This is a genomic window from Pseudomonas sp. 3JA, from assembly GCF_036961705.1.
Classification (GTDB): domain Bacteria; phylum Pseudomonadota; class Gammaproteobacteria; order Pseudomonadales; family Pseudomonadaceae; genus Aquipseudomonas; species Aquipseudomonas fluorescens_Q.
Window position 1 is genome coordinate 56,666 of record NZ_JBAMDJ010000024.1, and the last position, 45,945, is coordinate 102,610.

Below are 45,945 nucleotides of genomic sequence, written 5' to 3' on the forward strand. Positions count from 1 at the left end.
ACCATGACCTTGCACACCGCTGCCTACATCGCCGAGATCCTGCGCGGTGCGATCCAGGCCATCCCCCGTGGCGAGATCGAAGCCGCACGGGCCCTGGGCATGTCGCGGCCCAAGGCGTTGTTCTACATCATGCTTCCCCGTGCCGCTCGCATCGGCCTGCCGGCCTACAGCAACGAAGTGATCCTGATGCTCAAGGCCAGTGCCCTGGCGAGTACCGTGACCTTGCTGGAACTCACCGGCATGGCCCGCACCATCATTGCCCGGACCTACTTGCCGGTGGAGATTTTCTTTGCGGCCGGCATGTTCTACTTGCTGATGTCCTACCTACTGGTGCAAGGCTTCAAACAGCTGGAGCGCTGGTTGCGCGTCGATGCCTGCCAAGGGCGCTGACTGCGGCGTGCTGACGGGCGAGGCTCTGCTCGCCCGCTTCACGGCGCTGGATACTTTTCTCACGGCGCACCAGGCACTGTGGAAACCGCGTCCGTTCACCCATCTGCAACTGCCTTGGGAAACGTCCCACCCGGAATTGTCCCGATGGCTACGCCAGCGCTCGCTGGAAGCTGCGGAAAACGACCATCATCAGCCATGGTTGATGGAAGATGCGCCTGCGCCATTCCCGGAATTGGCCGCTATCTCCCGAGCATTGAGCGCAGTCGCAGAATTGCCGGCCAGCACGCTCGAAGCGCCAAGCCATCGCCTCAACGTCGACGTGCCCGGGCGCAAATGGCAGCAGATCGAAGCCTTCGCCAGCCGCCTGCACTTCACCACCCAACCGACCCATTGGCTCGATTGGTGCGCCGGCAAAGGCCACCTCGGTCGACGCCTGCTGCAGGGTGAGCAACAACTGACTTGCCTGGAGTATGACCCCGCACTGGTCGCCAGCGGCCAACAACTGAGCCTGCGCCATCACCTGCACGCCACGCACCTGCAACAAGACGTACTGGCGGCTGACGCAATCCAGGCGCTCCATTCCGGACACACGCCTGTGGCCCTGCACGCCTGCGGCGACTTGCATGTGCGCTTGATACACCTGGCCAGCACCGCTGGCTGTGCACAACTGGCGATCGCGCCCTGCTGTTACAACCGCATCAGCAGCGAGCGTTATCAAGCACTGTCCGACGCGGCCAAGGGCTCAGCCCTACAGCTGTCGCTAGACGATCTCAGCCTGCCGCTGACCGAAACCGTCACCGCTGGCGCGCGCGTCAGAAGACAACGGGACCAATCCATGGCCCGGCGCCTGGGCTTCGACCTGCTGCAACGGCACATCAGGGGGTGCGACGACTACTTGTCCACCCCCTCACTGCCCAGCGCCTGGCTGGAAAAATCCTTCGCCCAGTACTGCACCGATCTGGCGATCCTGAAAGACTTATCCACAGTTGGGACGCCTGATTGGGTCGCCCTGGAAGCAGCGGGCCATCAACGTCTGGCCGAGGTGCGCAACCTGGAGTTGCTGCGAGGCCTTTTCCGACGACCGCTAGAGCTTTGGCTGGTACTGGACCGGGCGCTTTTCCTCACTCAAAAAGGCTACGACGTTCGCCTCGGCACCTTCTGCGAAACCTCGCTGACGCCGCGCAACCTGCTGTTGCTGGCAGAGCGTTGCCGAGACGAAACAGCCTGTGGATAACTCTGTTGATGAAATAAACTCGGATCCAAGAAATCCGTGATTTCCTGACCGAATCAGCATTGGTCATTTTTTGTTCATATGGATAAAAAACCACGAAAACAGGCATTTGCGACGAAACGCGAAAGCGGTCACAAAATCGCAAGATGCCCTGCGTCTCATCCTGCCCGTTGTGCATAAGCGTCTAAGCAAAACGACATAACCGCCGAATTCAGTGCTGCTCCGCGCCAACAATTGCGTCCACCGCGCCCGTGCTATACAACAGCCAAACGTATCGTGATTGACACAACGTCGATACACTCAAGGACTGGCCGTGACGTTCATTTCCTACGCACAAAACTTCGAAGACATACGCCTGTGGCGCGCCCTCAAATCGGTGGAAAACGGCTTTTACCTCGACGTCGGCGCCAACCATCCGACAGATGATTCAGTCACCCGAGCGTTTTACGACCGCGGCTGGCGCGGCATCAACATCGAACCCGTACCGGCCTACTACGACGCCCTCTGCCAACAACGCCCCCACGACATCAACCTGCAATGCGTGGCCGGCGACAACGCCGAAAGCCTGACCTTCTACACCATCGCCAACACCGGCCTGTCCACGGTAGAAGCCAGCGTCGCCCAACAACACCGCGACGCCGGCATGGACGTGGGCACCCAGACCGTCCAGTCCCGCACCCTGGCCTCCATCTGCGAGCAATACGCCCAGGATCGTCCTATCCACTTCCTGAAAATCGACGTCGAAGGCCACGAAGAAACCGTGCTGCGCGGCATGGACTTCGGCCGCTGGCGCCCCTGGATCATCCTCATCGAAACCCCATGGGCCCGCGACCAGACCTGGGAAACCCTGGTGACCGACGCCGGCTACCAGTCCATCCTGTTCGACGGCATCAACACCTACTACCTCGCCGAAGAACACCTGGCCCTCAAACCCGCCTTCGACATCCCCCCGTGCAACCTCGACGGCTTCCAACTCTGCAAAGGCCACAAATTCAGCCACCCCATCGACGACACCGACCAACAACTCAGCGCCGCCCTGCAACGCGCCGAACAGGCCGAAGCCCAACTCCACGCCATGCAAAACAGCCGCACCTGGCGCGCCCTGAACAAACTGCGCAACCTGCTGCACCGCGCTTGAGTATGGGCAGTGCAAAAATAGTCAGAATTCAGGGGTTTACAGAACGCACCCAATCGCTATAATCGTCGCCCACACGCCGGTATAGCTCAGTTGGTAGAGCAACTGACTTGTAATCAGTAGGTCCCGGGTTCGACTCCTGGTGCCGGCACCATACAAAACAAAGCCCTCGCAGAAATGCGAGGGCTTTGTTGTTTCTGGGGTATTGATGTTCCTACCCCCTGCCTCCGTCGACCAACTCGTAGTCCCCCGCTTCGCTACTCCTCAAAGCATCGATTCTCTCCAAAGGCTCACAATCCGATCTTTATGCTAAATTATGAATTGGCAATAATTATGGCTTATCCATAAAAAGGGATAATTGCATGAGCAGCATATTTCAACGCCCTGAACTGGCTGAATCGATGGCAAATCAGCTGCTCCATCCAGGCGTGCTCGATGAAGGCCTGCGCTCAGGTCTGTTCCTGTCTGGCTTACGCCGTACCGGCAAAACGACTTTTCTGAGAAATGACCTCATCCCGGCCCTGGAAGAAGCTGGGGCTCTGGTCATCTACGTTGACCTATGGAGCGACACCTTGGCCAACCCGGCCACGCTCGTGCATAACGCCATACATAAAACGCTGAAAGATCTGCAAACGCCGGGCTCCTCTGCCTTGGAAATACTCAAGCGCGTCAGTAATGTCGAGGCAGGCGCCGCAGGGTTCAAATTCGGCTTCAAACTCGACAGCATCGGTAACCCCGACGGCCCGACACTGGCGCAAGCACTGACAGAAGTCGTCGACCAAGCCAAGACCGACTTGGTCCTAATCATTGACGAAGTGCAGCACGCCATTTCCTCCGACGATGGCAATCAAATGCTCTTGGCCCTCAAGGCCGCACGCGATGCCATCAACCCTCGCCCGAATACACCGGGTTACTTCCTGTTTATCGGAACCGGCTCCCACAGGGCTCAAGTCAGCGAACTGACCGCCAAACGCAACCAGGCGTTTTCCGGCGCCACATCAGCCGCCTACCCGCTGCTCAAAGGTGACTACGTAGAGTTCCTGCTCAACCGACTTGCCATGACCGTGAAAAAAGAAAAGCTGCCGTCCGTGGAGACAGCCATCGAGGCGTTCAATACCTTGGGCAACCGACCCGAGGAGATGCTCAAGGCTCTACGCCAACTCTTGCAGCAGGACGGGGACCCCGACCTCTTTCTTCCCGTAATCGCCAGCACTCTACGTTCGGCTGCAGCGAACATCGAGCTGGAAAAAGTCGAGCAACTGGGCAGCCTGGCCCTGGCGATTTTCAACAAAATCGCATCTACAGAAGGCGATGCTCGAGGGATTTTTTCCATCGACGCAGCGGCCGAGTATTCAAAGTCAGTAGGGCGAGAGGTGCGGGTTGAAGAAATTCAACCGGTGGTAATCGCGCTAGTAGCGGAGAACATCATCATGCGGCGCGGGCATGGGATTTACGCGATTACGGATCAGTTTGTTCAGGAGATTTGGCTGGAGCAGCGGGTTTTGATTGAGGGGAGTTAGGGACTGGTTGATCATCGAGTGGCACTAGCCGCATAGGCGTCCGTCCGCAGACGTAGCACTCCTGCACATAGGCACCTCACTTTCGATTTGGAAAATAAATACGTCCCCTTTTCCGAAAATAAATACGTCCCCTTTTCCCTTCCTTTCCTTCCTGATATAGCCTCTGTCGCCGTTCCGGTTCAAATGGATAGAAATGGGGACTGGCCCCCATTTGATGAGGGCCAGTGAGGCTCAGACAGAGGCGGCCACAGGTGCCAGGGTCGGGCCGTGGTCTACACGCTCGGGAGCCTTGTGCACCATGGTGTAGGCATAGTCGACGCCCATGCCGTAAGCACCGGAGTGCTCCTTCACCAGATTCATGACGGCGTCGTAGGTGTCGCGGTTGTTCCAGTCACGCTGCCACTCCAGCAGCACCTGCTGCCAGGTGACCGGCACCACGCCGGCCTGAATCATGCGCTGCATGGCGTAATCGTGAGCCTCCTTCGTTGTGCCACCGGAAGCATCGGCGACCATGTAGATCTCGTAGCCGGCATCGTGCATGGCGGAAAGTGCAAATGTGGTATTGCACACTTCAGTCCAAAGGCCAGAGACGATGATTTTATTACGGCCATTGGCTTTCAGCGCGTCACGGACTTTCTGGTCGTCCCACGAGTTCATCGAGGTGCGCTCCAGCAGAGGCGCGTCAGGAAACACAGCGAGTAATTCGGGATATGTGTGGCCGGAGAAGCTATTGGTTTCAACGGTGGTGATAGTGGTTGGCACGTTGAAAATTTTTGCGGCCTTCGCCAGAGCGACCGTGTTGTTCTTCAGCGTCTGGCGGTCGATGCTTTGCACGCCAAAGGCCATCTGGGGCTGCTGATCAATGAAAATCAGTTGGCTGTTTTGAGGGGTCAGGACTTCGGTTTTTGGATTGTTCATGGTGGTTCCCTTTAGTGAAATGATGGTCTTCTAATCTCTTTGCGGGCCGGGCCAATCTTTTGTCCGCTGAAAATCACGGCAGGTTGTTGGCGGTAGGTGCGGCGCCGATTTCGAGTTCAAGGTAACCGATCATTCACGATTTTAGGGGCGCATTAATACGTCTCCAGAGACGCATCAATGCGCCCTTATAAAATCATTTGCGGTGCTAGTCTCTGGCTTCCCACAACTCGGACTGCCGCTGTGCAAGCAGTCTGTTCTACGCCAGGAGAATGCAATGTCAGCTTCGCAACCGTTCGGAAAGAAAACCGCTTACTGGGGAGTCGCATGGGAAGAAAGCTATGGCTACCCGCAGGCCAGACAAGTCGGAAACGACATCTATATATCCGGCCAATTCAACCATGATGAAGACGGCAACCTGGTAGCTCCTGCCCCACTCGATAGCGAAGGCAAGCCCAGTGATTTCTCTTCGATGGGAGAGCAAATGCGCGCTTCCTACGACAACATCTCCAAGTTGCTTACACTGTATGGCGCAACACTTGAAGACGTGGTCGAAGAGACGCTTTATGTGCTGGACATGGACGCGGCGTTTGCCGTGGTAGGCAATGTTCGCAAGGCTGCGTTTGGCACCGAGCGGCCCCAGTGCGCGAGCAACATCATCGGCGTATCGAGGCTCGCACAGCGTTCGCAGTTGATCGAAATTGTCTGCAAGGCGGTCATTGGCTCCGGCACCCGCTAAGACGTGCTCCCGGTTTCGTCTACGAAACCGGGAGAGATCGCTGGCCTTCGACCAAGGGCTTGAGTTCGGCAACCGCCGCTGCGCAAAACGTCATGAACGCCTTGACTCGCCATGATTTTCGAATGTCCTGGTGAGTCAGCAGCCAAAGCCCATCCTGAAGTTCAGGCACAACCGGGCCGACACGCACCAATCCCGGCGTGATGTCACCCAGCATGCAGGGAAGGAACCCAAAACCAAGACCCGCTACAATCGCAGCGCTTGCAGCGGCAACGGAGTCGGTACGATACGAAATGCAATCGGGGTGAACTCTGCTATCAACGTAGCTCGTTGCTTTGAGGCCGCATAAAGCTGCCGAGTAAGATACCCACGCCTGGCCTTCTGCGAAAGGTGTCGAGGTCGGTGCGTTTTTATCACTGCCGTATGGCGCCCAGGCAATTGTCGCGAGTTTGCGCCCAACCAAACTTTCAGCTGGTTTATTGGTCGCCCTCACCGCAATATCCGACTCATCGCGGGCAAGACTCAATGTCTGATTGCCTACAAGTACTTCAATCGCTATCCCTTCATTCAGAGCTTTGAATTGCGCAATGATAGGTGTGAGGAAGTACAGCAGCAGCGAATCGCTGGTGGTGATGCGGAGTTTTCCGAGTGGCCCCTGACCCGCCCGTGACACACGCCGTGCAACACTAACGATATCCAGTTCGACTCGCTCGGCGAGCTCTCGCAGCTCTACGCCTTCCGCTGTGAGCATGTATCCCGAGCGGCGGTGATCGAAGAGTGCAACTCCAAGTGTTTTCTCAAGCTGGGCCACTCGGCGCGATACCGTGGATATGTTGATCCCCAGTTTTTTGGCAGCATCAGTGCGATTTGCGCATTCACTGAGCGCTTTGATAATGCGCAAGTCGTCCCATGAGAGCTGGGCCACAGCATCACTGAAATCCGATCTGCCCCCCTTTTGCACTGCCTGGCGTGATGAACCGATGTTAGGTGGCGTATTCACGCGAGATATTCCAAATAGCATGTTCGCTCATCATACGAAAAGGCTAACGGGGAACAAAGTAATTGGGGTATCCCCCAATTTGTGCCACTCCTTTAACGCCCGCGCATCGAATTCGAGGCTATAGGTCATCCAGTGAAACCTTAACCCGCTGGGGATTAGCCAGCCGCTCGCGAACCGTTGCGATCAAGGCTTCATCGTCCTCGGTCATCAGAACTGGCTTGAAGGGCAACTGACCGCGCTCTGCTACGTATTGCAAGGCTTGGCGCATCAGCTCTGAAGGGGTAACGCCGAGCCTCTCCAGCTCGCGGTAAGCTCGCGCCTTGAGGTCGTCGTCGATACGGACATTGATGGACGCCATGGGATGGCCCTCACTGTAATGACATTGGTCTTTACAGTGAGGTAACAACTTATTTGAGCAAGCCTGAAAATGGCTGGTTTTTTACCCAACTCGCAGGTTACGTGTGTCGCTCACAACTCTACGTACCGAGCACAGCACATGCTCAGGTTTAATCGTCCCCGATTCGATTCCATTGAAAGCCATAACTAGCTGATTTATTTATAGTTACTAGTTGGGGTACGCCGAATTTTCCAGCGAACTCCAGACCCGCAGAAAACCTAGCCTCGCCGAAAGCTACCGTTCGTCTGGTGCCGGCACCATACAAAACGAAGCCCTCGTAGAAATGCGGGGGCTTTGTTGTTTCTGGAGGTTGAACCTTCCTAGGAGCTAGATAAGACCGATATCGCCTTAATCAGCATCCACAGACCAAACCTTTCCTGCGCTCCTACCCGTTACAATTTCACGTCAGGACAATGTTGACGGTCTCTTACACCGACCTATAATGCCCCCCAACACACCCGCCAAGCCTAGGTTGACCCAGTCAGCAAGCTCAAATCGTGCGGGTTTTTTTTGCCTGGAGAAAACTACATGAGGCCCTTCGACAAGCCGGCTCTCAGCGTAGAACAGCAATTGGAACTGCTAAAGCAACGAGGTTTGCACATCGCCAACGATGATCGAGCCATGCGTTTTCTCGAAGTGGTCACGCTGTTTCGCCTGAGTCCCTACATGCGCCCCTTTCAGGAGCCAGACCCTGAACATCCCTTCAAGCCCGGCAGCACACTGAAGGCAATCGTCGATATTTACCGCTTCGATGGTACGTTGCGGCGCATCACCATGGATGCCATCGAACGTGTCGAAGTCGCCATACGGGCGACTATCAGCAATCATATGTGCCCCAAGTACGGGCCTGACTGGATAGCTGACGCGTCCGTCTTCTCCTCGTCATACTCACACACCGATTTGTTGCGTCCATTGCGGGAGCAAATGAATAAGGAGCGCAGTAAACTCAAACGTGATATCGACCGCATCAGAAAGGGCCGACAAGCCGATGGGCTCCAGCAACAGCGGATCGAAAACCGCATGCGTGACAATTATTTCCGATATTACGGTGCAACCTATGCCCACCCGGAGTTGCCGCCCGCTTGGGCGGTCCTGGAAGAACTCAGCCTTGGGACGGTATCTGCCCTCTTCAATGCCATAGGCAGAAGCGCCGACAAGAAAGCTATCGCCACCAGATTCAGCCTGCCCTTCGAAGTACTGGCCTCCTGGCTACACACGCTGACCTTCATTCGCAACTGCTGTGCCCACCACTCACGGCTATGGAACCGAGAGCTCTCGATTCGACCATCCTTACCTAAAGAATGGGCCATTCCCACTGCCCCCGCCGACCAGCCTCAGCCCAAACAGCGGCTATACGTCGTATTGACGATGCTGGCCTACCTAACCGACCTGATCAGCCCTGACAGCCAGTGGAAGCTTCGCCTGGCCGAAATCATGGATCAGCAGGAACTGGATTATTTGAGGCTCATGGGATTTCCAAATGATTGGAAAGATCAACAGCAATGGCGCCTAGCGTAGAGAAACTAGAAGCAGACTGCGGTTAATTCCCTGCTTCATCATTCCAGCCAAAAATCGTGGTCTGTCCCCTCGAATCACTGATCGGGGTACAGCAAATTTTCCACCGACGTCTAAACCCGCAGGAAACCTGGCCTCGCCAAAAGCTACCGTTCGTCTGGTGCCGCACCATACAAAACAAAGCCCTCGCAGAAATGCGGGGGGCTTTGTCGCTGGGTTGATCGCAGGAGCAGATAAGCAGGCAGGGCAGGTACCCTTTCACCCTCCGTTCGGGTGAAGGGGTAAGCTGCTACTCTGAACCTCTCGCAACCCGACTCGATCATAAAGAATAGTGTTGAGCAGAAAGTTAAGAATCAAACTGAAAGTAGAATTGGAAGCATTGAAAGTGAGGAATACCGATATGGCAAACGAACGCGCGACCAGTGTTTGGGAAGCGTTGGTTGACACGCCAGAAGAAGCCGAGAACCTTAGAGTCCGCTCCCAAGTTATGCGAGCTATCGCCTTGGTCGTAAAGGCATGGGACGTCTCCCAAGCCGAAGCGGCTCGCCGGCTGCATGTTACGCAGCCACGGCTCAACGATCTGCTGAAGGGGAAGGTTGATAAGTTTTCCCTGGATGCGCTGGTGAATCTGTTAGCCGGTGCAGATTTGAAAATAGAAATCAGCGTTACCGCCAAAGCCGCCTGAACCGGGGGCGCTGTGTCTAGTCCTGAAACAGGTGCAAACCTATTTCAGGACTAGACAAATCACTGTAATGACATTGGTCTTTACAGCGAGCTAAACACCTCATTGGAGCAAGCCTGGAAAACGGCTTGGTTCCGTCAGAGGTCATTCTCAGAGCGCAAAGCAGATCCCATGTGAGCGGCTCATGAGCCCAACCGATACGTGGACTGCACCAATCCCGAGGGAAAGCAGCGGCTGGATATCAGTTTCAATTCAACATCCTGTTGAAGGGCCCCGAACAACGGTCTGCCCGCCCCGATCAGCACAGGAACAGTGGTAATCACCATATCGGCGACTAATCCATCGCGCAGGAATGATTGCACCACCTGTCCACCGTCGACATAAACTCGACGTACACCTTGCCTCGTCAGTTCCTCCATCACATCCCTGGGCGAGAGGTTGGAGAAACGCAACTTCCCCTTCAGCGCCTCGGGCACCGGCGAACCCGCCAGCCGTTCAGACAGCACCACCACGGGTCGTTCATAGAACCAAGTGTCAAAGGTCAGTACCTTCTCGTAGCTTCCCCGCCCCATCACAATCACGTCTTTATCGGCGATGAAGTCTGAGTAGCCATGGTCCTCGGTTGGATCGTCGCGCTGCAAAAGCCAATCGATGTCACCATCGGGCCGGGCAATGAAACCATCTAGGCTGGTGGCTATGAAAACATGGGCGGTGGCCATCAGGGGCTCCTTGAGAGGTATGTCGATGCATGACCGGAAGCAGGAAATTATTGCTCATCCATAAAAATACCTAAACCGCCTCCGCCAGCATCGCGCCACGATTGCAGCCTCCCCATCTACCCGCTACCCTCCAACCGTCGCTGCCAATTCAGCGACCGGGCCTGAGAACCCGAGTAAGATGCAGGCGCTACAGCGCCCGAACCACGTTTTGCGGCGTTTTTTTATGTCCGCATTCCGTGCAATGGCGGCTGTGCGTGGGAGACCTTCGGGTCTGCCGGGTTCCTGTATCTCCGGTTTCTCAGCCTGCGCACAGCTGCCACCCATTCGCCTGAGAACGAACGTGGCAGCTCTCATCTGATATGGGAGTTTATCGATGCATGCCATGGATCTGCTGCAGTCTCGCTTTATCGCTTTGCTAGTCATCGTCCGCCGCCAATTGGCAAATGGAGGTGCGCAATGACCCATCCCAAAGACCTCAGAACCCCGGGCCTAACCCCCTTCTGCTACCACTCCGACCGCCCTTTATTCCGCGTCAACAGCGGCATACCCATCGGCGAAGCCCTGTCCCACGCTTCCGATCTGCTCCACGTTGCCAAGGTCCTGGCCGAGGACGCGGCGATGATTCGCGGTACGGATCGGTATGCCTGGGCTTCGTGTTATTTGCAGGATATGAGCAAGGCCGTCATCGATGACGTCGTGAAGGTGCTTGAGGCGCCGGGGAGTAAGCCGGCTTAAGAGTTGCAAACCCAATGCTGCTCACGAGCGGGGCAGCCTTGGATTTTATCTGCCGGAGCAGATTAAAGAAGGGCTGCTTCACGCCCATCATCGGGGATAAATCCCCTCGCCACAGGTTCACTCTGTCCCAGGCCCAAACAGTTGGCGCTGTATTCATCTAATCATCTCCCCCGCCGATAGCCTCAGATAAGAGCCTGGGCTACCCCAAGGCTCTGCTGGCGCTCGACTACACTTCCCAGAATTCCCCCGCTCCAGGAGCAGTAAGCGATGAAGATCCGCACCAAAGTCATAGGCTCGGGGTTGGTCAGTCTTTCTTTTGCGCTATTGCTCGGCGGTATAGGGCTGTGGGGTTATCACTCCATGACCGAGGCCCTGGTGCAGAACGAGACCAGTATTTCGGCCATGCGCAAGCACATGGAGGCGGACATGATGCACGACGCCATTCGTGCCGATGTGTTGGCGGCATTGCTGGTGGCACCGGGGGACACTCAGGCGGCCAAGGAGGTGACGGAGGCATTCGATGAGCATACGCAGCGGATGCGCAAGGTTATCGCCGAAAACGCCGAGGCCAAGTTACCGGGGGATGTCGCCAAGGCGATTGGCGAGCTTAAACCACAGGTCGAAACGTATATCGACAAAGCCAAGCAAATAATCGGCAAGGCTCTGAGCGGTGCCCAGGATGGCCAGGCGTTGCGGGCGGAGTTCGACGGGGCGTTTTCGGCGTTGGAGGAGCGCAACGAGGCAGTGAGTGAGCTGATCGAGAACCAGGCGCAATCCTCGCGTGAGCATCAGGACCACAGCATTCACACCTCGGAGCGCTGGCTGATCGCGACACTACTGGCCACTTGCGTGGCGCTGGCGCTGTTGTCGTGGAGCCTGCTCAAGGCTGTGCTGACGCCACTGAACAAGATCATCCTCAATGCCCAGGCGATGTCCCAAGGGGATTTGCAGCGCTCGATGGGGGCTCAGAGCAAGGATGAGTTGGGTCAGTTGCAAGGTGTGATCGAGCAGATGCAGACCAATCTGCGGCAGATGATCGCCACGATCCGCGGCCAGAGCGATGAGTTGCACGGCACGTCCCGGCACCTGGGCGATACGGCACGACAGATTGTGTCCAGCGCCGATCAGCAGGCCCAGAGCGCAACCAGCATGGCGGCGAGCATGGAGCAGATGATGGCGAATATCAGCCAGATCCATCAGCACGCCGACAGCGCCCGAACCATCTCCGCGCAGTCCGAGCATTTGGCGAGCAGCGGTGGCCAGGTGATTCTCGGGGTGGTGGAAGGCATGAACCGGATCGCCGAGGTGGTCAACCAGTCCTCCAGCAAGATCACGGCGCTGGACGCATCATCCGAGGACATTCATTCCATCATCCAAGTGATCAAGAGCATCGCCGAACAGACCAACTTGCTGGCGCTCAACGCCGCCATCGAAGCCGCCCGCGCCGGTGAGGCGGGGCGTGGTTTTGCGGTGGTGGCCGATGAGGTGCGCAACCTGGCGGCGCGCACCACCCAGTCCACCCAGGAAATCACCGCGATGATCGAGCGCATCCAGTCCAGCGCCCGGGACGCGGTGGCGAACATGCAGGCGTGTGTCAGCCGTGTGGACGAAGGCGTCAACCTGGCCCAGCAGGCCGGGGTGTCCATCAGCGAGATCCGCACCGGTGCCCGGCATGCGGCCGAAGTGGTGGAGGAAATTTCCCAGACCATTGCCGAGCAATCCAAGGCCAGTGATGAGATGGCCCAGCGGGTGGAGTCGATTGCCGAGCAGTCCCGTGAGAACACACGCTCGATTCACAACCTGACGCAAACGGCGGATCAATTGAACAATGCGGCGGGGTCGATGCAGGCTTCGGTGCAGCAGTTCAAGGTTTGATCAATCAGGCCGTAGCAACTTCCCGTTTGATCGTTCCCACGCGCCGCGTGGGAATGCCGCCAGGGACGCTCTGCGTTCCGCATGGTGACGCAGAGCGTCACGGGATGTATTCCCACGCGGGAGCGTGGGAACGATCAATCCGCGCTAGCAAAAGTCCCGCTCACACCTGACTCACCTCGAACACAAACGAAATCTCCCGCTTCTGGGCGCTCCAGACGTACCGAATATGCTTGCCCTGCACCGGAATCGAAACCGCCGGAGGGCGAAACGCGGCCACGCATTCGTGGCCGGACAGGCGGACGCTGTTGTACAGCAGCCCCCACGACAAGGTTTCACGCAGTTGTCGGGCGAACACTTGGGACGGACCATAGGCGGTAGGGTCCGGGTTGTGGAGGTGGGGGTAGTCGTGGCGAATATCGTGCAGAGGTTTGACCACCTTGTTGATGTAGGTGCGCATGGTCAGCTCCAGGTCTGGCTCGTTGGTCGCGCCAAGGAATCGCGCCTGGTGGTAGCAGGTCTCGGCAATGGCCGCTTCCTGGCTGCTGGCGGCGTAGTAGACGCCGAAGGTGCCGTCGCTGAAGCGGCTGCTTTTGCCGATGTGGGTAAACGCCGCCATCACCGGCGAGGAGCCGGGCCCGGAAATGCGGTCCTCTGGACGGACCCGGGACAGCACGCCGGCTTGCTCCATCAGCCGATCGTTGGTCAACGCTTCCAGGGCGTAGGCCGTGGGCAGGTCCTCAGGGTCGAGTACGTCTTCAAACAGCGAAATCGGCGGGAAGCTGCTGTTGACGATCCGATAGGCCCGATTCCATTGCGGGTCCGCCAGTGGTGGCATCATCAACCGCGTACTCCGTCGAGGTATCGCCGCACATCGGCGATGTCTACCACGCGGCCGGTCAGCATGTAGGACAGTGCCGACTGGCCGTTGAACGGTGCCGCGGTGTTCGGGCTGCTGACCCATTGATAAGCACGGTCCCGGCTGTTGCTGAAGATAATGCTCAGTGCCTTGTGGATACCCATGAGGTAGGAAATGCGCTCGAGCGTATCGCGAGGCAGCTTCACGTTTTCCGGCAATTGTTTGTATTTGTAGAAGGTCGTGTTTCCCACCTTGCCCAGCAATGTGCGCTGCTGCTCGACGCTGCAGCCCCAGAGCGCCATGAGGTTGAAGAAAAACTTCAACGCGACTCGACCCGCATCCGGGGAATCCAATTGTTGCTGCGCATTGAGAGTGATGGAGGAAGTCGCCATGGTTTGGGCTCCTTTATCGCGGGGTGGTGCTTAGAGGATAGTACAGATGTGGATTATTTTTAATTTTTTATTCGCAAGCGGAATTTATCGACACTCCATTTGTACAATTCGGCATGGCTTCTCAGGGCAATAAACGTAACCAGCTTCCCGCTAACGGGTCTTGGCCAGCATCTGCTGGGCAAAATCCGCAAATCCCGCATAAGCTCCAACCATCGCCTCCCGGCGCTTTTCGGCACAAAATCGCGACAAGCGTGGCAAGGTGCATGATGATAGCCAGCATGACCACTTGGCCGTCCCAGGTGCACAACAATAGCGAGCCCACTTAAGCAGAGGGCATTACCTCATGGATAGCAGAACCCTACGCAACCTCATGCGTATCGTGCAGACCGGCTCGTTGTCGGCAGCGGCCGAGCATTCGTGCCTCACGGTGCAGGCGTTGGCGGCGCAGTTGAACAAGGTCGAGGAACAGTTCGGTTTCCGGTTGTTCCGGCGCTCGAACAAGGGCCTGACGTTGACGAGCCAAGGCTCGGAACTGACCCCCTTCATGGATCAGGTGCTGATTGCCACCCGGCAGTTGGAGGAGAAAGTCGCGGCGCTCAAGACCCCGCGACAGCGCACCCTCAGAATGGCGCTCAATACCACCCTGCCGGCGGAGTTCAACCGGCGAATGATCGACCGGTTGATCGCTGTGTTCCCCCAGTATCAGCTGGAATTCAGCTACGCCGAGTCGATGGAGAACCTGAGCAAACTCAGGAATGAAGATTTTGACCTGGCGGTCCTGATCGGCCAGCAACAGGGCGGTTTTACCAGCATCACCATGCCGGATGTGCAGGTGCGGGTGGTCGGCGCCCATTGTGGCGATGCAGACGATTCCCTTGGCCTGCTCGGTGACAAGTTTCAGGTGCGTCCGGCAGAAGAATGCCCGTATTCCCACAGCTTCCTGCGCTTTCTCGACGCCGGTCTGGGTGAATACGGGTCGAGCCAGCGCATGGTGTATTCCTGCAGTGAAACGCTGACGCTGTCATTGATCACTCAGCTCGATGGCTTGGGGCTGGTGTCCCGGGAAGCCGCGCTGCGCAACGGCCTGGCGATTTTCCCGGATTTCGAGGATTTCCTTGAAGTCCGCCTGGCGGTGAACAATCCGGAGTTGTCCGGCCAGGCACTGCACGATGTGGTGGACCTGACGCTACAGGAACGAACCGAGCGCGATGTACGCCGCCGTGCCCACCGCCACACTGAGAAACAGGTTGCGGCTGAAATACGCACATAACAGCGTCGGAATCGCGGCATAAAACTCAGGGCGGTCGAGTTGTATCTGCTGATCCTTGATCAACAAGGGAGTCAGACTGATGGCAGCGACGATCGCCACTGGCAGGTATTCCAGGGCGCGGGCAATAAAGGGCGGCCAGTGTTCGGTATTGATCTGCAACGGCAGGGCGCGCGGCAGGAAGGTCACGGCCATCATCAGGACCACGACCAGGATCAGGAACGTTTGGTCAGGCATACGCCTACCCCGCAGCCAACGAACGTGGCAATGAAGACATTGAATGGCGAGCTGCCCAGCAGGCTCAGCCCGCCCATGCAGACGACAGCCGCCAGGGCTGCGATCAGTTTGTTGCGGGTGTTGCACAACGAAACCAGCACATAGAGCATCATCGCTGTCAGGGCATAGTCGAGCTGGTATTTGATGAGGTGCGCCGCGTATTGCGCACATACGGCGCCCAGCAAGCCACCCAGTACCCAGGACGTATGGCAGAACAGGTTGAAACCGACCAGGTAGCGCACACTCACCGGCGCCCCGCTGCCGAGCTTGACGCTGTGGAACGCGAACGACTCGTCCGTCAGCCCCGCCGCGTAGCACCAGCGCTCGAAACGGCTGAGCCCCAGCGCACGCAGGGCCTTGGCCATGTAGACCGACATCAGCATGTGGCGGGCATTGATCAGGAACGTGGTGAGCACGATGGTGGTCAGCGACGCGCCGCTGGAAATCAGCGCCAGCGCCGCGAATTGCGAAGCGCCCGCGTAGACGAACAGGCACATCGCCACCGGCAACCACAGGGGCAACCCGGCGTTGACCGCCATCAGACCGAACACAAACGAAACCGTGAAATAACCCGCTACCACCGGACTGGCTTCAGCAAAGGTACGCGAGGCTTGTGGTTCGACCGCCAGCGGCTGGCTGGAAGTCTTGTTCATAAATCCCTCTCGAAGGTGATTTCGCCCCGGGGCTCACAGAAGCCCTGGGCCGCCCAGAAGCGCTTGCCGGCCAGATTAGCATCGTCGACAAAAAGGAACATGCGCAGCACGCCGACCCGTTTCATGTCAGCCGACGCGGCTTCAACCAAGCGCTGGCCCAGGCCTTTGGCGCGATGCTGCATGCTGACCGCCAGGTGATTGATCGTGCCACGGGTACCGAGCATACCGCCGATCACGGCACCCACCACGTCACCGCTCGCATCGATAGCCAGGTACGCGGTGGTGGTTTCCTGCAACAACACACCGCGCAAGAATCGGGCGTCCTGCCATTCGCAGAACGACACTTCGTCGAAACCGCGAAAAAACCGCTCCAGTCGCTCGGCGTCCCGGACCATGGCCCGGCGCAACAGGACCTGCTGCGTCGGGTCGTCCATGGGTTCGAGCCGTTCAGCGAACAATGTCGAAAGCGGTCCCGGGCCGCGAGAAGGAGATGGCCAGGATCTGCCGGTACGCCATGTCATGGCTATGGGTGTTGCGCGCCGGGGTCACGTAATGGCGCATGTCGCGATCCAGGAAGAACGTCGTGTCGAGGATGTCCTCGTAGGTCGTCGCCGCCAGCTGTTCTTCCTGGGCGCTGTACAAACGGCTTTCCGCACCCGCCACATTCTGGCGACCCCAGAAGTGCACGCCGCTGAACGGATAGCCATCACAGTGAATCCCTTCGGGGGTGATTTCCAGTTGTTTGCCCGGCTTGATCTCGATGCGGATCTGATGGATCTGGCACTGCCAGATTTCATCGTGCAGCTCCTGCGGCAGGACGTTCTTGTAGACCTCGAAGTCCGTGTCGATCAGGCTGCGCATCACCGGCGAATTGATCACTTCGTTGGAGAAGTCCTGAAAGTGCCGCTCCAGTCCACCGACATAGCTGTTGTTGGCCTTGGACTGAATGTAGGCCCGGTGTTCGAGCTGCGTGAGCTCGCGGGTCGTAGGGTTGTATTCGAAGTCGCTGTAGCGGCGAAAACGCATGCCTGACTCGGCCTGGCCGTAGTAGCTGTCGGGCTCCATGTTTTCCCAGCTTTTGGTCAGCCGGACAAAATCGCCGAAATGACCGTAGAGGTTGAAGTCTCCACCGCGAACATTGACGTATTTGTCACGTCTTAGCGCTTCGCCCACTTCCCTGTTCAGAACGATCATTTTTCATAGGTCTCCGCTGCATTGAGCGGCCTAATCTAGTAGGTGCAGGATTTACGTCCATGAGAAAGTATTTGAGGCATTTCAAGCGGCGCTTGAAACGCTGGCAAAAATTGCATGAGTACGACTTTTGTTCGGGAAAACAGGCGGTTCCAGCGGTGTTTTTTGTGCTGAAAGCCAAAAAGACCCGAGTTTGAGGTCGCAACGCTATTTATTGCAGGCAGGCGTGATCAATTGTGGCGAGGGAGCTTGCTCCCGCTTGAGTGCGCAGCGCTCACACCAGAAGGGCTGCTGCGCAGCCCAGCGGGAGCAAGCTCCCTCACCACGGTTTTATAGACTTACAACCTGATCAGGCATCAGAAGACGTTGATCGGGTAATCCACGAACACCCGCAGCTCATTGCCGCTGACGTTGTACTCGCTGGACTTCTGCGACACCCGCAGCACGGAACTGCGCAACCTGACGCTCAAGTCCTTGGCCGGACCGCTCTGGACCACGTACTTGAACTGGTTGAAGATCTCGCGCTCGGTGCCGCCTTCGCTGGTCGAGGTGGTGATGTTATCGCCACGCACATAAGCAACGTTATAAGTCAGGCCCGGTACGCCGAAGGTGGTGAAATCCAGGCCATAGCCCAACTGCCAGCTGCGTTCGTCTTCAGCGTTGAAGTCGGACCAGTAGGAGTTGGCCAGGTAGATCGTATTGCCGCCATCACCCACCCGATTCTGCTCGCGCTGATAGCCACCGTAGGCATAACCCAGGTTGCTGTCGCCGGTACTGCGCTGGTGGGCGAGCGTGAAGCTGTGCGGCCCCGTGGCGAAGGTGGCTGCCAGGCTCCAGATCTTGTTGTCATCGCCGGTGACGTTGTTTTCACGAACGTAGCTGTTGTCCAGCTTGGTGCGATAACCGTTGAAATCCAGGGTCAGGGACTGATCCTTGGCCAGCGGGAACACATAGTTGGCGTTCACGTATTGCTTCTTCAATACGTCTTCGACATCCGAAGCGTAGAGCGAAGCCTTGAACTGCTCGGTGAACTGATAGCTGCCGCCCAAGACGTTGATCGACTTCAGGCCACCGCTGTCGCGGCCTTCAGCACTCTTGCGCGATTCGGCGGTGAAACGGCCGGCATTGAGTTCCAGGCCCTTGATCTCCTTGGACGTGATCAACGTGCCGGTGTAGCTTTCCGGCAACAGGCGCGAGTTGTCATAGCTGAGCACCGGCAGGGCCGGCATCTGGTCGCCGTAGGCCAGCACGGTGTTGGAGACGCGGAACTTGACCGCTGCCCCGAACTTGGACAGGTCATCGGCCGCGTTGCCGCTGTCGCCTTGCTTGAAGAAGTCGATGCCACCCGCACCGCTGCGGCCTTTACCGCCGTCCAGACGCAGCGCGTACAGGCCGAACGCATCCACACCGACACCCACGGTGCCCTGGGTGAAACCGGACGAGAAGGTACCTATGGCCGCCTGGCCCCACTCGGCCTTGTCTTGGTTGCCATCTTTGTAGTCGCGATTGATATAAGCGTTGCGCAACAGCACTTTCAAGCTGCTGTCTTCAACGAACCCCTTGGACTCAGCCTGGTCATTGGCCATGGCGTGTGTCGTGCTCAAGATCCCCAGTGCGATCAAACTAATGCGCTTGTTCAACATGTTTATTTTCCTTGTACGGGTTGATACGCACTGTGGCGGGCAACCGAAATGGCGCTTTTTGCGCTCTTTTTCGGACTCTTGCTCCTGGAAATAATGAAAAGGCCCGCCCACGAGTGATCGTGTCGGGCCTTTTTATTATTTAAGAGTCATGGCTGTTAGCCACAGGCGTAGGACGAATCCTAGTCGCGCCCTCAACGGTGTGTCAATTTCGTGAAACGTCTGTAATCAGGCAAAAAATGTCTAAGAACTGCTCACCGCGAACAACCATCCAGACCGCAGGCCGCTGGTGGCGTGGAGGCCTGAACCGGCGTGGCTTGCGCCAGCCATTGGGCGAATGCCTCGGGCTTGCCGAGCCAGGGGCCGATGTCGATCAGCGTGAACTGGCCGTCCTGCTCCAGGGCCAAGGTCGGGAAACCCTGGCCGCCAACCTGAGCCAGCAAGGTACGACTGGCCTTGATATGCCCCTGCACGTCAACCGCGCGCAACGCCGCCAGGAACGCCTGGGCCGGCAGGCCCATGGATTGAGCGAACTCCAGCAGAACGGTTTCGTCAGCGATGCGCCGACCCTCGACGTAGTGCGCGGTTTGCAGGCGCCCGAGCAATTCCAGGCCGTGGCCGCCGAGCTGTTCAGCAGCGAGGATGGCGGCGGTCGGCGGCGCCGAATCGAACACGGCGCTGTGGTCACGCAGCAAACCTTCAAAGTAGGCCTCGCCAAACGGCTGCCCGGAATATTCGGCGATACGCCGGTCGTGGGGCATCACGTAATCGCGCAATTGCGGCGAAACCTGCTGGCGATTGGCACCGGTCATCATACCGCCGCCATGAGCAATCACCGGCAATACACTTCGGGCAGCCTGCACCAGCGGCTTGGCGCCGTAACACCAGCCGCACAGCGGGTCGTAGATATAATGAAGAGTGGCCATGAGGACTCCGCTAACCATGGGAATTGGATGGCAGCAGCGTAGTCCTGAGAGCGCTGTGGAAAAACGCTGAAACGGTTTTCAGTGTGTTTCGTGAATCGCTCGAATATCCCCACTGAATTTGCCCCCCCTGTATGGGAGTTGGCTAGCTCCCATAGGATTTGTGCGAATTTGAAAGCCTGCGGATACAAAAAAAAGCGCTGCCATCCCGGCCAGCGCTTTTTATCAATCCGTCGAACTCTATCCTTGCATCACATCCCACAACGCTTCCAGCTCCGCCTCGCTGAACAGGCCAACGGGGTAACGCTCAACGATTACCTGGCGCGGATCAGGTTCTCTGATCTGACGCGTTCCGTTGGATTTCAACCACTGCGCCAAGGCTTGAAGCGACTCACCATTAACGGCCAAGGGATGGCATGTGCGCTCGCTTATCATATTCATTCCAGCGCCCTCTCCTGGTTGATGAGCGGCCAATTTATCCAAGGTTTATGACAAAACAACTCAGTTCTCTCCCCAGAACTGCCGAAGTTCAGATACAAGAGCTATGCCAATGTATCCGCCACGCCAATAAACAGGCACAAAAAAACCCGCGCGCCAATTGGGCCGCGGGCTTGCCGGCATGGATCCAAAACCGCCGACCTAGAGCCGGCACGGTCGATATCACCTAGCTGTTACATCGCCACTCATTTTGCGCGCGGTGCAGGTTGCTGTTGAGTAAGGCAATGGATATTGCCGCCCCCCAGTAACAGTTCGCGCCCTGGCACCATGACCACTTCGTGCTGCGGGAACAGGTTCTGCAGGATGTCCCTGGCCGGTGCGTCCAGCGGATCGTCAAAACTTGGGGCGATGATGCCGCCGTTGACGATCAGGAAGTTCACATAGGAACCGGCTAGCCGCACGGTTGGGTTGCGCTCTTGGGACCCTTGCACCGCGTCGACACCGGCACACTCCTCCTCGGTGGCGTACAACGGCCCCGGAATCGGCATTTTGTGCACTGTGAACGGGCGTCCCTTGGCGTCAGTGCTGTTTTGCAGCACGTTCATCGCCGCGTGACAGCGGGTGTAGTTCGGGTCTTGCGGGTCGTCGGTCCAGGCAAGCAGGACTTCACCTGGCCGCACGTAGCAGCAGAAGTTATCCACATGGCCGTCGGTTTCGTCATTGAACAGACCGTCCGGCAGCCAGATGATCTTGTCCACAGCCAACTGCGCGCTGAGCACTGCCTCGATCTCTTCACGACTCAAGTGTGGGTTGCGATTGCGGTTGAGCAGGCACTCTTCGGTGGTGATCAGGGTGCCTTCACCATCCACATGGATCGAGCCGCCCTCGAGCACAAAACCTTCGGTGCGATAACGCGGGCTGCGCTCGATCTCAAGAATCTTGCCGGCCACTTGCGCATCACGGTTCCACGGTGCATACAGGCCGCCGTCGAAACCGCCCCAGGCGTTGAAATCCCAATCGACACCGCGCACTTCGCCGTTGTCATTGATGACGAATGTCGGCCCTGTGTCGCGAACCCAGGCGTCGTCGCTGGACATTTCCACCAGGCGGATATTCGGCACATCGAGACGCGCCCGGGCATTTTCGTATTGGGCCGCAGACACCGCCACGGTCACCGGTTCAAAACGGGCGATGGCCTTGGCGACCGCTATGTGGGCGGCCTGTGCGGGCTTGCCGCCCAGGCGCCAGTTGTCCGGGCGCTCGGGCCAGATCATCCAGACCTGGGTCTGGGTCGCCCACTCGGCAGGCATGTGGAAACCATCCGCGCGGGGAGTGCTGTGCAACGTTGTCATGGGTCATCTCCTGGGCGATGGGCAGTGGCAACCTTATAAACGATAAATATCGACTAATAAAGCCAAAAAAACTAACACCCATCAAAAAATAGCGCCAAACATCGACAAAAATCGATTTTATAAATTAATGCAACCCCTGTGGAAGCGAGCGTGCTCGCTTCCACAGGGGAACAGCTTGGCGTTCCAGATTAGTTACAACCCCTCGTCCAAGACCTTCACCAACATATCTACGAAGAAATCCACGCTCTGGCGCGTAGTGACCATCGGCGGTTTGATCTTGAGGATGTTCAGGTAATCGCCGGTCGGTTGCATGAAAATCCCCAACGTTCGCAGGCGGCTGCACAGCGCCGTGGTTTCTTCAGTGGCCGGCTCCAACGTGTCGCGGTCGCGGATCAGTTCCACGCCCAGGTAGAAACCGGAACCATGCACCGCACCGACCAATGGATAACGGTCGATCAAGGCCTCCAGCCGTGCCTTGAAGTGCCCACCCACCACCCGGGCGTTTTCCCAGAGATTTTCTTCTTCCATGACATCCAGTACCGCCATGCCGATCTGGCAACTGACCGGGCTGCCTCCGGCCGACGAAAAGAAATACCCCTCGGCTTCCAGCGCCTCGGCGATCTCCCGGCGGGTAATGACCGCACCCAGTGGCTGGCCGTTGCCCATGCCCTTGGCCATGGTGATGATATCCGGCACCACGCCTTGCTCTTCGAAGCCCCAGAAAAACTCGCCCATGCGCCCATAACCGACCTGGACTTCGTCGGCGATGCAGACCCCACCGCGCTCGCGCACCATCGCGTAGACCTGCTTCAGATAACCGGGCGGCAGCGCGATCCCACCGGCGTTGCCGTATACCGGTTCGCAAATGAAACCGGCGAGCTGGCGGTTGTTTTCGGCGATTTTCGCCAGGTTGTGTTCAACGCTGCGCACGTAGTCCGGCGCAGTGTCGGGACCACGGAATTCGCCGCGATAGATGTTCGGTGCGGTCACCGGATGCACCCAGTCCGGGCGGCTGCTCAAGGCCTGGGGATTGTCGGCGATAGACGTCGAGACCGCATCGGCGGCCACCGACCAGCCGTGATAGGCCTCCAATACGCTGAGCATGTCCCGCCCGCCGCTGTAGGCCCAGGCCAGGCGGATCGCCAAGTCGTTGGCCTCGGTGCCGCTGTTGACCAGGAACACCCGGTCCATGTTGGACGGCGCCAACGCCAGCAGGCGTTCGGAAAATTCGGCGATCGCCGCATAGTGGAAACGCGAGTTGGTATTGAGCAGCGACCACTGCCGGGCAGCCACTGCCGCCATGCGTGGATGTCCATGGCCCAGCACCGCGACATTGTTGAGCATATCCAGGTACGAGCGGCCCTGCATGTCGATCAGGTGATTGCGCCAGCCGCGCTCGATGCGCGGCGGATCGACGTAATAGTGCTTCTGCGAACGGGCAAAGCTCGCATCGCGACGGGCCAGCAGCAGCTCGGGATCGATCTCCGGTTCGGCATCGCAAGCCAGTCCCAGCAGCACCGCCGGCGAAGGGCATAGCGCCTGCCAGGCCGCTGCCCTGGAGGGCGTGCAGAACAGCGGTGGATTCACCTGGGCGCCACGGCACAACTGGACCCGCAACGGCCCCGTCACTTCACCCAGCACCTGCCCCTTGACCAGTGCCGCGCCGGAATGCAGCGGCGACGTCACGCCCCACAGCCGCACGCTCAACTGCGCGCTGTCCAGCTGCAACAGGCCGTCGGCAGCCTTGTGCACGACCCCAGCGAACGGGGATTCGAGCGGCGTCCCCCGAGGAACGCTCAACTCCACGTGCAGTGGATAAGTATCGGGTTCGACGGCGCTGTCCGGCCGAGTGCGGGATAACCGGTATTGCCCATAGCGGCTGGCGGCCAGGCCATGAACGCCCGCGGCCTCGCTCAGCAGGCGCTGGTCGATCCCCGGCTGCTCCCAATTGCCAGCCTCGAAATGCGGGCTCAGTACACCCAGGTCAATCAGCGCGAACTCACGCCCCACCAGGGTCGGCAATAGCGGCGCAAAGCCTTCGCTGGCGATGGGCGGCAGGCTGTGGCCGACGGCGGTGAGAATCGCCGCTTCCATCAATTCGAAGGGCACCGAGTGGGCGACCCGGAAAATCTCCCACTCATGGGCCAGGTTGTCGCGGCTGTATTGGTTGTCCGGGTCGATGGAAACCTGCTGTTCACCGCTGAGCACCAGCACCGCGGCGCGCGCCACGATCAATGGCCACAGCGCCAACAGTTCTTCGCGTTGCAAGGGGTTGACCGCCTGGTAGGCCTTGATCGCCGGCAAGATGAAGAATGGATCGCCGTCGGCGTGGTGCAGCAGGGCCGCACACGTTACCGACAGGTCCGTGATGCGCCAGGTGCGGATCAGGTCGCCGAAATCGATGACGCCCTGCAATTGCCATTGGCGCTGGGCATCGCGCTGCCAGACCACGTTGTCATCGGTGATGTCCATGTGGATCGCCTGCACCGGCAGGCTGGCCTTGAGCGACTGCAAGCGCCGCTCGGCCTGTTGCGCGACCTCGGCGATCAGTTGCCGCCGCTGATCGTCGTCGATGACAGGCAACAGATGATCGACCAGGGCCGGAGCGTGGCGCGCGTCCCATTGCAGGGTGCGTTCCAGGCCTGGGTGGTCGAATGTTGCCAAGGCCAGGTCCATTTCCGCGCACAGGCGGCCCAGGCCGGTCACCAACTCAGGCGGCAGGTGCTTGAGCTGCGTGAGGGCCTGGCCGTCGATGTACTCAAGCAGGCGCATATGGATCGCTTGGCCGTCGACGTCCAAAGTCAGCAGGTCCTGGCCGTTGCTGGCGGTAATCACCCGCGGCACCTTCACCGCGCTGTGCCCGGCCAACTGCTTGAGGGCAGCGTGTTGGGCCTGAAGTTCCTGGACAGCGTAGTCGCCGTGGCAAATTTTCAACACAAAGCGCCCACGTTCGCTGTCGACGCGGTAATTGAGGTCCTGATTGCTGCCAAGGGGTCGCAGGTCGCCGCTGAGTCCGTAATTCGAGCGCAGCAGCACCAGCGCTTGCTCGGCGCTGATCTGTGGGCTTGGCAAACTGGCACGGTGAACCAACGTAGCGAGTGGCATACAACGACCCCTGAGGTGGTTTTGTTCGGATGCCTATCACGCCACTGAGCCGGAGGATAAGCAACCCCTCCTGTTCAAAAATATGCACAGCCCTCCTGAGAAGCTGTATGGGAAGGTGTGTCCGAGGGGGGGTCGCTTACACCGCTCTCGTCATGCCGACATGCTATTCTCCTAGGCTTTGTTGTCACGCGGAAAAAGGCTTATCCGAATGCGCATTCTGATCACTGGCGGTGCCGGCTTCATCGGTTCGGCACTCATACGGCACTTGATTCTCGACACCGAGCACCAAGTCCTGAACCTCGATAAGCTGACCTATGCCGGCAATCTCGAATCACTGAGCAGCATCGATCACGACAGCCGCTACGAATTCGTCCAGGCCGATATCGTCGACCAACCAACCGTCAGTGCGGTGCTGGCGCGATTCAAACCTGACGCCATCATGCACCTGGCGGCCGAGTCCCATGTAGACCGCTCCATCGATGGCCCGGCGGACTTCATCCAGACCAACATCGTGGGCACCTACAGCCTGCTGGAGGCCACTCGAGCCTACTGGCAGGCCCTGCCCGAGCCGCAGAAGCGTGCGTTTCGCTTCCACCACATTTCCACCGACGAAGTGTATGGCGACCTGCACGGTGTGGATGACCTGTTCACCGAGACCACCGCCTATGCCCCAAGCTCACCGTACTCGGCGAGCAAGGCAGCGTCCGACCACCTGGTCCGTGCCTGGCAACGCACCTACGGCTTGCCCGTGCTGTTGACCAACTGCTCCAATAACTACGGGCCGTTTCACTTCCCCGAGAAGCTCATTCCACTGGTGATTCTCAACGCGCTGGCCGGCAAGCCGTTGCCGGTCTATGGCGACGGCCAGCAAGTGCGCGACTGGCTGTTTGTCGAGGATCATGCCCGTGCACTGCTCAAGGTCGTCACCGAAGGCATGGTCGGCGAGACTTACAACATTGGCGGTCACAACGAGCAGAAAAACATCGACGTGGTGCGCAGCATCTGCGCCTTGCTCGAAGAACTGGCGCCACGCAAGCCCGAAGGGATCGAGCACTATGCCGACCTGATCAGCTTCGTCCAGGATCGCCCCGGCCACGACCTGCGCTACGCCATCGACGCCAGCAAGATCGAACGGGAACTGGGCTGGACACCACGGGAAACCTTCGAGACCGGGCTGCGCAAGACCGTGCAGTGGTACCTCGAAAACCTGCTGTGGTGCCAACGTGTCCAAGACGGCAGCTATCAAGGCGAGCGCCTGGGCTCGCTCGACAACAAGGATGCAATGGCATGATGAAAGGCATTGTCCTGGCCGGCGGTTCCGGCACACGCTTGCACCCGATCACCCTCGGGGTTTCCAAGCAACTTTTACCGATTTATGACAAGCCGATGATTTATTACCCGATCTCGGTGCTGATGCTCGCCGGCATCAAGGACATCCTGGTGATTTCCACGCCACAGGATCTGCCGCAGTACCGCAACCTGTTGGGCGATGGCCATCAGTTTGGCGTGCGGTTCAGCTATGCCGAGCAGCCGTCGCCCGATGGCCTGGCCCAAGCGTTCCTGATTGGCGAACAGTTCATTGGCAGCGACCCCGTGTGCCTGATCCTGGGCGACAACATTTTCCACGGCCAGCATTTTGGTGAACAATTGCAGACCGCCGTCAACCGGCAGAGTGGCGCGACCGTGTTCGGCTACTGGGTCAAGGACCCTGAGCGTTTTGGCGTGGTCGACTTCGATACAGAAGGACGGGCGATGTCCATCGAAGAAAAACCCACCGCGCCCAAATCCAGCTACGCGGTCACCGGCCTGTATTTCTACGATAACGACGTGATCAAGATCGCCAAGGCCATCAAGCCGTCCAAGCGCGGCGAACTGGAAATCACCGACGTCAACAATACCTACCTGCAACGCGGCGACCTGCATGTCGAGCGCTTCGGTCGTGGTTTCGCCTGGCTGGACACCGGCACCCACGACAGCCTGCTGGAAGCCTCGCAATACGTGCAGACCATCGAACATCGCCAAGGCCTGAAGGTGGCGTGCCTGGAAGAAATTGCCTACCAGCAAGGTTGGGTCAGCCGCGAGCACGTTCTGGAGCGCGCCCAGTATTTTGGCAAGACCGGCTACGGCCAATACTTGTTCAAGATCGCCGGAGAAACACGATGAATGTCATCGCCACCCGTTTGCCAGACGTCTTGATCATCGAACCAAAGGTCTTCGGCGACGACCGGGGATTTTTCTACGAAAGCTTCAATGCCCGGGCGTTTGCCGAAGCGACTGGCTGCACCCTGCAGTTCGTCCAGGACAACCATTCACGCTCCACCCGGGGCGTGCTGCGGGGCCTGCACTATCAGATCGAACAAACCCAGGGCAAACTCGTGCGCGTCACGGCGGGGGAAGTGCTGGATGTCGCGGTGGACATCCGCCGCAGCTCGCCGACCTTCGGCCAATGGGCCAGCGTACGCCTGTCGGCGCAGAACCACCGGCAGATGTGGGTCCCGCCAGGTTTTGCCCACGGTTTCGTCGTACTGAGCGAATCAGCGGACTTCCTCTACAAGACCACTGATTACTACGCCCCCTCGGCCGAACGCTGCATTCGCTGGGACGATCCGCAGTTGGCCATCGATTGGGAGTTCGAAGGCACGCCGATCCTCTCGGCCAAGGACCTGAATGGCAAAGCCCTGCACGAGGCTGATCTGTTCCCATGAGTGCCCCCTTGCGTATCCTGATCATCGGCCAGAACGGCCAGGTTTCCCGGGCGCTCCAATCGCGCCTGAGCGGCCTGGGCGAGTTGACCGTACGCGGCAGCGACCAGCTCGACCTGGCACAACCGGATTGCCTGCGTGCCCCCATCGAAGCCCTCAAGCCCGGCCTGATCATCAATGCCGCCGCCCACACGGCCGTCGATCAGGCCGAAAGTGAACCGGAGCGGGCGTTCACCATCAATGCCACGGCACCGGGCATCCTGGCCCAGGCAGCGGTTGCGCTGGGCGTCCCGCTGATTCATTACTCCACCGACTACGTCTTCGATGGTCTCAAATCCGCCCCCTACACCGAGGACGACACGCCCAACCCGCTAAGTGTCTACGGACGCAGCAAGCTGGCCGGCGAGAATGCCATCCGCCAGGCTGGCGGCCAGCACCTGATTCTGCGCACCAGTTGGGTGTACTCCACCGAGGGCCGCAACTTCCTGTTGACCATGCAGCGCCTGTTGCAGGAAAAACCGCAACTGCGGGTGGTCGCCGACCAGGTCGGCGCACCGACCTGGGCCGGCACCATTGCCGACAGCACCGCGCAATTGATCGAGCGCTGGCAGGCCGGCCAACCCGGCGCCTGGGGCACCTATCACCTGACAGCCCGGGGCGAGACGTCCTGGTTCGGTTTCGCCCAGGCCATCGGCGAAAACCTGCTTGAGCGACACAAGCCGTGTGCGCAGCTTGAGCCGATTGAATCCAGCGCCTATCCGACTCCAGCCCCGCGGCCACTCAACTCGCGCCTGGATTGCACGCGCCTGTTCAAGGAGTGGGCAGTGAGCCAACCGGACTGGCGAGACGCGTTGCAGCAGTGCCTAGCCGGACAAGCCTAGTACTGCCTTACAAATAGTATTTGCAAGGCAACTAGGCATAATACGCCTGTCACCACAGGCGTCCGAGGCTCATGAATTCCACCCTTCCCCGCAGACCCCGTTGGCGCAGCCTGGCCTTGCTCGCGCTGTGCCTGGCGCCGTTGCTGTGGCCGTTGGAGCACTTGGCCGAACGTTACTACCGTAGCGAACTGGCCGGGCAAAACCGCCAGACCCTGGACCTCTACGTCGCCAACCTGTTGGGCACACTGCACCGTTATGAGGTGCTGCCACAGATTCTCGGCGACCTGCCGGCCTTGCGCGCCGCCTTGTCGGCACCCGACGATGGCGTGACCCAAGGCAATGCCAACCGGCTGCTGAAAAACATCAGCGCCCAGACCGGCGCCGAAGTCATGTACCTGATGGACCCTTCCGGCAAGACCCTGGCCGCGTCGAACTGGGACAAACACGACAGTTTCGTCGGACGCAATTTCGCCTTCCGGCCGTACTTCATCGAAGCCATGGCCGGACGCCTGGGTCGCTTCTTCGGCTTGGGCACCACGTCGGCCAAACGCGGTTATTTCTTCGCCGCCGCCGTGCACGACCGCGAAAAAGTCATTGGCGTGCTGGTGGTCAAAGTCGATCTCGACCACACCGAAAGCCTGTGGGGCAAGACTCCCGAACAATTACTGGTGACCGACCACAACGGCGTGGTCATCCTCACGTCGCGACAAGAGTGGCGATTTCGCGCGACCCGCCCCTTGAATGACGCCGAGCGCGAGGCCATCAGTGCGGTGCAACCGTATCCGACCCGCGAGCCCAAGCCGCTGAACCTGAACGACAACGCCTGGCTGACCCAGACCCAGTCCATCGAGGAAACCGGCTGGAGCGTAAGCATCCTCGCCCCGCGCACGTTGATTGATCGTCCGGTGCGCACCGTGGTCGCCATCGGTGGCGCGGCCTTGCTGGTCTTGATGCTGTTACTCGGATTGATGATGCAGCGCAGGCGCCATTACCTGGATCGAATCGCCTTCGAAGCCAAGGCCCGTCAAGAATTGGAAGGCCGGGTGGCCGAGCGCACCAGCGACCTGGAAGGACTGAACCGACGGTTGAAGCAGGAAGTGCTGGAGCGCGAACAGGCTCAGCAAGAGTTGGTCCGTGCCCAGGATGACCTGGTGCAGGCCGGCAAGCTGTCTGCCCTGGGCACCATGTCGGCGAGCATCAGCCACGAACTCAACCAACCGCTGGCAGCGATTCGCAGCTACGCGGAAAACGCCGAGATTTTGCTCGATCACCAACGCACCGAAGATGCCCGGGGCAACCTCAAGCTGATCAGCGAACTGACCGGGCGCATGGCCTCGATCATCGCCCACCTGCGCGCCTTCGCCCGCCGCGACCGACATGCGCCGGAAAGCGTCGCCCTGCAACCGGCGCTGGACGACGCCCTGGCGCTGCTCGCCAAACGCCGGCGCAGCATGGAAGTGGAACTGATCCGCGACTTGCCGGCCGCCACGCTGTGGGTCGAAGCTGGCGAAACCCGCTTGCGCCAGGTACTCGGCAACCTGCTGGCCAACGCCCTTGATGCGCTCACCGAGAAAGGCCCACCGCGCAAACTCTGGCTCAGTGCCCAGGCCACCGAAACCGGCGTCAACCTGTACATCCGCGATAACGGCCCGGGGTTTTGCATGGAAGCCCTGGGCCGCGCCGGTGAACCCTTCTACACCACCAAGACGCGCACCCAAGGCCTTGGCCTGGGACTGGCGATCTGCGACACCCTGATGCGCGCCTTCGGCGGCGAACTGTCGTTCGCCAACCACAAGGAAGGTGGCGCCCTGATTACCCTGAAACTGCGCGCCGGAGCCCCCGGGGTGAGCTTGCAACCGTCCGAGGACCGAAGTGTATGACCATCGACAACCGGATTGAGGTGGTGCTGATCGACGACGATCCCCATCTACGTCAGGCCTTGAGCCAGACCCTCGACCTGGCCGGCCTGAAAATCCTGCCCCTGGCCGAAGCCAAGGGCGTGGCCGGGCAACTGCCCCGTGACTGGCCGGGTGTCGTGGTCAGCGACATTCGCATGCCCGGCATGGACGGCCTCGAGTTGCTGAACGAACTCCACGCCCAAGACGCGGAGCTGCCCGTGCTGCTGATCACCGGCCATGGCGACGTGCCACTGGCGGTGCAGGCAATGCGCGCCGGAGCCTATGACTTCCTGGAAAAACCTTTCGCCAGCGATCATCTGCTCGACAGCGTGCGCCGGGCCCTGGCCTTGCGCCGCCTGGTGCTGGACAACCGCAGCCTGCGCCTGGCCCTCAGCGACCGGCATGAACTCAGCGCCCGCCTGGTCGGCCAATCGACTCCGATGCTGCGCCTGCGCGAGCAGATCGGGGCACTGGCCGCCACCCGCGCCGACGTGTTGATCCTCGGTGAAACCGGTGCCGGCAAGGAAGTGGTCGCTCGGGCGCTGCACGACCTTTCGAGCCGGCGTAACGGGCCGTTCGTGGCCATCAACGCCGGGGCCCTGGCCGAGTCGGTGGTGGAAAGCGAGCTGTTCGGCCACGAACCCGGCGCTTTTACCGGCGCGCAGAAGCGCCGCATCGGCAAGTTCGAATTCGCCAACGGCGGTACGCTGTTCCTGGATGAAATCGAAAGCATGAGCCTGGATGTCCAGGTCAAGCTGCTGCGCCTGCTGCAGGAGCGCGTGGTGGAGCGGCTGGGGGGCAATCACCAGATCCCGCTGGATATCCGCGTAATCGCCGCCACCAAGGAAGACCTGCGCCAGGCCGCCGACCAAGGGCGTTTTCGCGCCGACCTGTATTACCGCCTGAACGTCGCGCCGCTGCGCATACCGCCCTTGCGTGAACGGGGTGAAGATACGCTGATGCTGTTCCAGCATTTCGCCGACGAAGCCAGCGCTCGCCACGGGCTGCCGCCCCATGAATTGCAACCGGCACAACGGGCGCTGCTGCTGCGCCACAGTTGGCCGGGGAATGTGCGGGAATTGCAGAACGCCGCCGAACGCTTTGCCCTGGGACTGGAACTGGCCCTGGATAACAGCGCGCCAGACGGCAACCCCGGCGCACCGGTGGAACTGGTCAGCGGTGGCTTGAGCGAGCAGGTGGAAAACTTCGAGAAAACCCTGATCGCCGCCGAACTGGCACGCCCCCACAGCTCGGTGCGCAGCCTGGCCGAAGCCTTGGGCATTCCACGCAAGACCTTGCACGACAAGTTACGCAAACATGGGCTGCACTTCGGCGACAGCAGCCATGGTTCGGCCGATGAGTCCGATTGAGTTATCGTCATTTCCCGTTCAAGCAAAAGGCCCCGCAATGAACCGCGACAGTCGTTACCTGGAATCGATCCTGCACCACGACATCCCCTTGACCCGGGACATGGGCCTCAAGGTGCTCGATTGGCAGGCCCGGCAACTACGCCTGTCCTTGCCGCTTGCAGCCAACGTCAACCACAAGAGCACCATGTTCGGTGGCAGCCTGTATTGCGGCGCGGTGCTCGGCGGCTGGGGCTGGCTGCACCTGGCCCTGCGCGAGGAAGGCATCGAAGACGGGCATATCGTGATCCAGGAAGGGCAGATCAGCTATCCGCTGCCGGTGACCCGCGATGCGACCGTCGTCTGCGCAGCGCCCGAGGAAAAGGTCTGGAAACGCTTCCTGGCCACCTATCGGCGCTATGGCCGGGCGCGACTGGCCTTGCAGACGCAAGTGTTGAATACCGGAAGTGAGGAAGTGGCAGTACAGTTCGAGGGGCAGTACGTGTTGCACCGCTAAAGCAACGCAGCCCCCCTGTGGCGAGGGAGCTTGCTCCCGCTCGGTTGCGCAGCAACCGCAAAATCTTGGGGCCGCTTCGCAGCCCAGCGGGAGCAAGCTCCCTCGCCACAGGAAAGCAGGTACGGTTCAGGAACGGGCCAACTCCAATAGCTTGCCCCGCCATGCCGCTTTCGCCGGCAACGCCAGGAACGATGTATTCAACAGCGACTCCCGCGGCGGATAACAGAACGGCTCACCGTTCAAATCCAACACCTCGCCACCCGCACCTTCCAATACACCCTGGGCGGCAGCGGTGTCCCATTGGGAGGTCGGCGCCAGTCGTGGATAGCAATCCGCCGCGCCTTCGGCCACCAGGCAAAACTTCAACGAACTGCCAATACTGGTCAGTTGCAGCTCACCCAGGCTTGCGCTCAAACCATCCAGCAGGCGTTCCTGCTCCGGGCTGGTGTGCCGACGACTGGCGACCACGGTAAAAGCCTCACCCGGGGCCAGGACGTCACGCACCGCAATAGGCAAAGGCACGCCGCCCTTATCACCCCGCCAGGCGCCCAGCCCTGCACCGCCGACGTAAAAGCGCCCATTGGTGGGCATCGACACCACACCGAACACCACACGGCCCTGCTCCACCAACGCGATGTTGACGGTGAACTCCTCGCTGCCGGAAATGAACTCCTTGGTGCCATCCAGCGGGTCTACCAGCCACCAGCGATGCCAGCCGGCGCGCACGCTTTGGGCAATATCGGCGTCTTCTTCGGAGAGGATCGGAATATCCGGGGCCAGCGCCATCAGCCCGGCCACGATCACATCATGCGCGGCCATGTCTGCAGCGGTCACCGGGGACTCGTCGGCCTTGTGGTTGACCTGCACGTTGGCGCGCCAGAACGGCAGGATCGCATCACCGGCCTGGAGCGCCAGCTCGACTACAGGGGCCATCAACGGATGAGGGAAAGTCATGACAGGAACGCTCCACGCTGGGTCAGCAGGTCACGGGCCAGGTACAGCGCTGCCAAGGCCCGGCCCTCCGTGAACTGCGGGTTCTGTGCCAGGGCCGACAGCTCACGCAGGTTGACCTTGTCCACGCGCATCGGCTCGGGCTCATCACCCTCCAGCCGTTCTTCATACAGATCGGTCGCCAGCACCACCTGGATCTTCTGGCTCATGTAGCCGGGGGACAGCGACAGTTCGGTCAGGTGTTCCAATTGACGCGCTCCGAAACCGGCCTCTTCCTTGAGTTCCCGTTCGGCCGCCGCCAGCACATCTTCACCTGGCTCGATCAAGCCCTTGGGCAGGGACAGTTCGTAGGCGTCGGTGCCCCCGCAATACTCTTCCACCAACACAGCGTGGTCGGCATCGAGCATCGCCACGATCATCACCGCGCCATAGCCTGCCCCCTTGCTCGCCAGACGTTCATAGGTGCGCTCCACACCGTTGGAAAACCGCAATTTCAGTTCTTCCACGCAAAACAGGCGGCTGGTAGCGACGATCTGGCGATCGAGTATGGTGGGTTTCTGGCGCATAAACGGCTCCCTGGGCGATAGCGGGCTACTATACCCGGCCTATTCTGATTGTTTGTGTCGGATATCCGATTACCGCTGGAGAAGTTTTATGGCTTTGCTGCCCTGGCATGAGATCGATACGGTTCTGCTGGACATGGACGGCACCCTGCTGGACCTGCATTACGACAACCATTTCTGGCTCGAACACCTGCCACAGCGCTACGCCGAACTGCATGGCGTGAGCCGGGCGATGGCCGAGATGGAGCTGCAACCGCTGTTCGAGCGCAACGCCGGCCAGTTGCAATGGTATTGCCTGGATTTCTGGAGCGCCGAGCTGAAACTGCCGGTACGCGAACTGAAGTTGGAAACCGCGCACCTGATCGCCTTGCGCCCGGACGCCGATACCTTCCTGGCGGCGATCCAGCGGGCCGGCAAGCGCGTGGTGATGATCACCAACGCCCACCGCGATTCATTGTCCCTGAAGCTGGAGCGCATCGAGCTGGCCCCTTACTTCGACCGCCTGATCAGCTCCCACGACTACGGCTTTCCCAAGGAAAACCCGCAATTCTGGGACGCACTGCAAGCCGACTTGAATTTCGACCCGGCCCGCAGCCTGTTCATCGACGACACCCTGCCGGTGTTGCGCAGCGCCCGGGACTTTGGCGTGGCGCACTTGCTGGCCGTGAGCGAGCCGGATAGCCGCAAAGGGCCAAAGGACACGGCGGAGTTCGAAGCGTTGATAGACTACCGGACGCTGATCGAAGGGCTCTGAAAAAACCCTTTGTGGCGAGGGAGCTTGCTCCCGCTGGGCCGCGAAGCGGCCCCTTTTTTCCAGACAAGTGCTGCGCACTTGAGCGGGAGCAAGCTCCCTCGCCACAGGAAACCGGCTACTCGGGAATACGTAGCACCTGCCCCGGATAGATCTTGTCCGGGTGCGACAGCATCGGCTTGTTGGCCTCGAAGATCTTGTTGTACTTGTTCGCGTCGCCGTACGCGGCCTTGGAGATGGCGCTGAGTGTGTCGCCCTTCTTCACGGTCACGAAACGCGCCGCCTGTGCTACCGGGCCAGTCACCGTAATCTGGTCGTCGACACTGCCGACACCGGCGATATTGCCCACCGCCAACAGGATCTTTTCCTTTTCTTCCTGGCTCGCTACTTCACCGGTGACGATGACTTTGTCGCCGTCGAGGGTCGCTTGAACATTCGGATTACCCAGGCCGACCTTTTCAATATGCGCTTTCAGTTGTTCGCTGGCATTGGCATTGCCGGGGGTCAGCAGGTCAATCAGCTTCTCTCCTGCTTCCTTCACAAAGCTAAAAATACTCATGGCACACGCTCCTTGATTTAAGTGTCCAGACGCAAAGACTAGACCAGGCGAGACGAACCCGGTTCCCAACCGACCAATGACCCCGCCACGCGCAAGCGCTAGAATCCGAACCTTCCTGCGCCCTGGAGCGAAGATGGACATCAAGCAGCTGAAATTTCTCATCGCGCTCGACGAAACCCGCCACTTCGGCCAAGCCGCCGCACGTTGCCACATCACCCAGCCGACCCTGTCGATGCGCCTGCGCAGTCTTGAAGAAGAACTTGACCTGCCGCTGGTCAATCGCGGCCAGCGCTTTGAAGGTTTCACCGCGCCGGGGGAACGGGTCCTGGCCTGGGCGCGTACGGTGCTGGCGGCCTATGACGGGCTGCAGGCCGAAGCGGCGGCCTGTCGTGGCAACCTGGTGGGTACGCTGCGCCTGGGCGTGGTGCCGTTGTCGGACTTCGACCCCCTGGCGATGATGCAGCGCTTGCACGCCGAGCACCCCAACCTGCGATTCGAATTGTCGTCCCTGAGCTCCGAACGCATCCTCGAACAGCTGGCGAACAACCGTATCGACCTGGGTATTTCCTACCTGGAACGCCTGGACAACGAGCGCTTCGAAGCCCTGCCCTTCAGCCACACCCGCATGGGCCTGCTCTACGACCAGCGCTATTTCTTTTTCGGCGAACAACCGCTGAGTTGGGAAGCGCTGATCGAGCTGCCCCTGGGCATGCTCACCAGCGGCATGCATTTTCGCCAATCCATCGACCACAACTTCCACAGCCGGGGCCTCACACCTCAACCGCTGTTGCAAACCGACGCAGTGCATCAATTGTTACAAGCTGTGCACGGTGGACTGTGTTGCGCGGTGATGCCCTTGGACAGCGGCCTGAATGTGCTGACCGAAGATTTGCGCATCCAGCCCATCGAAAGCGCGCAGACCTTAGTCCCACTGGGACTGATCATGCGACGCGGCGCCCCACGTTCGGCCTTGGCAGAGGCCTGTTTTGCCCTTTACCAGAAATCATCGACAACATCTTGATCGACGTCATCTATTGAGAGATCAGTAATAGCGATTAGACGTGGCAGATTGCCGCATTTAGTCTTAACACTATTCCTACTTTCAGTGATGCCTATGAACGACAAGCCTCCGGTCAGTCCAGCGCCAGCGATGGAAACATCCGCGCCGGCCGCCAGCCAGAGCTATCGCTACTGCAATCTGGACCACTCCCAATCGGACAGCACCGCGCTGGCCGAGGAAGTGGCGCTGGCGATTGCCTATAACGGCATCAGCCAGGCGGTCATGCTGGTCACCCCCACCGACCTTGAAGACTTCATCGTCGGCTTCAGCCTCGGCAGCGGCATCATTGAAGACACATCGGACATCTATGACCTGCAACTGAGCGGCACGGGTGCTGCGCACCATGCCGAGGTGACCATCGCCAACCGCGCCTTCTGGAACCTCAAGCAGCAACGCCGGCAATTGACGGGCACCAGTGGCTGCGGCTTGTGCGGCGTAGAGGCAGTGGAACAGGCATTGCCAAACCTCAAGGTGCTGCCCGGCGCACCGCTGCCACCCGCCCAATGGCTCGATGGCCTGCGTGACCGCATCAGCCAGTTCCAGCCCTTGGGTCAATACTGCGGCGCAGTCCACGCCGCGTTGTTCATGAACGCCCAAGGCGAATTGCTGTTGGGTCGCGAAGACATCGGCCGGCACAACGCCCTCGACAAATTGATCGGCGCGTTGGTCCGGCAGCAGATCCCGGTAGCCGGCGGCGTAGCGATCGTCACCAGCCGTTGCAGCCTCGAACTGATCCAGAAAGTCCTGCGGGCCGGTATCCAGACCCTGGTCAGCCTGTCGTCACCCACGGGCCTTGCGGTGCAGTGGGCCCGCCAACACAACCTCAACCTCATCCACCTGCCACAAAAAAGTGCGCCACGGGTCTACAGCCCTGCGATGGAGAAACAAGCGTGAGCAATCATCAACAAGCCGACCAGAAACCCGTACCGCGCTACAAGCCCTACAAGGGCCCCGCCGGTGGCTGGGGAGCGCTGATCAGCGTCGCTCAGGCCTGGTTGACCAGCGACAACGCGCTGAAAAACATCCGCATGATGCTCAAGACCAACCAGAACGGCGGTTTTGACTGCCCAGGCTGTGCCTGGGGTGATTCGCCGGAAAGCGGCGTGGTCAAGTTCTGCGAGAACGGCGCCAAGGCCGTGAACTGGGAAGCGACCAAGCGCCGCGTCGATGGTGCATTTTTCGCCAAGCATAGCGTGAGCGCGCTGCTGGAGCAGAGCGACTACTGGCTCGAGTACCAGGGTCGCCTGACCGAGCCAATGCGCTACGACGCCGAAACCGACCGCTACAAACCCGTCAGTTGGGAAGCGGCGTTCGACCTGATCGGCAAGCACCTGCAAGGGTTGTCCAGCCCGAACCAGGCCGAGTTCTACACCTCGGGCCGAGCCAGCAACGAAGCGGCCTACTTGTATCAGCTGTTCGTGCGCGCCTACGGGACCAACAACTTCCCCGACTGCTCGAACATGTGCCACGAGGCCAGCGGCGTAGCGCTGTCCCAGAGCGTGGGCGTGGGCAAGGGCACAGTGACCTTCGACGATTTCGAACACGCCGATGCGATTTTCGTCTGGGGCCAGAACCCCGGGACCAACCATCCGCGGATGCTCGAACCACTGCGCGAGGCGGTGAAACGCGGCGCCCAAGTGGTCTGCATCAACCCGCTCAAGGAGCGTGGCCTGGAGCGCTTCCAGCATCCGCAAAACCCGATCGAAATGCTCACCAACGGCAATAAACCGACCAACACCGCGTATTTCCGCCCGGCCCTGGGTGGCGACATGGCGATCTTGCGCGGCATGGCGAAGTTCCTGCTGCAGTGGGAGCGCGAAGCGCAGAACACTGGCGCTGCGGCGGTGTTCGACCACGCGTTCCTCAATGAGCACAGCACCAACGTGCTGGATTACCTGGCGGCGGTCGACGACACGCCGTGGGAACAGATCGTCGAGCAATCGGGCATGACCCTGGTCGACATCGAGCAAGCGGCGCACATGTACGCCAAGAGCCAGAACGTGATCATGTGCTGGGCGATGGGTATCACCCAGCACCGTCATTCGGTGGCGACCATCCAGGAAATCGCCAACGTAATGATGCTGCGCGGCAACATCGGCCGGCCAGGCGCAGGCCTGTGCCCGGTACGTGGCCACAGCAACGTCCAGGGTGACCGGACCATGGGCATCAACGAGCGTCCGCCAGCGGCGTTCCTCGATTCGCTGGAGCGGCGCTTCCAATTCAAGGTACCGCGTGAAAACGGCCACAACGTGGTCGAGGCGATTCACGCCATGGCCGACGGCCAGGCGAAGGTGTTCATTGCCCTGGGCGGCAACTTCGCCCAAGCCACGCCGGACAGCCATCGAACGTTCCGGGCCTTGGCCAATTGCGACCTGACGGTGCAGATCAGCACCAAGCTCAACCGCAGCCATCTGGCTCACGGCAAGGAAGCGCTGATCCTGCCGTGCCTGGGCCGCACCGACATCGATCTGCAAACCGAAGGTGCGCAAGCGGTGACCGTGGAAGACTCCTTCAGCATGGTGCATGCGTCCATGGGCCAGCTGCAGCCGCTGTCGAACCAGATGCGCTCCGAACCGTGGATCATCGCCGGCATCGCCGCCGCCACACTGGGTAGCCGTCCGGTGGACTGGAACTGGCTGGTGGCCGACTACAGTCGCATCCGCGACCTGATCGCCGACACCGTACCAGGCTTCAAGGACTTCAACGAAAAGCTGAAGAACCCTGGTGGGTTCTACCTCGGCAATAGCGCCGGTTCGCGGCGCTGGAATACCCCGTCGGGCCGCGCCAACTTCAAGCCCAACCGGTTGCCGACCGATCTTGTGCATGAACGCACCCGGGCCACCGGCCAGTTGCCCGACCTGATCATGCAGTCCATGCGTTCCCACGATCAGTACAACACCACCATCTATGGCCTCGATGACCGCTATCGCGGTGTGAAGGGTCAGCGTGACGTGTTGTTTGCCAACGAAGCGGACATCATTCGCCTAGGCTTCAAGCCGGGGCAGAAAGCCGACATCGTCTCGCTCTGGGATGACGGGCGCGAACGGCGGGTCAAGGGCTTTACCCTGCTGGCATTCGACATTCCTGCCGGGCAGGCTGCTGCTTATTACCCAGAAGTGAACCCGCTGGTGCCACTGGAAAGCACGGGCGACGGCAGCCACACCCCAACGTCGAAATTCGTCGCGATCCGTCTTGAAGCGGCGAGCGAGAATGGACTGATCCTGGCCAAGTCGGCCTGACACAGTATTGTGGCGAGGGAGCTTGCTCCCGCTTGGTTGCGAAGCAACCAGAAAAGGGAGTCGCAGCCCAGCGATACCCCCTCGCTACAGAGTACTTTCCAGCGCCCACAAAAAAGGCCGTTTTCCCTAGAAAACGGCCTGTCCGAAGTAGCTAAAGACCGACCAAATTGTCTAAAGTTCCCACCAAAAAACAATAACTTAGAGAATTGTGCACAAGTCGTGTTACTCGTCGGATTTCGATTGTAAGCAAGCGAAGCGAGCCTCAGGATCGCGCCGTCATCCCTTTGAGGCTCCTCTATGAAGTTCTCCTCCATTCTCTTGTTGTCCCTTAGCCTGGCCAGTGGCATCGCTTCCGCCGGTGGTACTGCCGAAGCAGGTGTGGGCGGCGCATTGGGCGGGGTTTTGGGTTCGGTCGTCGGCCAGTCCCTGGGCGGCAACACCGGCTCCACTATCGGCGCGGCGCTGGGCGGCGCGGGCGGCAGTGCAGTCGGTGCAGACAAACACAGCCGCGGCGAAGCGGCGATCGGCGGTGCGCTGGGCGCAGCCGGCGGTAACGTGGTCGGTCGTAGCGTCGGCGGCACCACTGGCAGCCTGATCGGTGCGGCAGCGGGCGGCGGCGCTGGTGGTGCCCTGGGTAACTACATGGGCAAGGACGATGACGATGATCGTCACTATGACGGTCGCCGTGGTGATCGCCGCTACTACCGTGACGGCCACCCAGGTCGTGGCCATGCCTACGGGCATCGCAAAAAACATCATCGCTACTACCGCGACTAACGGCTGACTGATAACCGCCGTTGAAGATCGCAGCCTCCGGCAGCTCCCAGAGCTGGCAGGAGGCTGCGATTTTTTGTTTCAGACCGCCAACAGTTCCAAAGCCCCACGTAGTCGCTCCGGAATCGCCACCGGCCGATTCGACGCCCGGTCCACAAATACGTGAACAAAACGCCCCGCCGCACAGGCCTCCTCCTCGCCGACCTTGAACACCGCCAGCTCGTACTGCACCGAACTGCTGCCCAGCTTCCCGACCCGCAGGCCGATTTCAATCCGGTCTGGAAAGGCGATTGAGGCAAAGTAGTCACAGGCCGAACTCACCACGAACCCCACCACCTCTCCGTCATGGATATCCAGACCACCGACTTCGATCAGGTAGGTATTCACAGCGCTATCGAAAAAGCTGTAATAGGTGACGTTATTGACGTGACCGTACACATCGTTGTCGTGCCAGCGCGTGGTAATGGGTTGCAAGTGTCGGTATTCGTTGCGTTGGGGCATCAGGTGTCCTTTACGGTTGTTTCAATGATCTTGACGTGGCCCCGGCCTCAGGCCTGCGCGAAACCCTTGCCCTGCGCTGCCAGATCGCCAATCAGACGCGCGGGCTTCCACTGGTCGCCCTGCTTCGTTTCGAGCGCCAGCAGGCGTGCGTGGATATCCTCCAGCCCCTGCCCGTCGGCCCAGGCCATCGGCCCGCCCTTGTCCGCAGGGAAACCGTAGCCGTTGAGGTAGACCAGATCGATGTCGTGGGCCGACTCGGCAATGCCCTCCTCCAGGATTTTCGCGCCCTCGTTGACCAACGCCAGCAAGCACCGTTCGAGGATTTCCTCCGGGCCAATCTCGCGTCGCTGGAAACCTAGGGCTTCACTGACCCGTAGCACCAGCGCATCGACCTCGACATCATGCTCGGCCTGTCGACTGCCCGGCTCATAGTGATAATACCCATTGCCGCTTTTCTGGCCGAACCGTCCCAGTTCGCACAGCCGGTTGTCTACCTGGACCTCTGGCGCATCCTGGCCTGCTCCTGCCAATTCTCGTGCGCGCCACTCCAGGTCGATCCCGACGACGTCGTACATGCGAAACGGCCCCATGGCGAAACCGAAGCCTTGCAATGCCGCATCGACCTGATGGGGGAATGCCCCCTCGAGCAACATCTTGCGAGCCTCCAACACATAAGGATGAAGCATCCGGTTGCCGATGAACCCATGGCAATTGCCCGATACCACGCTGACCTTGCCCATGCGCTTGCCTAACACCAGGGCCGCGTCCAGCACCGCCTTGGAAGTCTGCGCACCACGAACGACTTCCAACAGTTTCATGATGTGCGCCGGGCTGAAGAAATGCAGGCCCAGCACCTGGGTTGGCCGGCGAGTGGCGGCGGCGATCGCATCGATGTCCAGCGCCGAGGTGTTGCTCGCCAGGATCGCCTCGGGTTTGAGCAAACCGTCCAGTTCACGAAAAATCCTCTGCTTGAGCTCGAGATTCTCGTAGACCGCTTCGATCACCAGGTCCACATTGCGGATCGCCGCGTAATCATCCGCCCGTGTCACCCGGGCAATCCGCGCATCAGCCTCACCCTGATCGATACGGCCCTGACGCACGCCATGGGCATAGGTCTCGGCCACGGCGACCAGTGCCTGCTCGAGCATCTGCGGATTGTTGTCGACCCACTGCACCGCCACGCCCGCGTTGGCCAGGCACATCACGATGCCCCGGCCCATGGTGCCTGCACCGACCACTGCGGCACGCTGAATATCGAAAGGTGTCTGGCTCATGTTTGCTCTCTTGTTGGCGATCCAAAGACAGCCTTCACCTTAGTCAGCCGCCGAATGTTTTTGAAATTTATTCGTGTGATGCAAGGCATTCAGCGGATGGATGCAGTTCACAGGTGCGCTTGGGCCCAATGGCGAACCTCTGCGTACGGATACTCCTCCAGTGCGGCATATCCACGGATCTTTCGCGCCTTCAACCGGGTGAACAACGGCACGCTGATCGCGCACAGAAACCGGGTCAAGCGCTCGGCGGAAGGTGGGTTGCCGGTGTGCTCCTCATGCCTGTGGATAAAGTCACCGCACAGCGTCTCGAAGTTTTTATCCACAAGTGCCGGCAACGACGGCGGTTCCGGCAATTGAGCGACCTGTCCGTGGCACACCGAGCAATGACCGCACTGCTGCGGCGCGTTGTCATCGCCGAAATACTGCGCCAATCGATAACCGAGGCAACGTTCGGTGGCGAACAACTCGAGCATGGCATGGATCCGCGCGATTTCACCGCGTTCATGCCGGGTGAAATAAGCATGCAGTTCGGCGCCCAAGACCTGCGTATCCACATTCGTCTCCAGCACGCTGTACACCTCGGTCATCTGCTTGCTTTCCAGCTCGATCCAGCCCTTCTCCTGGAAGTAATCCAGTGCCTTGACCACGCGACTGCGTTCAGCGTGATACTGCTGGTACATCCCGTCGAAATTCACCGTGGCCCAGGTCCGGGCGCGACTGGAGGTCTGGATGATGGCCGAGACGAAATCCCTTCGCTCGCCTTCGAAGCGCTCCAGCAGTTCTTGTGGCTCAGTCAGGAACTTGAAGCGGTACTCCGCGAAATAGGCATAACGCGGCGCGATCAGCCGACGCAGTTCCAGCTGGACCAGCAGCGTCTTGAGCGGCAACTGCCGGATGTTGCTCTGGTCCGCCAGGGGGCCCAGCAAAAACTCCCATTGCCCATCGGGCGCGGCGGCCTTCAGCTCATCGAGCACACAACGAATGCCCTCCAACTCAGGAGTATCGCCATAGACAAAGTTCTCCAGCACGTTGAGGCTGTCGCGATTGGCCAGTACCAGGCAATCGGACCGCTGCCCGTCCCGCCCGGCCCGGCCAATCTCCTGACTGTAGTTTTCGATGGATTTGGGCAAGTCGAAATGCACCACGTTGCGGATATCGCTCTTGTCGATGCCCATGCCGAACGCAATGGTCGCGACAATGCAATTGGACTGCCCGCCCATGAACCGCCGCTGGATGGCTTCACGTTGTTCGTGGGGCAAACCGGCGTGATAGGCCTCGGCCCCGATGCCGTGCTGGGTCAGGTGTTCGGCTATCTGCTCGGCGGTTCGCTGCAAGGTGACGTAGACGATGCTCGGTTGTCCGGGACGTTCGCCCAGCCATTGCACCAGCCGTGCACGCTTGTGCGCACCGCGCACGGGTTCGACCAGCAAGTTGAGGTTGGGCCGATAGAAACCGGTCGTCACCACATCCTCGGCGGCGATGGCGAACTTCGCCTGCATGTCGGCGATGACCTTGGGTGTCGCGGTGGCCGTCAACAGCAACACTTGGGGAATGTGGAACTGGCGCTGATAATCGGGAAGCTTGAGGTAGTCCGGACGAAAGTTATGCCCCCACTCTGAAATACAGTGGGCCTCGTCCACCACCAGCAACGAGATCGGCACCTGCTGCAGAAAGTTGCGAAAACGCTCGTTCTTCAGCCGCTCCACGGAAATCATCAGGATCTTCAACTCCCCCGAACGGGCCCGCGCCATGGCGTCGTTGGCTTCGTCACGGCTCTGGGCCGAATCGATACTGGCCGACGCGATGCCGTGACGTTGCAGGAACGCCAACTGATCCTGCATAAGCGCCAGCAATGGCGAGACTACCAGGGTGAGATGCGGCAATAGCAGGGCTGGCAATTGATAACACAGGGACTTGCCGGAACCGGTGGGAAAAATGGCCGCTGCCGACCGACCGGCCAGGACTGCTCCGATGGCAGACTCCTGACCGGGGCGAAACTGTGGATAACCGAAAACCTGTTCCAGGGTGCTGTGCATGAGCGGTCGCTCCTTTGACTGCTGCGAGACCCAAAGACTAGCGGGACAGCGCAGCGCGTCGAGAAAAGGTCGGGGTAAAAAACGATACCGGATGATACAGCCTCAACGTCCGATTGCTTTGCCACGAGGAGATACAAATCCGGGCACTTTGATGCCTCGTTCCCCCTCCGTTTGCGGGTTAAGGTGCGCCGTCTATCCATGAGCCAGGCCAGGAAGCCTGACGCTCAAGACTCTCTTCAAGGATCGAACCATGCCACACCTGTTTCCCGTGCTACGCGCCCTGGCGATAGCATCCGCCTCACTGCTGGTCGGCTGCCTGACCATTGCTGAACCCTCCGGGGTGGAACCGGCCGTGTTCGAAACACCGGAGTATCACGCTCAGCAGGGCTTGACCGTCGTCAAGGCCTCGGCGTTATATGCCCGTGGCGGCACCGGACAGGGTGTGCTGGTCGCACTGATCGATTCGGGGCTCGACACCCGCCTGAAGGAGTTCGAAGGGCGACTGAGCGATCCCGGATTCGATTACGTCGAAAACCGTCCAGGCACGATTGACCGCATCGGCCACGGCACGCAAATGGCCGGCATACTCGCCGCCAACAAGGACGACCAGGGTATGCATGGCATCGCGTTCAACGCTCGGTTGATCCCCTTTCGTTTTGGCGACGACAACGAGCCGTTTTTCTTTGACAGCGAAATCGCACAATCCTGGCAAAGCGGCTTCGACAAGGGCGCCCGCCTGTTCAACAACTCGTGGGCCAACGCCATCCCCGCCACCGAAATCAATGAGGCGCGTTACAACCAGGTCATGCCCGACTCTCTGGCCGTTGCTCGAAAACTGGTCGCGGACGGCGCCGTGTTCGTCTTCCCGACAGGTAACGAACTCAAGCGTGAGCCTTTGGCCGAACCGGGGCTGCCGGTGGCCTTGCCTGAACTGGAAAAAGGGTGGCTCGCGGTGGTTGCGCTGAAAAACGACGGCAGCGCGATCAATGGCAAATCCAACTATTGCGGCATTGCAGCCGCCTGGTGCATCGCCGTACCTGGCGGCGACTCCGGGGTGCAGGCAGGCTTGCTCACGGTGGGCAAGGAGGGTCGTTACGTGCAAACCGCCGGCACGTCTCCAGCCGCAGCCTTGGTCAGTGGCGCACTGGCTGCGCTGCAGAGCCTTTACCCGCAACTCAACCCGCAACAGGTGCGCGAACATCTGCTGGCGACAGCCAACCGCACGGGCATCTATGCCAACAGTGAGGCCTATGGCAGGGGGTTGATGGATCTGGAGGCGGCCTCACGACGAATCCCCGCGCCCATAGCGGATTAAAGTACTGCACCATCGACGTGGAGCTCGCTTCCACCGCTTGTTCTTTCATCAGCTCTTGTAACGGCGAGATGACTAGCCTGTCGGAAATGGCCTGCCGCATCCTAAGCCGTCCCTACAGCGAGTTTGTAGGATCGGTCAGACAGTGAATGGGAAATGAAGACGGGTCAGCTAGCCCTGGAGCAAGCATTTCATCCAAGCGTCAGACGCTGGTAAACGTCCTACACAAGCTGTCCTTTCAGGTCCTATTGCGGTGCCTGGAAGGAGCCCTCTATAGTTTTCAGCGCGATTGAAAATCGTACTGAAGAGGGCTCAAATGCACACGGATAATCCGCCCATCGATCGATACCAGCGACTCAACAACACGCCGATTCTGGCCATCGACACCGAGGCCAACCTCCACGACCTCTGCGACGCCGCCGCCCAACGAATCCGCGCGTCCAGCGACCTACTCGAAACCCTTCACTGCCTATGCTTCAAACATGCCGACGTGAAAGACATTCCCAACATCGTTCATGCGCTTTATCTGCTGACTCAAGATGGCAGCGAGTTGCTGGAGGTTGTGCGGCAGCGGTTGCGTTAATTAGCCGTCCATAAAAAAACCGCCCTCGAAGGGTAATGCTGTTCACTTAAGAAAA

46 protein-coding genes, 1 tRNA gene and 1 pseudogene (1 of these 48 running past the window's edge) are annotated in these 45,945 nt (G+C 59.7%); 26 read left to right on the forward strand and 22 right to left on the reverse strand.

The annotated features are described in order from the left end of the window. The 5 genes from V7773_RS19000 to V7773_RS19020 form a co-directional block, all read left to right on the forward strand. Positions 1-390, forward strand: partial view of an ABC transporter permease gene (locus V7773_RS19000; RefSeq protein ID WP_063323380.1) — the 3' portion only. Its footprint begins 300 nt before the window's first position; 390 of the gene's 690 nt are visible here — the last part of the coding sequence; the start codon falls outside the window, past its left edge; it ends in the stop codon at positions 388-390. After that, positions 371-1,624 carry a methyltransferase gene (locus V7773_RS19005; protein ID WP_336074510.1) on the forward strand — a complete coding sequence of 418 codons (1,254 nt, stop codon included), beginning with the start codon at positions 371-373 and terminating at the stop codon, positions 1,622-1,624. Before V7773_RS19000 ends, V7773_RS19005 begins: the two co-directional genes overlap by 20 nt. Before the next feature lie 310 nt (positions 1,625-1,934). Further along, positions 1,935-2,759 carry an FkbM family methyltransferase gene (locus tag V7773_RS19010; protein ID WP_092463029.1) on the forward strand — a complete coding sequence of 275 codons (825 nt, stop codon included), beginning with the start codon at positions 1,935-1,937 and terminating at the stop codon, positions 2,757-2,759. Between the two features lie 75 nt (positions 2,760-2,834). Then, positions 2,835-2,910 (forward strand) — tRNA-Thr (locus V7773_RS19015). A 208-nt stretch (positions 2,911-3,118) separates the two neighbouring features. After that, positions 3,119-4,276 carry an AAA family ATPase gene (locus tag V7773_RS19020; protein ID WP_092146503.1) on the forward strand — a complete coding sequence of 386 codons (1,158 nt, stop codon included), beginning with the start codon at positions 3,119-3,121 and terminating at the stop codon, positions 4,274-4,276. Between the two features lie 231 nt (positions 4,277-4,507). On the opposite strand, the gene V7773_RS19025 is transcribed toward V7773_RS19020, so the two are convergent. Continuing rightward, positions 4,508-5,194, reverse strand: coding sequence for a hydrolase (locus tag V7773_RS19025; protein WP_042730239.1), 687 nt, complete (start codon positions 5,192-5,194; stop codon positions 4,508-4,510). A 274-nt stretch (positions 5,195-5,468) separates the two neighbouring features. Between V7773_RS19025 and V7773_RS19030 the strand changes: the two genes are divergently transcribed. Continuing rightward, the gene (locus V7773_RS19030) at positions 5,469-5,930 is read left to right on the forward strand and encodes a RidA family protein (RefSeq protein WP_336074513.1); all 462 of its coding nucleotides are present in this window, start codon (positions 5,469-5,471) and stop codon (positions 5,928-5,930) included. Positions 5,931-5,949: 19 nt separating this feature from the next. On the opposite strand, the gene V7773_RS19035 is transcribed toward V7773_RS19030, so the two are convergent. The 3 genes and pseudogenes from V7773_RS19035 to V7773_RS19045 form a co-directional block, all read right to left on the reverse strand. Beyond that, positions 5,950-6,909, reverse strand: coding sequence for a LysR family transcriptional regulator (locus tag V7773_RS19035; protein WP_371856956.1), 960 nt, complete (start codon positions 6,907-6,909; stop codon positions 5,950-5,952). Positions 6,910-6,993: 84 nt separating this feature from the next. After that, positions 6,994-7,056 (reverse strand): annotated as a pseudogene (locus V7773_RS19040) (type II toxin-antitoxin system mRNA interferase toxin, RelE/StbE family); the annotation flags it as partial. Continuing rightward, positions 7,046-7,285 (reverse strand): type II toxin-antitoxin system RelB/DinJ family antitoxin, encoded by a 240-nt coding sequence (locus V7773_RS19045; RefSeq protein ID WP_103308415.1) that lies wholly within the window; start codon positions 7,283-7,285, stop codon positions 7,046-7,048. The pseudogene V7773_RS19040 and the gene V7773_RS19045, both read right to left, overlap by 11 nt. A gap of 567 nt (positions 7,286-7,852) precedes the next feature. On the opposite strand from V7773_RS19045, the gene V7773_RS19050 reads away from it, so the two are divergent. Further along, complete coding sequence (locus V7773_RS19050; RefSeq protein ID WP_063323383.1) at positions 7,853-8,842, forward strand: Abi family protein; 990 nt, start codon at positions 7,853-7,855, stop codon at positions 8,840-8,842. 397 nt (positions 8,843-9,239) lie between these two features. After that, positions 9,240-9,524: a helix-turn-helix domain-containing protein gene (locus tag V7773_RS19055; RefSeq protein WP_092146511.1), complete on the forward strand. Its 285-nt coding sequence runs from the start codon at positions 9,240-9,242 to the stop codon at positions 9,522-9,524. Between the two features lie 179 nt (positions 9,525-9,703). Here the strand turns inward: V7773_RS19055 and V7773_RS19060 are convergent, their stop codons facing one another. Beyond that, positions 9,704-10,240 (reverse strand): dihydrofolate reductase family protein, encoded by a 537-nt coding sequence (locus V7773_RS19060; RefSeq protein WP_336074514.1) that lies wholly within the window; start codon positions 10,238-10,240, stop codon positions 9,704-9,706. Positions 10,241-10,696: 456 nt separating this feature from the next. Between V7773_RS19060 and V7773_RS19065 the strand changes: the two genes are divergently transcribed. Then, positions 10,697-10,975, forward strand: coding sequence for a DUF3077 domain-containing protein (locus V7773_RS19065; RefSeq protein ID WP_336074518.1), 279 nt, complete (start codon positions 10,697-10,699; stop codon positions 10,973-10,975). A 267-nt stretch (positions 10,976-11,242) separates the two neighbouring features. Beyond that, entirely contained in the window at positions 11,243-12,850 is a 1,608-nt protein-coding gene (locus V7773_RS19070) for a methyl-accepting chemotaxis protein (RefSeq protein WP_092146517.1), read from the forward strand. Between the two features lie 160 nt (positions 12,851-13,010). Here V7773_RS19070 and V7773_RS19075 read toward each other — a convergent pair whose 3' ends face one another. Together V7773_RS19075 and V7773_RS19080 are read right to left on the reverse strand one after the other, a co-directional pair. After that, positions 13,011-13,688, reverse strand: a complete 678-nt coding sequence (locus V7773_RS19075; RefSeq protein ID WP_336074521.1) for an RES family NAD+ phosphorylase — start codon at positions 13,686-13,688, stop codon at positions 13,011-13,013. Beyond that, positions 13,688-14,098 carry an MbcA/ParS/Xre antitoxin family protein gene (locus V7773_RS19080; RefSeq protein ID WP_003196771.1) on the reverse strand — a complete coding sequence of 137 codons (411 nt, stop codon included), beginning with the start codon at positions 14,096-14,098 and terminating at the stop codon, positions 13,688-13,690. Before V7773_RS19080 ends, V7773_RS19075 begins: the two co-directional genes overlap by 1 nt. A gap of 343 nt (positions 14,099-14,441) precedes the next feature. Between V7773_RS19080 and V7773_RS19085 the strand changes: the two genes are divergently transcribed. Continuing rightward, a complete protein-coding gene (locus V7773_RS19085) occupies positions 14,442-15,368 on the forward strand; it encodes a LysR family transcriptional regulator (RefSeq protein WP_092463036.1) in 927 nt (308 codons plus the stop codon). Here the strand turns inward: V7773_RS19085 and V7773_RS19090 are convergent. The 4 genes from V7773_RS19090 to V7773_RS19105 are packed head-to-tail and all read right to left on the reverse strand — an operon-like array spanning position 15,285 to position 17,488. After that, positions 15,285-15,602, reverse strand: coding sequence for an AzlD domain-containing protein (locus tag V7773_RS19090; RefSeq protein ID WP_063323390.1), 318 nt, complete (start codon positions 15,600-15,602; stop codon positions 15,285-15,287). The two genes, V7773_RS19085 and V7773_RS19090, sit on opposite strands and share 84 nt — an antisense overlap. Further along, positions 15,581-16,294, reverse strand: coding sequence for an AzlC family ABC transporter permease (locus V7773_RS19095; protein WP_003196767.1), 714 nt, complete (start codon positions 16,292-16,294; stop codon positions 15,581-15,583). The genes V7773_RS19090 and V7773_RS19095 overlap by 22 nt, the downstream gene beginning before the upstream one ends. Then, positions 16,291-16,728, reverse strand: coding sequence for a GNAT family N-acetyltransferase (locus V7773_RS19100; protein WP_170845933.1), 438 nt, complete (start codon positions 16,726-16,728; stop codon positions 16,291-16,293). The genes V7773_RS19095 and V7773_RS19100 overlap by 4 nt, the downstream gene beginning before the upstream one ends. A 13-nt stretch (positions 16,729-16,741) precedes the next feature. After that, positions 16,742-17,488 (reverse strand): 2OG-Fe dioxygenase family protein, encoded by a 747-nt coding sequence (locus V7773_RS19105; RefSeq protein ID WP_003196764.1) that lies wholly within the window; start codon positions 17,486-17,488, stop codon positions 16,742-16,744. Positions 17,489-17,547: 59 nt separating this feature from the next. Between V7773_RS19105 and V7773_RS19110 the strand changes: the two genes are divergently transcribed. Continuing rightward, positions 17,548-17,682 (forward strand): hypothetical protein, encoded by a 135-nt coding sequence (locus tag V7773_RS19110; RefSeq protein WP_256575074.1) that lies wholly within the window; start codon positions 17,548-17,550, stop codon positions 17,680-17,682. A 159-nt stretch (positions 17,683-17,841) separates the two neighbouring features. Here the strand turns inward: V7773_RS19110 and V7773_RS19115 are convergent, their stop codons facing one another. From V7773_RS19115 to V7773_RS19135, 5 genes are all read right to left on the reverse strand, one after another. Then, the gene (locus tag V7773_RS19115; protein ID WP_072342793.1) at positions 17,842-19,128 is read right to left on the reverse strand and encodes an OprD family porin; all 1,287 of its coding nucleotides are present in this window, start codon (positions 19,126-19,128) and stop codon (positions 17,842-17,844) included. 251 nt (positions 19,129-19,379) lie between these two features. Beyond that, the gene (locus V7773_RS19120; RefSeq protein ID WP_336074526.1) at positions 19,380-20,051 is read right to left on the reverse strand and encodes a DsbA family protein; all 672 of its coding nucleotides are present in this window, start codon (positions 20,049-20,051) and stop codon (positions 19,380-19,382) included. A gap of 237 nt (positions 20,052-20,288) precedes the next feature. Further along, complete coding sequence (locus tag V7773_RS19125; RefSeq protein WP_053177657.1) at positions 20,289-20,489, reverse strand: hypothetical protein; 201 nt, start codon at positions 20,487-20,489, stop codon at positions 20,289-20,291. A gap of 242 nt (positions 20,490-20,731) precedes the next feature. Continuing rightward, on the reverse strand, positions 20,732-21,838 hold the full coding sequence (gene aguA, locus V7773_RS19130; protein ID WP_063323393.1) for an agmatine deiminase: 1,107 nt from the start codon (positions 21,836-21,838) through the stop codon (positions 20,732-20,734). 192 nt (positions 21,839-22,030) lie between these two features. After that, positions 22,031-24,943 (reverse strand): aminotransferase, encoded by a 2,913-nt coding sequence (locus V7773_RS19135; protein ID WP_336074529.1) that lies wholly within the window; start codon positions 24,941-24,943, stop codon positions 22,031-22,033. 208 nt (positions 24,944-25,151) lie between these two features. Here V7773_RS19135 and rfbB point away from each other — a divergent pair, with 208 nt between their 5' ends. The 7 genes from rfbB to V7773_RS19170 all read left to right on the forward strand — a co-directional run bounded on the left by rfbB (position 25,152) and on the right by V7773_RS19170 (position 32,287). Then, positions 25,152-26,234 carry a dTDP-glucose 4,6-dehydratase gene (rfbB, locus tag V7773_RS19140; RefSeq protein WP_336074530.1) on the forward strand — a complete coding sequence of 361 codons (1,083 nt, stop codon included), beginning with the start codon at positions 25,152-25,154 and terminating at the stop codon, positions 26,232-26,234. Next, positions 26,231-27,106 carry a glucose-1-phosphate thymidylyltransferase RfbA gene (gene rfbA, locus V7773_RS19145; protein ID WP_336074532.1) on the forward strand — a complete coding sequence of 292 codons (876 nt, stop codon included), beginning with the start codon at positions 26,231-26,233 and terminating at the stop codon, positions 27,104-27,106. Before rfbB ends, rfbA begins: the two co-directional genes overlap by 4 nt. Next, positions 27,103-27,648: a dTDP-4-dehydrorhamnose 3,5-epimerase gene (gene rfbC, locus V7773_RS19150; protein ID WP_336074534.1), complete on the forward strand. Its 546-nt coding sequence runs from the start codon at positions 27,103-27,105 to the stop codon at positions 27,646-27,648. Before rfbA ends, rfbC begins: the two co-directional genes overlap by 4 nt. Continuing rightward, positions 27,645-28,526, forward strand: a complete 882-nt coding sequence (rfbD, locus tag V7773_RS19155) for a dTDP-4-dehydrorhamnose reductase (protein ID WP_336074536.1) — start codon at positions 27,645-27,647, stop codon at positions 28,524-28,526. The genes rfbC and rfbD overlap by 4 nt, the downstream gene beginning before the upstream one ends. A 71-nt stretch (positions 28,527-28,597) precedes the next feature. Then, a complete protein-coding gene (locus V7773_RS19160) occupies positions 28,598-30,406 on the forward strand; it encodes a sensor histidine kinase (RefSeq protein WP_063323399.1) in 1,809 nt (602 codons plus the stop codon). Beyond that, entirely contained in the window at positions 30,403-31,794 is a 1,392-nt protein-coding gene (locus V7773_RS19165) for a sigma-54-dependent transcriptional regulator (RefSeq protein ID WP_063323400.1), read from the forward strand. Before V7773_RS19160 ends, V7773_RS19165 begins: the two co-directional genes overlap by 4 nt. Before the next feature lie 37 nt (positions 31,795-31,831). Next, positions 31,832-32,287, forward strand: a complete 456-nt coding sequence (locus tag V7773_RS19170; RefSeq protein ID WP_092146537.1) for a YiiD C-terminal domain-containing protein — start codon at positions 31,832-31,834, stop codon at positions 32,285-32,287. 126 nt (positions 32,288-32,413) lie between these two features. On the opposite strand, the gene cysQ is transcribed toward V7773_RS19170, so the two are convergent. Beyond that, positions 32,414-33,241 (reverse strand): 3'(2'),5'-bisphosphate nucleotidase CysQ, encoded by an 828-nt coding sequence (cysQ, locus tag V7773_RS19175; protein WP_336074537.1) that lies wholly within the window; start codon positions 33,239-33,241, stop codon positions 32,414-32,416. Next, complete coding sequence (gene nudE, locus V7773_RS19180; RefSeq protein WP_003196729.1) at positions 33,238-33,804, reverse strand: ADP compounds hydrolase NudE; 567 nt, start codon at positions 33,802-33,804, stop codon at positions 33,238-33,240. The genes cysQ and nudE overlap by 4 nt, the downstream gene beginning before the upstream one ends. 88 nt (positions 33,805-33,892) lie before the next feature. Between nudE and yrfG the strand changes: the two genes are divergently transcribed. Further along, positions 33,893-34,555, forward strand: coding sequence for a GMP/IMP nucleotidase (yrfG, locus tag V7773_RS19185; RefSeq protein WP_063323404.1), 663 nt, complete (start codon positions 33,893-33,895; stop codon positions 34,553-34,555). 115 nt (positions 34,556-34,670) lie between these two features. Here the strand turns inward: yrfG and lysM are convergent, their stop codons facing one another. Next, complete coding sequence (gene lysM / locus V7773_RS19190; protein WP_336074538.1) at positions 34,671-35,111, reverse strand: peptidoglycan-binding protein LysM; 441 nt, start codon at positions 35,109-35,111, stop codon at positions 34,671-34,673. 133 nt (positions 35,112-35,244) lie between these two features. Between lysM and V7773_RS19195 the strand changes: the two genes are divergently transcribed. From V7773_RS19195 to V7773_RS19210, 4 genes are all read left to right on the forward strand, one after another. Next, positions 35,245-36,132 carry a LysR family transcriptional regulator gene (locus V7773_RS19195; protein WP_063323406.1) on the forward strand — a complete coding sequence of 296 codons (888 nt, stop codon included), beginning with the start codon at positions 35,245-35,247 and terminating at the stop codon, positions 36,130-36,132. A gap of 93 nt (positions 36,133-36,225) precedes the next feature. Beyond that, a complete protein-coding gene (gene fdhD, locus V7773_RS19200) occupies positions 36,226-37,065 on the forward strand; it encodes a formate dehydrogenase accessory sulfurtransferase FdhD (RefSeq protein WP_092146545.1) in 840 nt (279 codons plus the stop codon). Then, the gene (locus tag V7773_RS19205) at positions 37,062-39,410 is read left to right on the forward strand and encodes an FdhF/YdeP family oxidoreductase (RefSeq protein WP_336074542.1); all 2,349 of its coding nucleotides are present in this window, start codon (positions 37,062-37,064) and stop codon (positions 39,408-39,410) included. Before fdhD ends, V7773_RS19205 begins: the two co-directional genes overlap by 4 nt. A gap of 297 nt (positions 39,411-39,707) precedes the next feature. Next, the gene (locus V7773_RS19210; RefSeq protein ID WP_058544959.1) at positions 39,708-40,187 is read left to right on the forward strand and encodes a glycine zipper domain-containing protein; all 480 of its coding nucleotides are present in this window, start codon (positions 39,708-39,710) and stop codon (positions 40,185-40,187) included. A gap of 78 nt (positions 40,188-40,265) precedes the next feature. On the opposite strand, the gene V7773_RS19215 is transcribed toward V7773_RS19210, so the two are convergent. The 3 genes from V7773_RS19215 to V7773_RS19225 all read right to left on the reverse strand — a co-directional run bounded on the left by V7773_RS19215 (position 40,266) and on the right by V7773_RS19225 (position 43,995). Beyond that, entirely contained in the window at positions 40,266-40,685 is a 420-nt protein-coding gene (locus tag V7773_RS19215; protein WP_336074545.1) for an acyl-CoA thioesterase, read from the reverse strand. A gap of 47 nt (positions 40,686-40,732) precedes the next feature. After that, a complete protein-coding gene (locus tag V7773_RS19220) occupies positions 40,733-41,959 on the reverse strand; it encodes a 3-hydroxyacyl-CoA dehydrogenase (protein ID WP_336074546.1) in 1,227 nt (408 codons plus the stop codon). A gap of 107 nt (positions 41,960-42,066) precedes the next feature. Further along, a complete protein-coding gene (locus V7773_RS19225) occupies positions 42,067-43,995 on the reverse strand; it encodes a RecQ family ATP-dependent DNA helicase (protein WP_336074547.1) in 1,929 nt (642 codons plus the stop codon). Positions 43,996-44,245: 250 nt separating this feature from the next. Between V7773_RS19225 and V7773_RS19230 the strand changes: the two genes are divergently transcribed. Both V7773_RS19230 and V7773_RS19235 read left to right on the forward strand, forming a co-directional pair. Beyond that, on the forward strand, positions 44,246-45,310 hold the full coding sequence (locus V7773_RS19230) for a S8 family peptidase (RefSeq protein ID WP_336074548.1): 1,065 nt from the start codon (positions 44,246-44,248) through the stop codon (positions 45,308-45,310). Positions 45,311-45,623: 313 nt separating this feature from the next. Further along, the gene (locus V7773_RS19235; protein WP_336074551.1) at positions 45,624-45,890 is read left to right on the forward strand and encodes a hypothetical protein; all 267 of its coding nucleotides are present in this window, start codon (positions 45,624-45,626) and stop codon (positions 45,888-45,890) included. The last annotated feature ends 55 nt before the right edge of the window (positions 45,891-45,945 follow it).

Excerpts from the sequence above, each read along its gene's own strand:
- V7773_RS19005 (WP_336074510.1), top strand. The coding sequence starts at position 371 with ATGCCTGCCAAGGGCGCTGACTGCGGCGTGCTGACGGGCGAGGCTCTG.
- V7773_RS19020 (WP_092146503.1), top strand. The coding sequence starts at position 3,119 with ATGAGCAGCATATTTCAACGCCCTGAACTGGCTGAATCGATGGCAAAT.
- V7773_RS19025 (WP_042730239.1), bottom strand. The coding sequence starts at position 5,194 with ATGAACAATCCAAAAACCGAAGTCCTGACCCCTCAAAACAGCCAACTG.
- V7773_RS19030 (WP_336074513.1), top strand. The coding sequence starts at position 5,469 with ATGTCAGCTTCGCAACCGTTCGGAAAGAAAACCGCTTACTGGGGAGTC.
- V7773_RS19045 (WP_103308415.1), bottom strand. The coding sequence starts at position 7,285 with ATGGCGTCCATCAATGTCCGTATCGACGACGACCTCAAGGCGCGAGCT.
- V7773_RS19050 (WP_063323383.1), top strand. The coding sequence starts at position 7,853 with ATGAGGCCCTTCGACAAGCCGGCTCTCAGCGTAGAACAGCAATTGGAA.
- V7773_RS19055 (WP_092146511.1), top strand. The coding sequence starts at position 9,240 with ATGGCAAACGAACGCGCGACCAGTGTTTGGGAAGCGTTGGTTGACACG.
- V7773_RS19060 (WP_336074514.1), bottom strand. The coding sequence starts at position 10,240 with ATGGCCACCGCCCATGTTTTCATAGCCACCAGCCTAGATGGTTTCATT.
- V7773_RS19065 (WP_336074518.1), top strand. The coding sequence starts at position 10,697 with ATGACCCATCCCAAAGACCTCAGAACCCCGGGCCTAACCCCCTTCTGC.
- V7773_RS19070 (WP_092146517.1), top strand. The coding sequence starts at position 11,243 with ATGAAGATCCGCACCAAAGTCATAGGCTCGGGGTTGGTCAGTCTTTCT.
- V7773_RS19075 (WP_336074521.1), bottom strand. The coding sequence starts at position 13,688 with ATGATGCCACCACTGGCGGACCCGCAATGGAATCGGGCCTATCGGATC.
- V7773_RS19080 (WP_003196771.1), bottom strand. The coding sequence starts at position 14,098 with ATGGCGACTTCCTCCATCACTCTCAATGCGCAGCAACAATTGGATTCC.
- V7773_RS19085 (WP_092463036.1), top strand. The coding sequence starts at position 14,442 with ATGGATAGCAGAACCCTACGCAACCTCATGCGTATCGTGCAGACCGGC.
- V7773_RS19090 (WP_063323390.1), bottom strand. The coding sequence starts at position 15,602 with ATGCCTGACCAAACGTTCCTGATCCTGGTCGTGGTCCTGATGATGGCC.
- V7773_RS19095 (WP_003196767.1), bottom strand. The coding sequence starts at position 16,294 with ATGAACAAGACTTCCAGCCAGCCGCTGGCGGTCGAACCACAAGCCTCG.
- V7773_RS19100 (WP_170845933.1), bottom strand. The coding sequence starts at position 16,728 with ATGGACGACCCGACGCAGCAGGTCCTGTTGCGCCGGGCCATGGTCCGG.
- V7773_RS19105 (WP_003196764.1), bottom strand. The coding sequence starts at position 17,488 with ATGATCGTTCTGAACAGGGAAGTGGGCGAAGCGCTAAGACGTGACAAA.
- V7773_RS19110 (WP_256575074.1), top strand. The coding sequence starts at position 17,548 with ATGAGAAAGTATTTGAGGCATTTCAAGCGGCGCTTGAAACGCTGGCAA.
- V7773_RS19115 (WP_072342793.1), bottom strand. The coding sequence starts at position 19,128 with ATGTTGAACAAGCGCATTAGTTTGATCGCACTGGGGATCTTGAGCACG.
- V7773_RS19120 (WP_336074526.1), bottom strand. The coding sequence starts at position 20,051 with ATGGCCACTCTTCATTATATCTACGACCCGCTGTGCGGCTGGTGTTAC.
- V7773_RS19125 (WP_053177657.1), bottom strand. The coding sequence starts at position 20,489 with ATGAATATGATAAGCGAGCGCACATGCCATCCCTTGGCCGTTAATGGT.
- aguA (WP_063323393.1), bottom strand. The coding sequence starts at position 21,838 with ATGACAACGTTGCACAGCACTCCCCGCGCGGATGGTTTCCACATGCCT.
- V7773_RS19135 (WP_336074529.1), bottom strand. The coding sequence starts at position 24,943 with ATGCCACTCGCTACGTTGGTTCACCGTGCCAGTTTGCCAAGCCCACAG.
- rfbB (WP_336074530.1), top strand. The coding sequence starts at position 25,152 with ATGCGCATTCTGATCACTGGCGGTGCCGGCTTCATCGGTTCGGCACTC.
- rfbA (WP_336074532.1), top strand. The coding sequence starts at position 26,231 with ATGATGAAAGGCATTGTCCTGGCCGGCGGTTCCGGCACACGCTTGCAC.
- rfbC (WP_336074534.1), top strand. The coding sequence starts at position 27,103 with ATGAATGTCATCGCCACCCGTTTGCCAGACGTCTTGATCATCGAACCA.
- rfbD (WP_336074536.1), top strand. The coding sequence starts at position 27,645 with ATGAGTGCCCCCTTGCGTATCCTGATCATCGGCCAGAACGGCCAGGTT.
- V7773_RS19160 (WP_063323399.1), top strand. The coding sequence starts at position 28,598 with ATGAATTCCACCCTTCCCCGCAGACCCCGTTGGCGCAGCCTGGCCTTG.
- V7773_RS19165 (WP_063323400.1), top strand. The coding sequence starts at position 30,403 with ATGACCATCGACAACCGGATTGAGGTGGTGCTGATCGACGACGATCCC.
- V7773_RS19170 (WP_092146537.1), top strand. The coding sequence starts at position 31,832 with ATGAACCGCGACAGTCGTTACCTGGAATCGATCCTGCACCACGACATC.
- cysQ (WP_336074537.1), bottom strand. The coding sequence starts at position 33,241 with ATGACTTTCCCTCATCCGTTGATGGCCCCTGTAGTCGAGCTGGCGCTC.
- nudE (WP_003196729.1), bottom strand. The coding sequence starts at position 33,804 with ATGCGCCAGAAACCCACCATACTCGATCGCCAGATCGTCGCTACCAGC.
- yrfG (WP_063323404.1), top strand. The coding sequence starts at position 33,893 with ATGGCTTTGCTGCCCTGGCATGAGATCGATACGGTTCTGCTGGACATG.
- lysM (WP_336074538.1), bottom strand. The coding sequence starts at position 35,111 with ATGAGTATTTTTAGCTTTGTGAAGGAAGCAGGAGAGAAGCTGATTGAC.
- V7773_RS19195 (WP_063323406.1), top strand. The coding sequence starts at position 35,245 with ATGGACATCAAGCAGCTGAAATTTCTCATCGCGCTCGACGAAACCCGC.
- fdhD (WP_092146545.1), top strand. The coding sequence starts at position 36,226 with ATGAACGACAAGCCTCCGGTCAGTCCAGCGCCAGCGATGGAAACATCC.
- V7773_RS19210 (WP_058544959.1), top strand. The coding sequence starts at position 39,708 with ATGAAGTTCTCCTCCATTCTCTTGTTGTCCCTTAGCCTGGCCAGTGGC.
- V7773_RS19215 (WP_336074545.1), bottom strand. The coding sequence starts at position 40,685 with ATGCCCCAACGCAACGAATACCGACACTTGCAACCCATTACCACGCGC.
- V7773_RS19220 (WP_336074546.1), bottom strand. The coding sequence starts at position 41,959 with ATGAGCCAGACACCTTTCGATATTCAGCGTGCCGCAGTGGTCGGTGCA.
- V7773_RS19225 (WP_336074547.1), bottom strand. The coding sequence starts at position 43,995 with ATGCACAGCACCCTGGAACAGGTTTTCGGTTATCCACAGTTTCGCCCC.
- V7773_RS19230 (WP_336074548.1), top strand. The coding sequence starts at position 44,246 with ATGCCACACCTGTTTCCCGTGCTACGCGCCCTGGCGATAGCATCCGCC.
- V7773_RS19235 (WP_336074551.1), top strand. The coding sequence starts at position 45,624 with ATGCACACGGATAATCCGCCCATCGATCGATACCAGCGACTCAACAAC.